Origin of the sequence: Campylobacter sp., from assembly GCF_052170435.1 — a bacterium.
Classification (GTDB): domain Bacteria; phylum Campylobacterota; class Campylobacteria; order Campylobacterales; family Campylobacteraceae; genus Campylobacter_A.
Genome location: NZ_JBQNAN010000005.1, coordinates 57,464 through 102,010 on the forward strand (window position 1 = coordinate 57,464; position 44,547 = coordinate 102,010).

43 protein-coding genes and 1 pseudogene are annotated in these 44,547 nt (G+C 43.5%); 13 read left to right on the forward strand and 31 right to left on the reverse strand.

Annotation, left to right across the window (positions count from 1 at the left end):
* Window positions 1–143: 143 nt before the first annotated feature.
* Window positions 144–242 (forward strand): annotated as a pseudogene (locus tag ACTTJF_RS03430) (S16 family serine protease); the annotation flags it as partial.
* A 577-nt stretch (window positions 243–819) separates the two neighbouring features.
* Here ACTTJF_RS03430 and ACTTJF_RS03435 read toward each other — a convergent pair.
* The 4 genes from ACTTJF_RS03435 to ACTTJF_RS03450 form a co-directional block, all read right to left on the reverse strand.
* The gene (locus ACTTJF_RS03435; RefSeq protein ID WP_442550776.1) at window positions 820–1,233 is read right to left on the reverse strand and encodes a porphobilinogen deaminase; all 414 of its coding nucleotides are present in this window, start codon (window positions 1,231–1,233) and stop codon (window positions 820–822) included.
* 10 nt (window positions 1,234–1,243) lie between these two features.
* Window positions 1,244–1,477 carry a hypothetical protein gene (locus ACTTJF_RS03440; protein ID WP_442550777.1) on the reverse strand — a complete coding sequence of 78 codons (234 nt, stop codon included), beginning with the start codon at window positions 1,475–1,477 and terminating at the stop codon, window positions 1,244–1,246.
* Between the two features lie 127 nt (window positions 1,478–1,604).
* On the reverse strand, window positions 1,605–4,028 hold the full coding sequence (gene lon, locus ACTTJF_RS03445) for an endopeptidase La (protein WP_442550778.1): 2,424 nt from the start codon (window positions 4,026–4,028) through the stop codon (window positions 1,605–1,607).
* Window positions 4,029–4,037: 9 nt separating this feature from the next.
* Window positions 4,038–4,685 (reverse strand): outer membrane protein assembly factor BamD, encoded by a 648-nt coding sequence (locus ACTTJF_RS03450; RefSeq protein ID WP_314070573.1) that lies wholly within the window; start codon window positions 4,683–4,685, stop codon window positions 4,038–4,040.
* A 150-nt stretch (window positions 4,686–4,835) separates the two neighbouring features.
* Between ACTTJF_RS03450 and fliW the strand changes: the two genes are divergently transcribed.
* Genes fliW through hpf form a run of 6 tightly spaced genes read left to right on the forward strand, consistent with a single transcriptional unit; the run spans window position 4,836 to window position 11,787 of the window.
* Complete coding sequence (gene fliW, locus ACTTJF_RS03455; RefSeq protein WP_442550809.1) at window positions 4,836–5,219, forward strand: flagellar assembly protein FliW; 384 nt, start codon at window positions 4,836–4,838, stop codon at window positions 5,217–5,219.
* A gap of 33 nt (window positions 5,220–5,252) precedes the next feature.
* Window positions 5,253–9,212: a hypothetical protein gene (locus ACTTJF_RS03460; protein WP_442550779.1), complete on the forward strand. Its 3,960-nt coding sequence runs from the start codon at window positions 5,253–5,255 to the stop codon at window positions 9,210–9,212.
* Window positions 9,209–9,841 carry a type IV pilus modification PilV family protein gene (locus ACTTJF_RS03465; RefSeq protein ID WP_442550780.1) on the forward strand — a complete coding sequence of 211 codons (633 nt, stop codon included), beginning with the start codon at window positions 9,209–9,211 and terminating at the stop codon, window positions 9,839–9,841. Before ACTTJF_RS03460 ends, ACTTJF_RS03465 begins: the two co-directional genes overlap by 4 nt.
* Complete coding sequence (locus ACTTJF_RS03470) at window positions 9,841–10,758, forward strand: type II secretion system protein (protein WP_442550781.1); 918 nt, start codon at window positions 9,841–9,843, stop codon at window positions 10,756–10,758. The genes ACTTJF_RS03465 and ACTTJF_RS03470 overlap by 1 nt, the downstream gene beginning before the upstream one ends.
* Window positions 10,734–11,207: a hypothetical protein gene (locus tag ACTTJF_RS03475; protein ID WP_298085307.1), complete on the forward strand. Its 474-nt coding sequence runs from the start codon at window positions 10,734–10,736 to the stop codon at window positions 11,205–11,207. Before ACTTJF_RS03470 ends, ACTTJF_RS03475 begins: the two co-directional genes overlap by 25 nt.
* 43 nt (window positions 11,208–11,250) lie before the next feature.
* Window positions 11,251–11,787, forward strand: coding sequence for a ribosome hibernation-promoting factor, HPF/YfiA family (gene hpf / locus ACTTJF_RS03480; protein WP_298085306.1), 537 nt, complete (start codon window positions 11,251–11,253; stop codon window positions 11,785–11,787).
* 438 nt (window positions 11,788–12,225) lie between these two features.
* On the opposite strand, the gene ACTTJF_RS03485 is transcribed toward hpf, so the two are convergent.
* From ACTTJF_RS03485 to ACTTJF_RS03495, 3 genes are read right to left on the reverse strand one after another with little or no spacing between them, the layout of a single operon-like run.
* Window positions 12,226–12,681 carry a response regulator gene (locus tag ACTTJF_RS03485; protein ID WP_442550782.1) on the reverse strand — a complete coding sequence of 152 codons (456 nt, stop codon included), beginning with the start codon at window positions 12,679–12,681 and terminating at the stop codon, window positions 12,226–12,228.
* A gap of 40 nt (window positions 12,682–12,721) precedes the next feature.
* Window positions 12,722–13,654, reverse strand: a complete 933-nt coding sequence (gene hemH, locus ACTTJF_RS03490; protein WP_442550783.1) for a ferrochelatase — start codon at window positions 13,652–13,654, stop codon at window positions 12,722–12,724.
* Entirely contained in the window at window positions 13,651–14,511 is an 861-nt protein-coding gene (locus tag ACTTJF_RS03495) for a hypothetical protein (RefSeq protein WP_442550784.1), read from the reverse strand. The genes hemH and ACTTJF_RS03495 overlap by 4 nt, the downstream gene beginning before the upstream one ends.
* Before the next feature lie 179 nt (window positions 14,512–14,690).
* Between ACTTJF_RS03495 and alaS the strand changes: the two genes are divergently transcribed.
* From alaS to ACTTJF_RS03515, 4 genes are all read left to right on the forward strand, one after another.
* Complete coding sequence (gene alaS, locus ACTTJF_RS03500) at window positions 14,691–17,240, forward strand: alanine--tRNA ligase (RefSeq protein ID WP_442550785.1); 2,550 nt, start codon at window positions 14,691–14,693, stop codon at window positions 17,238–17,240.
* Window positions 17,241–17,504: 264 nt separating this feature from the next.
* Entirely contained in the window at window positions 17,505–17,999 is a 495-nt protein-coding gene (locus tag ACTTJF_RS03505; protein WP_314181116.1) for a 3-isopropylmalate dehydratase, read from the forward strand.
* Window positions 17,999–18,544, forward strand: a complete 546-nt coding sequence (maf, locus tag ACTTJF_RS03510; RefSeq protein WP_442550786.1) for a septum formation inhibitor Maf — start codon at window positions 17,999–18,001, stop codon at window positions 18,542–18,544. The genes ACTTJF_RS03505 and maf overlap by 1 nt, the downstream gene beginning before the upstream one ends.
* Complete coding sequence (locus ACTTJF_RS03515) at window positions 18,541–20,466, forward strand: transglycosylase domain-containing protein (protein ID WP_442550787.1); 1,926 nt, start codon at window positions 18,541–18,543, stop codon at window positions 20,464–20,466. Before maf ends, ACTTJF_RS03515 begins: the two co-directional genes overlap by 4 nt.
* 334 nt (window positions 20,467–20,800) lie before the next feature.
* Here ACTTJF_RS03515 and ACTTJF_RS03520 read toward each other — a convergent pair whose 3' ends face one another.
* The 24 genes from ACTTJF_RS03520 to ACTTJF_RS03635 form a co-directional block, all read right to left on the reverse strand.
* On the reverse strand, window positions 20,801–21,178 hold the full coding sequence (locus ACTTJF_RS03520) for a hypothetical protein (RefSeq protein ID WP_442550788.1): 378 nt from the start codon (window positions 21,176–21,178) through the stop codon (window positions 20,801–20,803).
* 125 nt (window positions 21,179–21,303) lie between these two features.
* Window positions 21,304–21,882: a hypothetical protein gene (locus ACTTJF_RS03525; protein ID WP_442550789.1), complete on the reverse strand. Its 579-nt coding sequence runs from the start codon at window positions 21,880–21,882 to the stop codon at window positions 21,304–21,306.
* Window positions 21,883–22,218: 336 nt separating this feature from the next.
* Window positions 22,219–24,591, reverse strand: coding sequence for a DUF7494 domain-containing protein (locus ACTTJF_RS03530; protein ID WP_442550790.1), 2,373 nt, complete (start codon window positions 24,589–24,591; stop codon window positions 22,219–22,221).
* A 308-nt stretch (window positions 24,592–24,899) separates the two neighbouring features.
* Window positions 24,900–25,655, reverse strand: coding sequence for a hypothetical protein (locus ACTTJF_RS03535; RefSeq protein WP_442550791.1), 756 nt, complete (start codon window positions 25,653–25,655; stop codon window positions 24,900–24,902).
* Window positions 25,656–25,739: 84 nt separating this feature from the next.
* Entirely contained in the window at window positions 25,740–26,423 is a 684-nt protein-coding gene (locus tag ACTTJF_RS03540) for an aspartate/glutamate racemase family protein (protein ID WP_122866880.1), read from the reverse strand.
* A 63-nt stretch (window positions 26,424–26,486) separates the two neighbouring features.
* Window positions 26,487–27,830, reverse strand: coding sequence for an anaerobic C4-dicarboxylate transporter (locus ACTTJF_RS03545; protein WP_442550792.1), 1,344 nt, complete (start codon window positions 27,828–27,830; stop codon window positions 26,487–26,489).
* Window positions 27,831–27,920: 90 nt separating this feature from the next.
* Window positions 27,921–29,321, reverse strand: coding sequence for an aspartate ammonia-lyase (locus ACTTJF_RS03550; protein ID WP_314070537.1), 1,401 nt, complete (start codon window positions 29,319–29,321; stop codon window positions 27,921–27,923).
* A gap of 900 nt (window positions 29,322–30,221) precedes the next feature.
* Window positions 30,222–30,554 (reverse strand): cupin domain-containing protein, encoded by a 333-nt coding sequence (locus ACTTJF_RS03555; protein WP_442550793.1) that lies wholly within the window; start codon window positions 30,552–30,554, stop codon window positions 30,222–30,224.
* A 141-nt stretch (window positions 30,555–30,695) separates the two neighbouring features.
* Window positions 30,696–31,052 (reverse strand): 50S ribosomal protein L19, encoded by a 357-nt coding sequence (rplS, locus tag ACTTJF_RS03560; RefSeq protein WP_442550794.1) that lies wholly within the window; start codon window positions 31,050–31,052, stop codon window positions 30,696–30,698.
* Window positions 31,049–31,753 carry a tRNA (guanosine(37)-N1)-methyltransferase TrmD gene (gene trmD / locus ACTTJF_RS03565; protein WP_442550795.1) on the reverse strand — a complete coding sequence of 235 codons (705 nt, stop codon included), beginning with the start codon at window positions 31,751–31,753 and terminating at the stop codon, window positions 31,049–31,051. The genes rplS and trmD overlap by 4 nt, the downstream gene beginning before the upstream one ends.
* Window positions 31,753–32,280, reverse strand: a complete 528-nt coding sequence (gene rimM, locus ACTTJF_RS03570; protein WP_442550796.1) for a ribosome maturation factor RimM — start codon at window positions 32,278–32,280, stop codon at window positions 31,753–31,755. The genes trmD and rimM overlap by 1 nt, the downstream gene beginning before the upstream one ends.
* Complete coding sequence (locus tag ACTTJF_RS03575; RefSeq protein WP_002946320.1) at window positions 32,273–32,515, reverse strand: KH domain-containing protein; 243 nt, start codon at window positions 32,513–32,515, stop codon at window positions 32,273–32,275. The genes rimM and ACTTJF_RS03575 overlap by 8 nt, the downstream gene beginning before the upstream one ends.
* 7 nt (window positions 32,516–32,522) lie before the next feature.
* Window positions 32,523–32,753, reverse strand: coding sequence for a 30S ribosomal protein S16 (rpsP, locus tag ACTTJF_RS03580; protein WP_442550797.1), 231 nt, complete (start codon window positions 32,751–32,753; stop codon window positions 32,523–32,525).
* 67 nt (window positions 32,754–32,820) lie between these two features.
* Complete coding sequence (gene ffh, locus ACTTJF_RS03585) at window positions 32,821–34,161, reverse strand: signal recognition particle protein (protein WP_295142990.1); 1,341 nt, start codon at window positions 34,159–34,161, stop codon at window positions 32,821–32,823.
* Window positions 34,162–34,227: 66 nt separating this feature from the next.
* Complete coding sequence (locus ACTTJF_RS03590) at window positions 34,228–34,986, reverse strand: RluA family pseudouridine synthase (RefSeq protein ID WP_442550798.1); 759 nt, start codon at window positions 34,984–34,986, stop codon at window positions 34,228–34,230.
* Window positions 34,983–36,122, reverse strand: a complete 1,140-nt coding sequence (gene waaA / locus ACTTJF_RS03595; RefSeq protein ID WP_442550799.1) for a lipid IV(A) 3-deoxy-D-manno-octulosonic acid transferase — start codon at window positions 36,120–36,122, stop codon at window positions 34,983–34,985. The genes ACTTJF_RS03590 and waaA overlap by 4 nt, the downstream gene beginning before the upstream one ends.
* Before the next feature lie 9 nt (window positions 36,123–36,131).
* Window positions 36,132–36,842: a zinc ribbon domain-containing protein gene (locus ACTTJF_RS03600; RefSeq protein ID WP_442550800.1), complete on the reverse strand. Its 711-nt coding sequence runs from the start codon at window positions 36,840–36,842 to the stop codon at window positions 36,132–36,134.
* A gap of 9 nt (window positions 36,843–36,851) precedes the next feature.
* On the reverse strand, window positions 36,852–37,589 hold the full coding sequence (locus tag ACTTJF_RS03605) for a Nif3-like dinuclear metal center hexameric protein (RefSeq protein ID WP_442550801.1): 738 nt from the start codon (window positions 37,587–37,589) through the stop codon (window positions 36,852–36,854).
* Between the two features lie 6 nt (window positions 37,590–37,595).
* Entirely contained in the window at window positions 37,596–38,480 is an 885-nt protein-coding gene (gene glyQ, locus ACTTJF_RS03610; protein ID WP_442550802.1) for a glycine--tRNA ligase subunit alpha, read from the reverse strand.
* Window positions 38,481–38,489: 9 nt separating this feature from the next.
* Window positions 38,490–38,903, reverse strand: coding sequence for a GyrI-like domain-containing protein (locus ACTTJF_RS03615; RefSeq protein WP_442550803.1), 414 nt, complete (start codon window positions 38,901–38,903; stop codon window positions 38,490–38,492).
* A gap of 2 nt (window positions 38,904–38,905) precedes the next feature.
* Entirely contained in the window at window positions 38,906–39,379 is a 474-nt protein-coding gene (locus tag ACTTJF_RS03620) for a DUF3972 domain-containing protein (protein ID WP_185898590.1), read from the reverse strand.
* A gap of 10 nt (window positions 39,380–39,389) precedes the next feature.
* Window positions 39,390–39,887 carry a 5-(carboxyamino)imidazole ribonucleotide mutase gene (gene purE, locus ACTTJF_RS03625; protein ID WP_442550804.1) on the reverse strand — a complete coding sequence of 166 codons (498 nt, stop codon included), beginning with the start codon at window positions 39,885–39,887 and terminating at the stop codon, window positions 39,390–39,392.
* On the reverse strand, window positions 39,884–41,146 hold the full coding sequence (locus ACTTJF_RS03630) for a peptidase U32 family protein (RefSeq protein WP_442550805.1): 1,263 nt from the start codon (window positions 41,144–41,146) through the stop codon (window positions 39,884–39,886). Before ACTTJF_RS03630 ends, purE begins: the two co-directional genes overlap by 4 nt.
* Entirely contained in the window at window positions 41,146–41,868 is a 723-nt protein-coding gene (locus ACTTJF_RS03635) for a chemotaxis protein (protein ID WP_442550806.1), read from the reverse strand. Before ACTTJF_RS03635 ends, ACTTJF_RS03630 begins: the two co-directional genes overlap by 1 nt.
* A gap of 126 nt (window positions 41,869–41,994) precedes the next feature.
* Between ACTTJF_RS03635 and ACTTJF_RS03640 the strand changes: the two genes are divergently transcribed.
* Together ACTTJF_RS03640 and glnA are read left to right on the forward strand one after the other, a co-directional pair.
* Window positions 41,995–42,774: a histidinol-phosphatase gene (locus ACTTJF_RS03640; RefSeq protein WP_442550807.1), complete on the forward strand. Its 780-nt coding sequence runs from the start codon at window positions 41,995–41,997 to the stop codon at window positions 42,772–42,774.
* 85 nt (window positions 42,775–42,859) lie between these two features.
* Complete coding sequence (gene glnA / locus ACTTJF_RS03645; RefSeq protein WP_122874147.1) at window positions 42,860–44,290, forward strand: type I glutamate--ammonia ligase; 1,431 nt, start codon at window positions 42,860–42,862, stop codon at window positions 44,288–44,290.
* Window positions 44,291–44,547 lie beyond the last annotated feature (257 nt).

Sequence of the window (44,547 nt, forward strand, 5' to 3'; positions counted from 1 at the left end):
ACGCCTAGACCTAGCGATAAAAGGCGCAAAGACAACTATCTCATCTGCAAATAAAGCTCCATAAAGCAGTATAAGCGTCGGCGGCAATATCAAATTTTCCTAAGTTGCATCGGCCGAGCCATAAATTTACGCGACTTTAGGGCGGGTCGAGCGCGGGCATCACGATGGTAACGGCGATCGCCTCGATACCAACGGACACCAAGATTCGAAGCAACGTGGCGATGACGGGCGAGATCACTCTCGGCACCTATTTATAAAACAAAAAAATACCAGCTTTTCGCAAAAAATTGACGGCAGCACCCGCGTAAATTCACGCGGTTTTGCGAGCAGCCCGTAAATTTTGGCCGACTATTAAGTGCATTCGCCTGAATTTACAAGACCGCCGGAGCAAAATTAGTAGTCGAATTTGCACATCAAAACCGCGCGCTAAAATTTGCCTTTGTATTATAAATTTGCCCTGTTCTGTTATAAATTTTATTTCAGAGTTAAAAATTTAAGTTGATTTTGCGATGCAATTTTTCGATAAATTTGACCAAGTTTATACCCGTGATTTTTAAAAATACTTTAAACTTCACCGATGCCAAACCTCGTAAATTTTAATACGAAAATCGGTTAATTTTAAAAAATCGTAAATTCATAAATTTGGCCGAATTTGCTCCAATCCTTGTATTCAATTTTTAAAAAGAAATTTTATGCGAGTCAAATTAAGCGTATTTGAGTAGAAAATTTAGCCTCGCAAGCAAGGCCAAATTTAGTCGATCGTGACGACGTAGTAACTAATCCTTTCGAGGGCATGTAATTTATTTTGATCCGGCTATTTTAGCTAGACCTTTGCTTTTTACATCTATAAAGCCCGGCTTGTGCGACTAATACAAAATGGCTTAAATCCGATACTTCTAAAAGCTTTTCATAAATTTCGCTCGCCTTTTTAAATTTGCCATCTTTTTCTAGCCTTTGCGCTGTTTGTGAAATTTCGCTTAGTTCTTCGTATTTTTGCGGGTTCTTATCAAATTCTTTTTTAAAATTTTGCTTTAAATCGGGTTTTCTCTCGTATAAAATTTCTCTAGCTCTCCATAGCTCTACTATACTGTTTGTAACTGCGTTTAAAAGCTCTTTGACCTCAACTTTTTCATCTTTTTGAATTTCATTTTTATATTTGACAAGCTCACCGCCCGCTTCATCAAGCCGTTCTAGCGCCTCACCGAGACAAATATCTATATACTCCAATGCCATATTTACTCCTTTAGCACCCATTTAAACATCTACTCATGCATACATTAAAGGGTATGCCTTGAGAAAATTTATCTTTGCCTAACAAGTGGGCACACATACCAAAGCAAAGCTCATATTCACCTTCTTCGCTACGCGCATTTATGCACGCCGGTCTCATTTCTTTGCTATTTGCTTTTTTTGTGCTAGCGTAACCAATAGAAACTAGCGCAAAAACTGCAAGCAGTACCAAAATAATATTTTTCAAGTTCTCCTCCTAATATAGATAATTGATATCATAATATTATATTTTAACAGCTTTGAAAACAATAAAATTACTTTGATAAAAATTTAAGTAGCATTAAAGCCGGCGCTAACCGACTTTAATATCGACCTTACAAGATAAGCGCGTTTTTTAGCACATCTTCGATGACGTCCACAGGGATGATTTGCATATCGTTTTTGACGTCTTGCGGGATATCACCCAGGTCTCGTTCATAGTTTTTGCGCGGTATCAGAGCGGTTTTGATGCCGGCCTTGTGCGCGGCTATGAGCTTTTCTTTTAGTCCGCCGATAGGCAGCACGCGGCCGCTGAGCGTGATCTCGCCGGTCATCGCCACGTCGCTTCGCACTTTGGTATCCGTTAGGATCGAGGCGATCGCCGTTACCATCGTGATACCGGCACTCGGACCGTCTTTTGGCGTGGCACCCTCCGGCACGTGGATATGCAGATCATATCGACGATATACTTCGCTAGGGCTCGGCTCTTTTTTCACGCCGTCTTTGACGTCGTCAGGCAGGCTCGGGATGATTTTAGTAGGCACTTTTATCTTTCTAGCGTCGATCAGCACCTTAACGAGGCTAAACGCGATATACGCACTCTCTTTCATCACGTCGCCCAAAGAGCCTGTGATCTGCAGGCCGCCCTTTCCTTGTATGCGTATAGCTTCGATCTTTAGCACGTCGCCGCCCACGCTCGTCCATGCTAGCCCATTTACTTGACCGATCTGTGGCTTTTTATCAGCATGCTCGATCTCAAAGACCTTCTTTTCTAAAAACTCGTTCAAATTTTTAATCGTCACGGTTATCTTTTGCGCTTCGCCCTCGAGTAGTCTTTTTGCCGCTTTTCTAAAGATATCTGCTAGGCGGCGGCGTAGATTTCGCACCCCGCTTTCTCGCGTGTAGTCCGAGATGATGAGGCTTAGCACGTCTTTACCCAGAGTCACTTCGTTCGGCTTTAGTCCGTGCTTTTTGAGCTCTTGGGGGATTAGATATTTTTTCGCTATCTCAAATTTTTCCTGCGGGGTGTAGGAGCTAAGCTCGATAAACTCCATCCTATCGCGCAGTGCGGGCGGTATGGCGCTCACGTCGTTTGCCGTCGCAACGAAAACGACCTTGCTCAGGTCGATATTAAAATTTAAATAATAATCCCTAAATTTGTTATTTTGCTCAGGGTCTAGGATCTCTAGTAGCACCGCCGTCGGGTCGCCGCGAAAGCTCCTGCCGACTTTGTCGATCTCGTCTAGCACGATGACGGGATTCATCTGTTTTGCTTCGATGAGCCCCTGCACGATACGCCCCGGCATCGCACCGATATATGTACGGCGGTGTCCACGCAGCTCGTTTACATCCTCAAGACCGCCCAGCGCCACGCGCACTAGCTCGCGTTTTAGCGCCTTTGCGATAGAGTTTGCTAGGCTTGTTTTACCAACTCCTGGAGGCCCCGCAAAGCACAATATCGCGCCGTTGTTTACCTTGCCTGCGACACCTCGCAGCTGTAAAAGCTCACGCAGAGCAAAATACTCCTCTATCCTATCTTTTGGTCTTTCAAGCCCGTAGTGATCGGCGTTTAGCTGCTTTGCAACCTCTTGCACGCTTAGCTTTTTGTTTGCCAGGTTTTCAAACGGCACTTCCACGACCCAGTCGAGGTAGCTTTGCGTCGTGTTGGCGTCAGCGGAGTCGGGATGCATGCGCGATAGTTTGTCGATTTGCTTTTTTATCTCCTTATACGCGTCCTCGCCCATAAATTTTTTCTTAGCTTCCAGCTTCTTGCGGTACTCCTCGATCTCCTCTTCGCGGCTCGTATCAGAGCCTAGCTCTTGCTGGATCTGCTTTAGCTGCTCTTTTAGAAAATACTCCTTATTTACCTTGTCGATCCTTGAGTGGACTTTGTTTTTTATCTCGCGCTGGAGCTTGTTTGCCTCGATCTCTTCGATAACGTAGTCTATGAGCTTGAGTAGCTTTTGCTCCAAATTTTCCTCGATAAAAAACTCGTACGCCGTTTTTTTCTTTAGCCTTAGCGAGCTTAAGATGAGATCACAAACTCGGCTAGGCTCGGCGCTCTCTTCTATCGTTTTTAAAAGATCAGGCGGGAAAAAGTGGCTAAGCGCGGCTAGATCGCGCACCTTTTCGCGAAGCACGGTTAGTAGCGCGTCGCTTTTGGTGTTTTCGGGTCTTTTTTCGTGCAGTACGTCTACGACGGCTTGCAATGGCTTTGAGGATACTTTTGAGACTATACGGCCTTTGCTCGTGCCTTGAAATAAAATTTTTACTCTGCCGTCCGGTAGCGGCACTCGCCTCATCACGGTGCCAATGACGCCGGCGTCATAGATGGAGTCAAATTCTCGCGCGCCTTCGTTTTGCGCTTTCGTCGGTACGACCAGGATTGGGCTTTGCGACTCGAGGGCCAAATTTAGCGCTTCGATATTTTCCTCGTCGCTCAAAAAAAGCGGCGTGATCATAAAAGGATATAAAAATAACTCGTCCTCCACGATGACAGGTAGCTGCGTTGGGAACATTTTTGATTCGTAAATTTGCAAATTTAGCTCCTATTCAAACATTTTTCTATACCAAGGAAGCTGCGGAAGCACGATATTTGCGTCGTTTAGCGGCGAAGCTTGCACCTTTTCTTTATAAATTTGCGCCGACTCGTCCCTGCCGGTACGCTCATAAAGATCTGCTATCTGCATGTCTAGGTTGTAGATCGCGAGCTTAAATTTAACCAGCATAGTTTCGATCAGCGGGCGATACTGCGTGTTTGGGTAGATGTAGAGAAATTTTTCTATCTCGGCGATGCTGTCTTGCATTAGCTTTTGGTTGCGATTGGGTTGCGAGAATGAGTCAAAATTCGCCTTTATCTTTAGATACTGCGCAAATTCGCTCCTAGGACCGCTATCGCCGTATCTTTTAAGGTATTCGTCTAGGTAAAAATTCGCCATCAAATACTCTTCGTCGTTAGCGTGAGCTTGGGCTAGGATTAGTAGCATTTGCTCCAAAAGCGGGCTAGCTACGTGCTCGCTAGACATCGCCGTATAGTGTTTGTCGGCGCTTTCTAGGTCGCGATTTTTGATATCGCCGATGATCTCGGAGTACCACTGATCCGGCGTTAAATTATAAAGCTCCGTGTATTTGTCGGCACAACCTCCGATTAAACAAACAAAAAATACCGCAGATAAAAATTTGATCAAATTTTTCATACGTTCCCTTAAATTTAAATTTTTTAAATGGGCTATTTTACCATTGTTTTTGTTGCTTTTTGGTAAATTTTTGTTTTATTTATGCTTAAAAATAGAAAAATTTAGGTACAATTCGCGTAATAAGGTAAATGTATAATTAAGGAGATGTATATGGTTTTTCAAGTCAAAAGTCCGATTTTAGGCTTTGAGCATATCAAAAGTTACGAACTAAAAGAGCTAGATCAATTTTTCGTAAAGCTTCAAAGCAAGGACGACGAGACGTCTTTTACCGCGATAAACCCGTACGCCTTGAGAAATTACGAATTTGATATACCGACGTACTATCAGGAGCTAATGGATATAAACGATCAAAGCGAACTAAGAATTTACAATATCATGGTCGTTAGTACCCCGATCGAGACGTCAACGGTAAATTTCATCGCTCCTATCGTTTGCAATATGACAAATATGACATTATCTCAGGTGGTTTTAGATGTGCATAACTATCCAAACTATAAACAAGCCGAGAAAATTTCAGATTTTATACAACAATAAAATTCTGCCTTTCTCCAAACAAAAGGATATAAAATGAAAAAGTTAGAAATTGTTCTAATTGCTTTGTTTGCATTAAGCAGCTCTCTATTTGCTGGAACACACAAAGACCAAGATGGATTTAGTCACGATATTACAACTATTACAAATACCGGTATTGGTCGACATGGCTATATAGACAATAACGAAGAAAAAACATTAACAAAAAGAACGATAGATGAGATAATTGGAGGAAAAAGATCTGAAAAAAAAGTAATCTATGGAGATATAGAGACTATCGGAGCTTCAATAGTTAAAACCAAAGGCAATAGCGCACAAGGAACTTACTATAACTATCAACCACGAGATCCGAGATATAATCCAACAGAAAACACATCAATAACAACAGTAGAGTTTGAAAAAGAAGATGGGTCATATGGAACAAATTCCTCAAAAGCTACTTTTAACTTCTCTGATAGAAAAGATCAAGCAGGGGCTAGTATAGATAAAAAAATAACCGGAGAAAAAATAATATTTGCCAGACTATACTGGGGAGCAAGTATAGTACAAAGGTGGTCGAAAGAGCAAAATAGCTACGAAAACACCATAAAAGAATACTTTAAAAATATCAAAGGATTTAATCAGATAAAATTTGGGTATCCTAATAGTACCGGAGGTATGAGTTATAAAACCCTACAAGCCTTAGAAAAAGATACGAAATGGTTTGGCTCGCTTACCAATTTAGGCTTTAGATTTCAATATCAAGCAAGCTATGATGTAACAGATATAGTTAAAAAAGCATTAGGCACAACATCGTCAGGAAGAACCTTTAGCGCAGGAGATATAAAAGTTTTTGATGGGACTCCGCCGCGTGTTCCAGGCTTTGTGTCGCTATATAATCCAAGTGATCCTTTAGACGGAGTATGGTATAGAAATGTGGCCTCCCCTACCTATGGAGGATGGGCTTTGGTTATAGTTTATGATTTTGGAACCACAGAAAATCATAATATGAAACCAAAAGGTATCAATATATATGACGGTATAAAACCCTTAACCCCTCTATATGGCGATGCTAGTACAGAAATGGAATTTAAAGATTTTTATACTCCAATAAGCGGCAAATTTGATGCATCTTTAACAATTTTATCGTTTGGTGCAGCAAAAGAGGTATTAGCTGAAGATATCCAGCTGAAAAAAAACAAAACCGACCAATACTCTGATAATAATTCAGTATTTGTTTCCGGCACAGATTCAATAAACCCAAAAGGCTCTCAGTTTAATAGTACTATTGCTAGATTTAACAAACATATGAATCCAAACAAGATATACAACGCAAGTATGGATTTGGATATATATGATATTTCTGAGTTAATGAGCCATGGCCAAACAAATGCCTACGCTAAATTGAGTGCAAAAGTTGTTACAAACGGCGGCTCTTCAATGGGAGATGAAGCTACAGTTGGGCTAGTGGCATTTTCTACAGACTTATATGTACCAAATGTTTGCTATGAAGAAAAGCTACTTTATAAAAGAAAAAACGATAACAATGCGACCTTTAAAGAAGTCAGCACAATCAATGGAACAAAAACTGTTTTAAAAAAGGATGATATTTTAAGAGTTCAGCTTAGCATAAAAAACAAAACAAATGAAAGAGTAGAAAAGCTATCAATAATTGCAAATATAGATCCAACAAGCGGAACATATAAAGACAATAGCACATATATTCATAAGTATAATGCAGGAAACTCCAATTTCATACTCGGCTCTCATAACAAAGACAATAAAGATCTTCAAAAAAAGATTACAAATGGTATTAAAGTTAATGTAGGACAAGGCGCCGACAGTGGAAACGGTGGTAGACTTAATCCTACAGACAGTGCTTTTATTCAATATGATATATCATTAAATGAAAATTTTAAAGAGAGTACTTATAAAGCCACATTCTCCAACGAAGCATTAAATCTAAAATATAATGATGGAATAATTATAAAAAAATGCGAAAAGAAAGATTATTTCTTGTCTATTTTTAATATAGCCGGATTTAAGGCGGTCAATCATAATTTCGCCAAAAAAGGTGATTCAGAAAACCTTTATACTCAGCTTGCAGGAAAAGGATTTAGTACAAAGATCGTCTATATGGACGAAAACTTAAAAAACAACGAAACCCCTAAAGGCCCATCCGAGAATTTGGATGTAAGCGTTGAGGTAGTTGAGAATTGTAGTGGAGGATCCATAATACCTAAAATAGAAGGTCTGAGATTTGACAAGAGTACAGGGATTATAGAGATACCAAAAGATAAGCTATTGATAAATAATGCTTATCCATCATTGACATTTAGATTATCCTATATAGATCCGGCTCAAGATCCCGTTATAGATCCTCAAAACCCTACTGCACCGCCTAAAAAGAAACCTATAGTAAACTGTATTTCAGACAGATTCTCTATAAGGCCCGAGAAATTTATGATGTACAACACTTCGTCTGGCAGCTTTTTAAGTGATTCTGATTTACAAAATTTAATAGGAGGAAGAAACTATGCCGAAAAAGGAGCTGTAGCAGTATTTAATAACAATAGTATAGCCACTGGATATACTAGAATTTTAGAAACCAAATCTACTGAAATAGCACCAGGAAAGGATCCTGCGTTAGATATAGTTCAATTTGAATCAACTCCAAGTGAAATATGCAAAGATAACATAAGCTCGAGTGTATTATCAGAAATAGCAGGTCACAAAATAAGCGCTGATTTTAATATGGGAAAAGCAAATTTTTATAAATCCGGTGCAATCAATTTCTCTTACCCAGATATAGGCCCTGCAAAACTTACACTACAAGACTCATCTTTTACGCTTGTAGACCGAGCCTCCGGTGATTGTATAGCTGGCAGCGATTCCACCACACCGAACACGGAAGGAAAAATAGGTTGTGATATTAAATCGACTTTTGACTTTACTTTCTTGCCTAATGATATATTAATAGACAATGTAACCGTTTCAAATTTTGCAAACAATATGACGTATACTTCAAGCGATCCAGGAATGTATGCTGAAGTATTGTTTAATGCTCAAGCAAGAATTGACGATGCAGCAAGAAGCACAGCTAGACTATATACAAAAAATTGTTATGCTAAAAATGTAAATTTTACACTAGATATAGACCAGTTAATACCTGAATACACAATAGATAATAATGGAAATAATATAACAGATATAGCCCAATTAAGAAACGATCTTTTGTTTTTTGACGATACAACTAATTTAGACATTAAAAAAACAACAACAGGCACTGATGGTGCTGGTCAATATCAAATATTAAATACAGCCTTTAGTGATGCCACAGCAATTGCAAGCGGAGAAGTGAGGTTTAATTTTGATAAAAATATTACTGCACCCAGAAACCCTTTTGCCGTAAATAGTAAATTTTTTGAATTTAAAAATATAAGTGATGCGGACTCGGTAGCGGGAGCAACCTACAAAAAACCAGATGCCGCAAATGAAACAGAAGCTCTGTTTTACTATGGAAGAACTTATGCGCCTCACTATACAGGTCGCATGTCCGGATTTAACGGCGATGTGTTTTATGGAGTGTATTGCAACGATTGCAATACCACCAACTATACAGCCATTGGTTCTACACAGCCACTTCCTAATAATGATAAGTGGTTTGTAAATATAGTACATACTGCCAATATGGGACAAGTTACACTATATGCTCCAAACTCGGCAACCACAACAGTAAGCGTAAATACCCCTGTAGCAAACGGTATAGAAAACATAAGAATGCAAAGCACTGTTCCAGGCACTGATCTCATAAAGATGCATGTACCATCATGGCTGCTATTTAATGCAGCGGATCCAAGCGCTACTACAAATGACTTTTTGGTAACCTTTACAAGTAATATAAGTTGGGGCGGAAAAGCACCAAATAAACAAGGGAAAGATGACGGAGTCGGTTCTGTCATAGGCGGGGAAACCCTTGGAACATCAAATAAAACAAACAAAAGGTTGGAGTGGTGATAACAAGACGTGGCTTTTCTATAATCGAGCTAATATTATCTATAGTAGTAATGGGTGTAGTATTTTTATCTATCCCCACAATCGTTATGCAAAATTCACGTAATAATACATCGGCAATTATTCAGCAAAGCGTAATGGATACAAAAACTAGATTAGCTCTTGTATTAAAAGCTCCCTGGAATTGTAGAGGCAACCCTGTTTCAAATATTCGTACGCCTATTTTTGGATTTACAGGTGCTCAAACTTTTTATGAAAGGAATGGAATTCCTCCAGCATATAGAAGAGTATACCCTAACCCTAGTATAGCAAGAGATACGCCTTGTGACCCCAATGAAGCAGTAGACATAAGACACTTTGACGGAGAAGAACTAAGCTTAAAAATAAACACTGCAGGTATTGTAGAAGGAGGAGGGGCTGGCGCTGCACCACAATACACCAGAGATATGATAATAAGCGCTACAATGCAAACAAGTGTTAATGATCGCGACATGACAGGAGCAGCCGATGTAGATATAAAAAATATCACCATAACTACGCGAGCTCAAACAAATCCTGCAACTACTATAACCCTCAGAGCCTATTCGGCAAATATTGGCGATAGTCCGCTCATACAAACGAGAACATGGTAATGAAAAAGGCCTTTACGCTTCTTGAGCTTATAGTGGTCATTGCTATAACTGGAATTTTATCATTAATTGGAACCGATATAATTCTAAATATATATAGAAGTTATTTGCAAAGCAGAGCCATAAATACTCTTGAGACCCAAACGGAGATAGTTTTAGAGCAAATTTCTAAAAGACTAATGTTTCGTATAAAAGAATCAACAATAGGCAGAAGAACTGCCACCGCCCCTTTATTTGTTTCAACGCAAGATTCTGGGCTAAATAATACATATACAATACTAGAATGGGTAAGCTATAGTTATGAAAGTTTTCAGAATGGAGGATGGAGCGGTTTTATAGACCTAAATCATCCCAATACAACTAGAACAGGAGCTGACACAGGAACACTAGAAACCCCGGGAAGCAATCTTGCATCTGCCAATCAAACAATATCCGATCTTACTAGGATTGATGCCGCCATAAGCAGAGCAAATTTAAGCAATAATACAGTCGGAATTTTCTTCAGAGGTCTTGGTGCAAACGTAAATACGTCATTTGGATATGACAACACTATTCCTCGATCCATAGGAATAGCCACGAGCACCGATAGTAATACCAATTTAGCTATATCTAATTACAATGGAGCGGATATATCAGAATTTTACTATCTTCTCCATACCGCATACGCAGTAGTTCCTTCCGCAAATTCTGCAAATGGTGATTTTGATCTATTTTTGCACTACGATTATCGTCCTTGGATAGGAGAACGATACAATGATGCCAATACCAGAATAGCTATTCTTGCTACAAATGTTACCAGATTTAACTTTACAGAAGTAGATGGTATGATAGTGCTAAAATTATGTATGAGAGATGCCGGCAGATCGCTTGGTAATGGCGAAGAGGAAACTACCGTATGCAAAACAAAGGCTATATACTAATGAGACGCGGATTTGTAATGGTTATGGCAATATTTTTTATGGTTTTAGTAGCCACCCTTGGTGCATTTGCGCTTAGCCTATCTTCCGCTACCGCAAAACACACTACAGACATATTTTTAAGAGAGCAGGCAGAACTTTTGGCGCAAGGCGCGACAGAGATAGCGGTACAAAATTTACTAGGCATGACTTTTAGTGCGGCAAACTGCCCTGATTCTAACGGCAATAGAAGAATTGTGGGTACAAATTTTACACCAGATGGAGGCGGCGCATCTTTATTTGCGGTTACCGTCGATGTAGTCCAAATTTTTGGCAACATTAATGGTTGCGGTACTGCCATATCCACAGGTGCATCAATGGGTACGGTAATACTTGATGTTACGGTAGTAGCAAATCAAAATATCACAAACACTCCTGTTAGATTTCATAGGCGCACTATCCAAAAGCTCTAATATGTGCTATAATATGGCACATTTCTAATAAAGGAGCCATATAATGAACACAAGCATTGTAGGTAAACAATTTGAACTAACAGACTCTATAAAAGGTTATGTAGAGAATGCATTTGATGCTCTTGGAAAATATAATCTAGACATCATTTCAGGACGTTGCGTCATCTCGGCAGATGAAAAAAACGGTAAAAAGGGCTTTACAGTCGAATTTGCAATAAATTTAGCAAGAAAAGACACAATAGTAATCTGTCACAAAGACAAAGATCTCTACGCTGCGGTCGATCTTGCGCTTGAGCGCGCATCAAAGGTGCTTCGCCGCGAGCACGACAAAAACACAACCGTCAAAAATAAAGACGACGGCAAAGCTGTTAGAGCTGCGATCGCCGACGAACACCATATAAACGAGGGCGAAGTAGATGAGATAATCCCTATGGAGCTTGAGTTATACAAGCCGCTAGAAATCGAAGAAGCTATGCAAAAGCTAAAAGATAGCGATGCGCAGTTTTACGTATTTAACGATATGGATGCCAAAATGCGCGTGATCTACAAACGCTCTGACGGTAAATTCGGACTTTATTAACCAAAAATTTAGGCGAGACAACCTCTCGCCTCCTCACTTTTTAAATCCACAAAGATACCAATCAAAATTCAATCATTCTTGTTGCCGAAATGAAATAAATATAAAATTGCCAATCTCAAATTTCAAAAACTACCAACGATAAAGAAATTTACATAACACAGGAAAACCGCTTTTAGCGGAAGATTTTTAAGCACGATCAAAATTTGAAAGATATTTTTAAATTTAATAATTCGCAATAAAATAAATTTTGGATACTTTGTTTTTAAAGGCTAGTTTGTAAAATTATCTAAAATTTTACTTTTTATCATGGATGAATACGCTTAAATAACGCAAATTTTAATATATTGCCGATTTAATCTCGGCGAGTTTTTAAGGCTTTGATTCTTAATTAAATTCAAATTTTACGCCGACTCGCCGCGACTTGAAACTACGCCAAATTTACACGATACCTAAAACCGTACTTAACATCGACGGATTTTTATTTTGCAAGGCTTGCTGTTTTTCTAGCAAGGAGTTGCTTTGCAAACTAGCTCGCAGCTCTTTTTCATATTTGATCAAAAGATCGTCCAGTACGGCTTCAAGCTCATCTCTTAGGCTTTTTTTCATATCAGTATTTAGTCCTAGAGCCTCCATCAGCTCCTCTTTTTTGACCCTTAGTTTTTCCTGTATTTTTTGTTCGTTCATCTGCGATAAAAACCCAGCCGCACCAAGCTCGGTAAGAGTCCTTTTAAATCCCTCCACGTCAGGCTCTTTAGAGGTTTTTACCTGCACGGTAGCTTTTTTGAGCTCCTGTTCAAAGTCGCCCTCTTTTGCCGCTTTTGCGCTCTTTTCTACAGCTTTTTGCGCAAGCTCGGCCAAAATCTTTTGGATAAATTTTTGCTCTTCGATCGTCATTTCGCATCCTTTATAAAAGATACATTATCGCAAGCAAATTTTATTCCTTAGCTCTATCTGCGATAAATTTAGCAAATTTATCATCGTCGTTTGGGCAGGCTACGACGTCGTAAAAATCAAATTTTAGCTCGTCCGCGATATGGCGAAATTCATTTGACAGCTCAAAAACGGTTTCGGAGTTGTCGATACAAAAGGAGATCGGATAAACGAGCGCTTTTTTGTCTTTTATCTCGGCTAATGCCTGATTTAGCGATGGTTCGAGCCATTTTACAGGGCCTAACTTCGACTGGTATGCGAGCAAAATTTGCTTAAATTTAACTCCTCGCTTCTCCAAAATTTCGGTTAAAATTTGAACGTGACGCTTGACGTGCTCCTCATAGATATCGCCCGCATCGATCATCTTTTGCGGCAAAGAGTGCGCTGAAAACACCAGCGTTATTTCATCTGCATTTAGATCGCGCGCGCTTTTTTCGATGCCGTCTACTATAATCTCGTTATATCTCTCATCCTCGAAAAACGGCTCGACGATTTTTACTTTCGCCTTTAAATTTAGCTCGGCACGTGCCTTTTCAAAGTCGCTTATACTAGACGATACGGTCGTAAACGAGTGATGCGGGTATAGCGGGAAAACGACGATCTCAGAGGCCTCCGTAAACTCGGCCAAAACGTCTTTCGCAAAAGGCGGCGTGTAGTTCATCGCAAAGGCTACCGCCGTATCATCGTCTAAAAAATGCGAAATTTTTCCGCAAAGTCTTGCCGTAAGCTCGCATATAGGCGACTTGCCGCCGATTTGGCGGTAGTTATTTTGCGCGGCTTTTAGGCGCGAGCTAGTTATCATAAACGCCACGAATTTACGCAAAATCGGGCTTTTTATCCCCAAGATATACGGGTCGTTAAACATATTTTTTAAAAAAACCCCAACCTCGCTAAGGTCGTTCGGTCCGCCCATATTTAGTAGCAAAATAAGTCTCATTCGCAAATCTCCTGAGCCTTTAGGGCGTCTTCGAGCGTGCTTAGATCGCTTTTTGCGCCGTAGCAGGCCTGATAAAACTCGTCAAGCATCGCTTTAACCGGTGAAATGTCGCTGTAAACTTTCAAATTTTGCTGTCCGTCGGCCGTATATTTGTTTAGCTTAAGACCCAGCATATCGCCGAAATAAACTCCACCGCTCGCGGCAAATTCGATCGTAAACCGCTCCGCTTTAAAACGCTTTGAGTTATGGATACTAGCTAGAGTCTGGTTTTTAAATTTAAGCTGAAAAAGAGAGTCGGTTTCACTTCTTTTATCGTCGTTTTGGATTGAAACTTTATTGCTAAATATTATCTCGCTACCCGTTATAAACCTTGCAACGTCGATGTTTTGTAAAATTTCAAGCTGCAAATTTACGCCTTTATTAAAGCCGCGAGCGATATTTATCGAAAAAATTTCTTTTTCTTTGGCAAGCTCTTTTTTTACCGAGGCGATTACGGGATTAAACCTATCGATAAAAGCCATATAAGCGCTGATATTTTGGGATTTGAAACAGTATTTTAGCTCCCTTATCTCGCCTGATTTGCAAAGCCAAGGATCAAGCATGATAAATTTTATAAAATTTAAGCATTTAGGTATCAAATTTAGATATTTGTGCGTGTCGGTAACGATGAGGGCGTCGATACGCACCGACTCCAAAAGGTCGTTTATATTATCGTAAACAGGAATCCGTCCGCAAATTTCGCTATTTTGCACGCCGTCAAAAACCGCCGCCAGCTCGAAGTGTTCGGAGCGACGAAGCTCGTTATAGTAGTGCTTCGCGTCGTTTCCAAATCCTATTATCGCAACTCGTTTTTTCATAATCTTTTTTCCAAAATTTAATGTTTTTTAGGCGATTATAGTCAAAAATAGTAATTAAACGGATAATGCGAGCGATTTTTAAAGTTTACCGACGCCTTTTTATAGCGGGCCTCAAACAAGTTTTATTAAATTTATGCTAAAATCAGCCCTATTTTAAAACTTTAATCAGGAATAAAACGATGGATATTAGAGAGGCTTATTTAAATTTTTTCGCAAGCAAAGGTCATGAGATCATCCCGTCAGCGCCGCTAGTGCCAAACGACGCTACGCTACTTTTTACAAACGCGGGTATGGTGCCGTTTAAGAGCATTTTCACCGGCGAAGTGCCGCGCCCTACCCCGCCGATCCGCACGAGCTGTCAGACCTGCATCCGCGCAGGCGGCAAGCATAACGACCTAGACAACGTCGGCTACACCGCGCGCCACCACACGTTTTTTGAGATGCTGGGCAACTTTAGCTTCGGCGAATACTTTAAACGTGACGCGATCGCGTATGCGTGGGAGTTCGTCACGCAGGTGCTAAAACTACCAAAAGACCGCCTCTACGTCACCGTTCACGAGAGCGACGACGAGGCGTTTGCGCTATGGGAGCAGCACATCACAAAGGAGCGCATTTATAGATTCGGCGATCACGATAACTTCTGGCAGATGGGCGATACGGGGCCGTGCGGACCGTGCAGTGAGATTTTCTACGACCAAGGCGGCGAGCACTTTAATACGCCTGAGGACTACATGGGCGGCGATGGCGATAGATTCCTTGAAATTTGGAACCTGGTTTTCATGCAGTACGAGCGCAGCAGCGACGGCAAACTAACTCCGCTACCAAAACCGAGCATCGACACGGGCATGGGCCTTGAGCGCGTCACGGCTATAATGGAAGGTAAATTTAGCAACTACGACAGCTCGCTTTTTATGCCTCTTATCGAAGAAGTCGCAAAGCTTTGCGGTAAACCCTACGCTTACGAGAGCGGCGCTAGCTACCGCGTCATCAGCGATCACATCCGATCGGTGACTTTCCTGCTAGCCCAAGGCACTACGTTTGATAAAGAAGGCCGTGGTTACGTGCTTCGCCGTATCCTTCGCCGCGCGATCAGGCACGGATATCTGCTAGGTATAAAAGAGCCGTTTATGTACCGCCTGGTCGATAAAGTCTGCGAGCTAATGGGTGGCCACTACGCCTACCTAAACGAGAAAAAAGCGGCGGTAAAAGAGCAAATAAGGCTCGAAGAAGAGAGATTTTTAGCCACGATAGCAAGCGGACTAGAGCTTTTTGAGAGTGAGCTAGCGCGCACGAAAGATATTTTTAGCGGCGAGGCTGCGTTTAAGCTTTACGATACGTTCGGCTTCCCGCTAGATCTAACGGCCGACATGCTACGCGAAAAAGGACTCAAAGTAGACGAAGCTAAATTTGACGAGCTAATGAGCGAGCAAAAAGCGCGCGCTAAGGCTGCTTGGAAAGGTAGTGGCGACAAGAGCGCGAAGGGCGATTTTAAGGCGCTTTTAGAGAAATTCGGCGAAAATAAATTTAGCGGCTACGAGGAGCTTGAGCGCACTAGCAAGGTTTTAGCGCTGCTTGACGAGGACTTTAAAGAAACGCAAATTTTAAAAGCGGGCGAGCAAGGCTGGGCGATGTTTGACGTGACGCCTTTTTACGCGCAAAGCGGCGGACAAGCGGGCGATAGCGGCGAGATCGCTGGTGCTGCCGACGTGCTAGATACGCAGAAGTTTTTCGGACTAAATTTATCAAACGTCGCGGTTAAAAAAGAGCTTAAAATCGGCGATACCGTGAAGCTAAAAGTAAGCGAGCAAAGAGCCGAGATCGCGCGCCATCACAGCGCCACGCACCTGCTCCACTCTGCGCTTAGAAGCGTGCTAGGAACGCATATCGCGCAGGCCGGATCTAGCGTCGAGGCAAACAGACTCAGGTTTGACTTCTCGCATCCAAAGGCAGTGACGGCAGAGGAGCTAACAAAGATTGAAAATTTCGTCAATGCCGCGATTAGCGAAAATATAGAAGCAAAAACGGAGATAATGGATATCGAGGACGCTAAAAACAGCGGCGCGATCGCTCTTTTTGGCGAAAAATACGCCGATAAAGTACGCGTGCTAAGCTTCGGCGAGGTTAGCAAGGAGCTTTGCGGCGGTACGCACGTGGCAAATTTAAGCCAAATCGGTGCGTTTTTCATCACCAAAGAAGGCGGCGTGAGCGCGGGCGTGCGCAGGATCGAGGCCGTGTGCTCTAAAGCCGCGCTAAATCTAGCAAAAGCCTGGCGCGGCGAGATCGAGGAGCTAAAAACCGAGCTAAAAAGCGCCGAGCCGATGAATGCGGTAAAAAAACTAAAAGCCGAGATAAAAAGCCTAAAAGAAAAAACCAAGCAAGCCAAAGACGCGCACGCGCTGGCGGTAGTGAACGTAAACGAGACAAAGCTTTGCGTTGCGGTGCTTGACGGCGGCGACATAAAAGCCACTATAGACGAGTTTAAAAATGAAAACGAAAAGGCGGCAATCCTGCTCGTGCAAGTAAACGAAGATGGCAAAATCGCTCTGGCTGCCGGCGTGAAAAATGCGGCTTTGAAAGCGGGCGAATGGGTCAAATTTACGGCGCAAATTTTAGGCGGAAACGGCGGCGGCAAGGATGATTTCGCAACCGCGGGCGGTAAAAACGTACTAGCGATCGAGGATGCGGTTAGGCAGGCGTTAGAGTTTGCTAAAATCAAGTTAGAAAAATAAGCTTGCGTCGGTCAAATTTAAAAAAATCGCTTAAATTTGACCACGGTTTTGCGGCGTGAAATTTTAAAGCGAATTTGAGCCGGTTGCGGCAAGATCAAATTTGACGCCGCAAGGCAAATTTAGAAATTTTCGTTTTGCGAGCCGAGATAAAATTTAAAGGAAAATATAAGTTTATGAGTTTATTTTATTCGCGCGTTTTGGCGTCAAATTTTACCGCCGTCCAAGTAACTTTAGCGCGAGAAAATTTAAGATCAAAGGGAACAAATGCCCGAATTTAACATAGCTTTTGCAAAGATTAGCAACGCCCTGCCCTTTATCCACATCCTCTCCGTAGTCGTTTTTATCGGATTTCAAGCAAATTTTTTACTCATCGCTAAATTTTTTATGAAAAATATCGAAGGCGACACGCAAAAATACCAAACGATAATCTCCATGCTAAAGCGCCTGGGCTACGCGATCTACGGCTCGATCGCAGTAATGGGCGTAACCGGCGCGATACTAGCCAAGCAAAACGCGATCAAAAACGCCGATCCGATGCTAAATACGATTTTAACGACGAAATGGGCGATCTGGGGGTTTTTGTTCCTAAACGTCATTTACGTCACCTACCGCCTAAACAAAGCCGCAAAATCCCTGCAAAATAGCGAATACGTCGAGCTTCACGAAAACCTTATAGTTACGATTTATTATTTCATCCCGCTAAACGTCGCGTTTGCGCTGCTGGCTGCGTATTTGGGCGTATCTTACAGGGAGTTTTGATGATTATTTTGGCTTCGAGCTCGGTTACTAGAGCTAAGGTTTTGCAAGATCACGGCGTTAAATTTGAGCAGGTTTTCTTCGACTACGACGAGAGCGGCGTAGATAAAAATTTACCGCCGCACGTCTACGTTCAAAAGATCGTAGCGGCAAAAAAAGAGCAGTTTTTAAAAGCAAACGACGGCGCAAAAAACGTCGTTTTCGCCGATAGCGTCGTCGTATGCGACGGTAAAATTTTAGGTAAAGCAAAAGACGGAAAAGAAGCTCTTAAAATGCTAAAAATGCAAAGCGGTAGCACCGCTAGGATCGTAACCGCGATGATATTTTTAGGCGAGAAATTCGAGCTTTTTAACGTCAGCTTTGCGGAGTATAAATTTGCTAAATTTGACGAAGCCGACCTACAAAACTACCTATCTGGCGATCTATGGCAGGGCAAGGCCGGAGCCATGACGATAGAAAATTTCAACAAAAAATACATCCTAAGCCAAAACGGCGAAACTAGCACCACAATGGGGCTAAACGTGAAAATTTTAAAGGCCTTTTTATGAGAATTTTAGCTTCGATTTTGTTTTTTATCTTTGTTTCGCTGAGCGCGGCATTTGTTTATCTTTACTCGCAAGTCACTTTTGACGCGTCAAATATCATCGATTTTAAGCCAAAGCTCACGACTCAAATTTACGATAGAAACGGCGAGCTCATCGCAAATATCTTTGACGAAAACAGGATCTACGTAAAGTACGAGGACATCCCGCCGCGCGTCATCGAGGCGCTGGTAGCGATCGAGGATACGAGCTTTTTCGAGCACGGCGGCGTAAATCCAGAGGCCATCACGCGAGCTATCGTCAAGGACATAAAAGCAGGCAAACTAGTAGAGGGCGCGAGTACGCTCACGCAACAGCTCGTTAAAAACATGGTGCTAACTAGAGAGAAAAAGCTAACTCGTAAGGTCAAAGAGATGATCATCTCGATGAAAATAGAAAACGAGCTAAGCAAAGAACAAATCCTAGAGCGCTACCTAAACCACGTCTATCTCGGACACGGCTACCACGGCATCAAGACCGCGGCCAAGGGGTACTTTAGAAAGGAGCTCAACGAGCTCACGCTAAAAGAGATCGCGATCCTGGTAGGACTGCCAAAAGCCCCTAGCACATACGACCCGACTCGCCACCTAGACCTCTCGCTAAGCCGCGCAAACAACGTAATCTCAAGGATGAACGCGCTAGGCTGGATCAGCGACGCCGAGTACAAAGCCGCGCTAGTCGAGCAGCCCGTAGTCTTTGACGATACTCTCACGCAAAACAAAGCCCCGTATATCGTGGACGAGGCGCTAAAAGAGGCCTCAAAGCGCTTTGAGGATATCAAAACTGGCGGCTACGTCATCGAAACCAACGTCGATCTAAAAGTGCAACAAATGGCCTCCGAGGCGCTCAAATACGGCCATAACGAGATCCTAAAACGAAACAAAGACGCAAACGCCAGCATCCTAAACGGTGCTATCGTCGTCACCCTTCCAAAGACGGGCGAGGTGCTCGCGCTAGTCGGCGGCGTGGACTACGCCAAAAGTAGCTACAACCGCGCCACGCAGAGCACCCGCCAGCCGGGCTCTAGCTTTAAGCCCTTTATCTACCAGATCGCCCTAGACATGGGCTACTCGCCGATGAGTAAGGCTGCCGACATTTCAAGAGTCTTTAACGAAGGCAGCCAGTACGAGTGGCGTCCGAAAAACTATAGCGGCGGCTTCCAGGGCTATATCACTCTACGAGAGGCCTTGCGTCAGTCGCGCAACCTCGCCACGATAAACTTACTCGACGAGATCGGGCTTGATACGGCGTATAAAAAACTAACCGAAATGGGCTTTAAAAATATACCTAAAAACCTATCCATCGCGCTTGGTAGCTTTGGCATCTCGCCATTGGAGTTTGCTAAATTTTACTCGATGTTTCCAAACGGCGGCGAGATAGTGGAGCCAAGCCTGATAAAACGCATCATAAACTATCAAAATTTAGAAGCGGTCTTTGAGCCTGAGCGGACGTTCGTCACCGAGCCCGAGCAGGCATACCTGATGACCGATATGATGAAAACGGTCGTGGAGCGCGGCACGGGACAAAGCGCCAGGCTAAACGGCGTGCAGGTCGCAGGTAAGACCGGCACGACAAACAATAACATCGACGCGTGGTTTTGCGGATTTACGCCCGAAGTCGAGGTAGTCGTGTGGTACGGCAACGACGATAATACGCCGATGAGAAAGGTCGAGGGCGGCGGACGCACGGCGGCTCCTGTGTTTAAGAAATTTATGGAAAGCTATATGAAGGAGTACCCGCTAAAACAAAAAACCTTTATCGAGCCGGAGGGCGTCTTTCACACTGCGTACGAGGGCTTGATCGAGGTCTATACGAAGATCTCGCCGGTACCGAAACAAGACGCGCAAGATACGCTGATAAAACAAGACGACGAGGGACTGATTTTTTAAATTTACCCAAAAGGCCGGCCAAATTTGAGCGATTTACTGCTTAAATTTAGCCGCCGCTTCGTCAAATTTGAACCCATTTGCAAAATCGCTTTTACTTTTACTTCAAATTTACGATCAAATTTGATCTCGGACGGTTAAAATCCAATTTTAAAAGCGCTTTTAAATTTGCTTGCTCATTTTACTCTCGTAAAATTTAAACTTGCCCGCAAATCCAAAATCAAAGACGCAATAAAATTTGAAGTCAAATTTAAACGAGCTAAATTTACAAAACCGTCCAAATTTGCCGCCGTGCCGAGCACAAAACCCACATCAAACGCCACTCAAATTTAAAAAATTACGCTTCGTCTTTCGGGATATACGTACTTCGGTTAAACAGATAGCATGCCAGACAAGCCGACAATACGTTTGAGCCGCTCAAAAGCAAGCTCATCGTCTTTTCGTCATTTCTAGCGATCAGAGCTGCTATTATGAGCACAAGCGGATACAAGATCAAAGCAATGCTAGCTAAATTTTCAACCGTAAAAATCATCAAGCAAAGTCGCTGATTTTTTATGAAAAATTTGCTGTACTTTTTCGCAGGGTGGCTTTTTAGGTAAATTTTCGTGAAAATATACGGCAAAATCAGTACCACGGCAAGGTATGCAACTCCTAATATGTTTCCTATAAAGCTCGCAAACCACGAAACCATGAGCGTAAATCCGATAAACGCCATACTAGCGCGCCTGATAAGCCTATGCACGTCGTAACGGTTTTTTAGATGCCAAGGTATTTGATCAAATTCTGCGTCCAGGTCGTTCAGCTCGCCGAGTCTTTCCTCTACTGATTTCGCGCTTTGAGCTAGACCGGACCCCCTGCGAGATCTGCATCTTCGGGTGCCGGTTCGTATGAGCTTTTGTTGCGAGAGTAGCATACGGCAAAAACAAGCAAGCAAATCGGAGCTACGACAAGGCCGTATAAAAACGCATAAACGCCGTATTCGCCGCCGCTATCCTTCACGAAAAACGACCCGATAATAAGTAAAATCGGGTACAAAATCAAAACTATGCTGGCAAAATTTTCTATCCTAAAGGCTAGAAAACTATCCCACTGATCCCTAACGAAAAGATAGCTGTATCGCTTGGTTTGATCTCGCCTTAAAACATAAAACGTCCAGAAAATAGGCGCAACTATCATCACAGCGCCCCGAATATAGCTAAAAACTTCAGGCGGCAATTCTATGTCGTTACTTATGAAAAACGACTCCAAACAAGACGCCAATATCGTAAAAAGATAAAAAACGACAAACGTCGACGACCAGTACGTCATAGTCGCTCGTCTGATAAACCTATGCCTATCATACCGCCTTTTTTCATCCTTAGGGATAGCGGCAAATTTCTCGTCCAGCTCTTTCATCTCGGCTTGAAATTTTACGTTCACGGCCAGCTCCTTTTAAAAGCGCTAATTTTAGAAATTATATCGAATTTAGCGCAGCAAAGCTCCTAAATTTCAGGCTTAAATTTGGTTGCAAAGGCGTAGCCGCATTTTTTTAGGACTGCCGCTGCTTGGCAAATTTAGGCAAGGAGAGTAAAATTTAACATCAAACAGCTTTAAATTTAACCCGTTTGCCGTAAAATATCTGCGGATAAAAAGATAGCGCCGCACCGCGCACGAGCCTAGGCCCGGCACAAAGCCAAAAGTACGGCGATCAAACCAAAATTTAACCCGAGCTTCCCGGCTAAATTTGAGCTGGTTTCAAAAGCTAAAGAGGATAAATTACTCCACGAGCTTCATCTGCTCGGCGCAGATAGCCTTCCACGAGCTTTGCAGATTTGAGCCGACGCACTCCTGCAGGTACGGCTTTGCTTCGCTTTCGCGTTTTAGCTTGATGTAGACTTCCGAGATCTGAGCTAGCGCACGTAGCCTGTTTTCGGGATCTAGACGCGTATCTACGAGTTCTTGCGCGGCATCTAGAGCCTCGCCTAGTTTATCCAGCTTGCTTAGCGAGCCGATGTACTCAAAGTCGATTTTCGGGCTAAATGTGGCGATATGCAGGCGTTTTTGCAGGTCGATCGCCTTTTTGGCGTAAACCGACGCGTTTAAAAAGTCGTTCGCGCCGTACGTCGCCTCAGCCATGCGGTCGTAGAGTTCGATGACCTTAAAGTCGTTTTTGCGTAGCGTCTCGACGGCCGTTATCGTCGCGGCGGCGTCGGTGAGCCTGCCTAGCCCCATCAGCGCCTCAAATCTATAAAAAAGCACGGGCGAGACGTCGGCATACTCCTGCCTAGACGCGATAGCCAGAGCCTCGTCAGCCACGCGCAAGGCGTCGTTATACTTCTCCGTCTTTATCAACACGGAGGCTAGTTTGATGAGCCACTCCACGCGGTCGAGCATATCGGGCGTCGAGATATTTTGCGAGGCGAGCTCGTGCGCGGCGGCGAAGCGCGATAGGCGCATATAGCAGTCAAAGAGCTTAAATTTAGCCCCGATTTTATCGCCTACGCCGTAGTTTTCGGTCAAATTTACCGCCGCGGCGCAGTCGTTTTGACGGATGGCTTCACTCGCTAAATTTAGCGCCGCCTGATCCAAGACGGCGCTAGCGTCCGTATCGTTTAGATCGCGCACGGCCTGGGTATAGCGCAGGACGGAGTCAAATTTACGCTCTTTTAGATAGAGCGCGACTTGCTCTTTTAGAGCCTTGGCGCCGACGTCGGTTTTTCCGTATTTACCCATAAGCGCGTCGTAGTGCTCGTGTAGTTTAGTTGCGTTGCTCTCGTCGTTTCTGGCGAAAAATAGCTTATCGAGCGCATTTTGCACGATGGCGGCATACTGCCCGTCCGCAAACTCGTTTTGGTATCTTTTTAGGTAGTCATAGGCTTTTTGCGTGTCGGGCGTGCCTGTTAGTGCGATGCCTAGATTTTTTAGCACGGTTTCGTAATCATTGTCGTTTTTATTTAAGCGGGCGAGTAAAATTTCATAAATTCTCGCGGCGATATCGTCCATCTTTTTCTCGTGGAATACCCCCGCCAGCGTCATTAGCTTGGACGCATCGTTTAGCAGGTATTCTTGGTTTTTGTTTAAAATTTTGAGCATAAAATCCTTAGCGCGGTCGAATTTCGCCTTGTCGATACTACCCTGCACGAGGCTCAGAGCCGCGCGGCTAGCGACGTCTAGCGTCTGCGCCGAGTACAGCACGTCCTCGTACATCCTCACGGCCTCGTCCTGTCTGCCCGTGACGTAGAGCCTATCGGCAAACTCAAGTACAGCTAGCTTGGTAAAATTTGAGTTTGGATGCTCGTTCATGAGGATGTCTAGCGTGTAGTTCGCGTCGCTAACGAGCTCCTGCCTGAGGTAGGCTTTGGTCACGAGATAGAGCACCTCGGGGTAGTTTTCGTCCGACACGAACCGCCTCATCCACGCGCGCCCCTCGCTTGCGACATCCGCTGCGCCAAGACCTTCGAAGCTATTTTGCGAGTCTAAAATTTTATCCAAAGCGCGCAGTCTATAGAGCAAAAACTCGCTAGCAAAGATGCTGTTTGGATATCGGCGCAGCGCCGTCTGAATCGTAGCTATCGTATCGTCGTAACGCTTGGCGTCGTAGCTTTTTTTGACGTCTAGGTACATGTTTATGTCGTTGCTATCGCCGCTTTCTATCGGGGCCTTGTTTAGATCGAGCGGCCCGACGCTAGGCGCGGTCATCTGCTCAAATATCGGGGCGAAATTTATCCCCGAGTTTGCTTGTTTTTTAAATTCGCTTAAATTTTGATCTATCACGATAGCGTGGCGTTTGGCTGCGCCGCCGTTTTTACTAAACGGCACGGCGGACGCGCCGTAAAGAGGCTCGCTAGATGAGATCAAACGCGAGCTCGCGCGCGGCACGACATAGACGCGCATGCCGCCCTTTTCCTCGCGAAATCTCACTTCAGCCAGGGCTAAAATTTTATCCTCAACCTTCGGCAACGCGCCGCCAGGAAGATCGCAAAAATAAAGCTTGCGGTCGTAGGCGAGGATCTCCTCTTTACAAACGAGCCCCTTCTCGTCGCTGATGTTTATCACGGTGTAGGGCCTGCCGTCCTCTGCGCCCGAATTTACGCTCAGGCTAAAAGAAAACGCCAAAATCGGTAAAAAAAGTAAAAAATATTTTCTCATGCGACCATTATACCCTTTTTCGTTTAAAAAGCGCTATAAAAGCGAATATAACGCGCTTTTGAGGCGATTTTTTTTACTAAATTTCGCGCATTTGGATAAAATTTTATTTAGCCTAAATTTAACTTTGGCATAGAGGGAAAATTTGGATTTTGAAGTAGCGCGGTTGCGGGTAAATTTGTCCGTCTAACGTCAAAAAGCTCCGCCTGCTATGTCAAATTTGACGTAGCAAGCCCGGCTTTTGGGATTAAATTTATAAAATTTGCCCGCCTCGGCGGATAAATCCGCCTTCCGAATTTGACCGTTTGCCGCTACGCCTCTTTTGAGATCTTAACGAGCTTAAACGCGTATCCGCTAAATTTCGCCCTGCAAAGCGCGACCGTGCCCTTCATCTGCGGCTCTAACCTAAATTTAGCCCTTATTTCTACGCCCTTGGCCTGCACGCTTGCTATATCGCCGTCTTTTACCTTTGCGGCCGCGGCAAACGACGCCGAGCCGATTAGCTCCTTTACCTCGCCGCTCAAATTTGACCCGTCCGCCTCATCCATAAAAAACACGACGCTACCGTCAAAGCTCTCGGGCTCTTTTAGCGGCGTTAGCTTGCCGTCCGTTTTAAACTCGCCCTGCTTGCCGTCAGCCAAAACGACGTTTTTGCCGAGCATTTGCAAAAACTCGAATATATTTTTCGCATCCGTGTGCGCCAAAAAGGAGCTATCGATCACGATATTTTCGCACTCCTCTAAAAACTCCGCGATCTGCTCAAACTCCTCCTCGCCGACGTTGCACTCGCCGCTTAGGTATCCTTCGTCAAGACCCTCAAAATATTCGTGCGTTTGCTCGTCAAATTTAGCCGCGTCAAGCGAGTATTTGCAAAGCAAAGCCAGCACGTAGCTAGCCGATCCGATCTCGCAGCGAACGAGATTTTCTGTACCTAAAATTTTATCCTCAAAGCAAGAAATATATAAAAATTCATTTTGCTTTATCTGCTCCGCTAGCTGCGGATTTTGCTCGCAGAGCAAGCTTGCGAGGCTCAAAGTTTTTGCATTTTTAAATTCGCCGAATTTCATCGTTTATCCTTTAAATTTAGCTTGGATTTTATAAAAATTTGTTTTAAGAGGGGGTAAATTTGCGCCGATTAGACGCAAATTTGATTATTTTTCTAGGCCGAATTTGACGGCTGCTTTAGCAAGCTCGAGAGTAGCGTCTACGAATTTATCTTTTTTCGTCGCGTACGGCAAAAATAGCGGTATCTCCGTGCAAGCCGCGATATATGCGTCAGCCTCGATAGCCGCGATCGTATCGTTAAAGAGACCCACGTACTCCTTTAGCTTATTTGCTTTTGCGCCCTTGTAGATGCAGTCCATGATGTTTGTCATCAAATTTTCGGGGATTTTTACGCACTCTAGACCTGCGGCGATCAGCTCGTTTTCGTAAATTTTAGCCGCGGTCGTGCCGGTAGTGGCGATGACGGCGATCTTTTTAGCGTGCGGGAAATTCGACTTTATCGACGCGGTCGCGATTTTAGCGATGTGCAGGATATTTACGCCGCACTCTTCCGTTAGTCGCTTGGCAAAATAGTGAGCCGTGTTGCAAGCTATGCAGATAGCCTCGCAGCCGGCGTTTTTTAGCCTAGTTGCAGACTCTTTCATAAAAGGAAACGGATCCTCGCCTCCGTGCAGGATATACGCCGTGCGGTCCGGGATCTGCGGGTGGTTATCGATGACGATAGGGATGTTGTCTTGATCTTTTGCGGCATTTGTGAGTTCTACGATCTTAGCGTATAGATCTATCGTAGCTAGCGGTCCCATACCGCCTAAAATTCCGATTCGTTTCATGAAAAAGTCCTTAAATTTAAAAAAGCCGAGAGCAAAGTCTCGGCTAAATTTGGCTCAAAATTCTTAGAGAAGAACAGGAGCGATGAGGAATGCTAGCGCAACCGAAAGAGCGACCATGATGGTGCCAGGCACGAAGAATGAGTGGTTAAATACGAATTTACCGACTCTAGTCGTTCCCGTATCGTCCATAGCGATAGCGCCCAAAGTCGTAGGATACGTAGGAAGTACGAATAGTCCTGAAACAGCGGCAAATGAAGCAACTAGGATCCAAATTTGACCTGAGTTTTCAGGGCTAGTCATACCAAGCGCAGCAGCGACTGCAGGCATCATAACGCGAGTGGTTGCGGCTTGAGAGTATAGCAAGCAGCTTAGGAAATATAGCGCAATGGCTAATATAAACGGATACTGCGTAACGATGTTTTTAGCTACCTCTTTGATGCTATCGATGTGACCGTTAACAAATGTAGTACCTAGCCATGCGATACCGATGACGCATATGCACGCATTCATACCGCTTTGGAAAGTGCTGGTTGAAAGCAATTTGCTAGTGTCGACCTTACAAAGCGTAGCGATAAGGAAGCCGATAGTAAGCATAAAGCTGATGATCGCAGCGTCTCTAGATAGGATAGGTTTTGCCACGATACCAAGGCTCTTTGAAATAACGAGCGCATAGCAAACGACGACTAAAACGCCGACGGCAAATATCGCAACCGATCTTTTCGCATAAGGTTTTAGCGCTTGATACTCTACCTCTTTTATCTCCGCAACCGCGCCTCTAGCAAGTCTGTCTTGATAGATAGGGTCTTTTGAGAGGTCAAGATCGTAAAATTTATTTACGATGAAGGCCGTAATAATCATAGCTACGAAAGTAGTAGATATGCATATGAAAAGTAGCATCGGATAGCTAACGCCAAGAGGCTCGCAAACGCCTGTCATAGCAACGAAAGCCGCAGATATAGGGCTAGCGGTGATCGCTACTTGAGATGAAACGACCGAAAGCGCAAGAGGCGCGCTAGGTTTGATGTTTTGCGTTTTAGCAACCTCTACGATAACAGGGATCATAGAAAACGCGGTGTGACCCGTACCCGCTAGGATCGTAAGAAGATAGGTAACGATAGGTGCTAGGTAGTTGATTTGTTTTGGGTTTTTGCGCAAAATTTTAGATGCGACCTGAACTAAATAATCAAGTCCGCCCGCGACTTGCATCGCAGTGATGGCCGAAATAACGGACGCGATGATTAAAATAACGTCCATCGGGATATCTTTCATATCCACTTTCATACCAAGCATCGCCAAAATAACGACGCCAAGACCACCGGCGTAACCCACGCCCATACCGCCTAGCCTAACGCCTAGGTAGATACCTCCGAGTAGGACTATAATCTGTAAAATCAGCATTATATCCATAGGAAAACTCCTTGTATTAGATTTTGTTTTTCACTTACTAAATTTAAAAGGCGCCGAATTTTACCTCGGCGCTTTAAGACTTTTGCTCAGTTATTTGCCCATGTGAGGGTTTAGCATATTTTTAGGCTCTAGGATCTTGTCTATCTCCTCTTTTTTCAAATATCCTCTCTCCAAGCAGATATCGCCTACGGCTTTGCCTGTTTGCAATGCTTCTTTAGCGATGCTTGCAGATTTTTCGTAGCCGATGTACGGGTTAAACGCAGTTACGATACCGACTGAGCCGAGCACTGATTTTAAGCATGCTTCAGGGTTTGCAGTTAGTTTTCTGATAGCTTTTTCAGCTAGAGTTTTCATCGCGTTTTCAAGGATGAAGATCGAGTTAAATAGCGCGTAAGCGATGCCAGGCTCAAATGCGTTTAGCTCAAATTCGCCTCTCTCGCTGCAAAGCATGATGGTTACGTCGTTGCCGATTACCTCGTAGCATGCCTCGCCTACAACTTCTGCGATGACCGGGTTTACTTTACCAGGCATGATAGAGCTACCAGGCTGCATCTGAGGTAAATTTATCTCGCCAAGACCGCATCTTGGGCCTGAGTTCATTAGTCTTAAATCGTTTGCGATCTTGCTTAATCTAACGGCAGCGGTTTTTAGCGCGCCGCTAACGTGAACGAAATCCGCAGTGTCTTGAGTAGCTGCTATGAAATCATCGGCAGGTTTGAAATTTACGCCCGTGATTTGGCTTAAAATTTTATGAACGGCCGCTTTATAATCAGGATGGCAGTTGATGCCCGTTCCGATCGCGGTTGCGCCCATGTTTAGCACGGCCATAGACTCTCTTGCGGCGGTGATTTTTTCGATATCGCTTTTGATGTAGCTTGCAAATGCGTTAAACGTGTTGCCAAGCGTCGTAGGAACGGCGTCTTCCAGCTCGGTTCTACCCATTTTGATGATATCTTTAAAGTCTTTTGCCTTGGCTTCTAGCTCGTTTTTAAGTAGCTCCATAGCCTTTAGAAGGTCGGTTAATTTCGCGTAAGCGGCAACTTTAATCGAACTTGGATAAGTGTCGTTGGTGCTTTGGCCTAAATTCGTATGGTCGTTTGGATGCAGATACTGATACTCGCCTTTTTTGTGTCCTAGGCTTTCAAGCGCGACGTTTGTTATAACTTCGTTTGCGTTCATATTGGTGCTAGTGCCCGCACCGCCTTGAATCATATCTACTACGAATTGATCTAAATATTTACCCGCGATCAGCTCGTCGCACGCTTTTGCGATGGCGTCGGCTTTTTGCGCGTCTAGAACTCCGACTTCTTTGTTGGCTAAGGCCGCAGCCTTTTTGATTTGAGCAAATGCCTTAACGAAATACGGATAATCTTTAAGCGGTCGTCCGCTCATGTGGAAATTCTCAAGCGCCCTAAATGTTTGCACGCCGTAATATACATCATCAGCTATCTCTAGCTCACCTATGAAGTCGTGTTCTCTTCTGGTTCCCATATCGGTTCTCCTTGTGATGAAATTGAATAATGAAACTATAGCGCAATTAAACTGATATTTAAATTAAAAGTTTAATTTTCTATTTATTTTTTTATTACTATTTTGTTATTTTTATATATCCATACAGACTTAATTTATCTTTAAAATAGCCTAAATAACGTAATACCTATTGCTTTTAAATATTATATATTTTTTAAATACGAGTAATAAATGTATGAGATAGTGTCTCTAAAATTTAAATTATTAACTTTTTGTTTTACTATTTTATACTTATAATAAAGCTTAACTTAAAATGTTATATTAATTTTTCTTGAAAGAGTTTGATGGTTTAAATTTTGATTTTTTGAGTGATTTGTCGGCTATAAATTTTATATGGTTTTAAATTTGTATTTTTATTGAGGCCTGGTTAAAAATTTAATTTTTCAAAATCCAAGATATTTTTGGCATCAAATTTAAATCTGCTTATTTTTATATGCATAGTTTTTGCCTTGAGTGTGTTTTGATCTTTTGGGCCTATGTTTGGCAAATTTGATGAAAATGCGTCTAGTTGCAGGCCATCGTCTAAAATTTATAAAACCAAGTATAAACTTTGTAAAAATAAAGCCTTATTGGGATTTGGCGGCTTCATCGCTTGCCTTCTGGGGCCAAACCATGCAAAATCGTATATCAAAAAGTAGTTTAAAATACCTTTTGCAACGATGCCAGCACAGTAAAAACTTTAATCATAAAAATAGGTGACCGGGCAAGCCCACAGGATGTCACCCATTAAGCTCTTTTTATTGTCGTATTCTTCGTGCCAAAAAATTAAGCGTAGATCCTTATGTGGCATTACGCCACTTTAAATTTGTAGATAAATTCTTATTAGATTGTTGCTTTATAGTAAAAGCAAAAAAGTAAAGGCTAAGATTTTAAGACTCCAAAAACCCTACTTACGTCATCATTTTTACTTAAGCTAAGCCTTACTATGCTATTTTCCAAAGCAGTCAAAGCATGCAAGACATTTGGCTCGAGCGTAATCATATCTAGCGTATCCAAGATAACACTATTTTCTCCAACGCTGAAATCTATCTTGCCGCTTAAAACCTGCACCATGATAGCGCCAGGAGCCTTATGTTCCTTCATTTGAGCGCCTTTTTCTAAATTTATGCGTATTTCCTTGCTGTGCGGCCCATCAAAAAGCTTAGCTATAGTAACGCCGTTAAATACTTCATTTTGCCATACAATCTTTTCCATTTACAACCTTTATTATAAAATAATAACAGTATTGTAACTCTAATTTTAGATAAAATGATTGATTTTAATTAAGCGTTTTTAAAATTTAAGAATACAGAAAGAAAGCAAAAGCCTAAAACTAGACTTTTGCAAGGAGTAAAACTATTTTTTAAGCTCTTTAATACGAGCGGCTTTACCGCGTCTATCACGTAGATAAAATAGCTTAGCGCGGCGAACGCGACCTTGTCTTAGAACGGTTATGCTCTCTAGACTTTCGCTATAGATAGGGAAAATTCTCTCTACGCCTACGCTATTTGCACCTATTTTTCTGATGATAAATGTTTCGCCAGTTCCACTTCCGCGTCTTGCTATGCAGATACCTTCAAAATTTTGAATTCTCGTTTTATCGCCCTCTTTGATGCGGATAGCTATACGCAAAGTATCTCCAGCGCGAAAATCAGGCACAGACTTTTGGGCTATTTGAGTTCGTTCAAACGCCTCTATATACTTGTTTCTCATATTTTTTCCTTAGTCGGCGGCTCAAATTTTCGGTATAAATCCGGACGAAAAAACCTAGTTTTTAAGAACGCCATATTATTTTTCAAAGCTCTGATTTTAGCATGGTCTCCCTTTAAAAACGCTGAAACCACACCAGAACCTTTGTAATTACTGGGTTTTGTAAAAGACGGAGTCTCAAGTAAATCACCTTCAAAACTCTCAATTTCAAGACTTTCATTGTTTCCTAAAACGCCGTCAATATTGCGAGAAATCGCATCAGAAATACAAAGCGCCCCCAGCTCCCCTCCGGTCATCACAAAGTCGCCGATACAAAAAATCTCATCTGCGTATTTTTCTACTATTCGCTCGTCTATACCTTCATATCTACCGCAAACCAGACAAATATGTTCTTTTTTTGCCAGACGCCTAACATCGTTTTGGGTAAATTTTTTCCCGGCGGGCGCAAGAAAAATAGTATGGGGTTTTGGCTTATTTTTTAGTAAAAATTTTAAAGTATCATCAAGAGGCTGGCACGTCATGAGCAATCCTGCGCCGCCTCCAACCATATAGTCATCTACCTTTTTATGCTTATCTGTGCTAAAATCCCGAGGATTTAAAAAATCAATTGAGACGAGCTTTTCTTTTACAGCACGACCCAAAATACTATCTTCAAAATAGGGTTGTACAAGGCTTTCAAAAAGAGTAACAAAGGTAAATTTCATCAGGAATTTTCTAGAATTAAGATAGCATTTTTGGTGTAAATTTTTTTATTTTCCACATCGACTTTTTCTACATAAACGTCGATATACGGAATGTAAAAACTTTTTTCCAACCCTTTGGAAATCAAATTTTCATCGGTTTTTACCAAAAATAAATGGTTTGCGCCGACCTCATCTATATCCTCTACTTCGCCGAGCCTTTGGTTATTTTCGTAAATTTCGCAACCGATGACATCAAAATAGAAAAATTCGCCCTTTTTTAGTTTGCAGTTTTTTCTAGTTTCTTCTTTTGTGGTGTAGATTGTTTTATTTGTAAGAGTTTTTGCACTATCTATATCCTCAAAGCCGCAAAAAGAGATAGTATCGTTTGTGTGATTGTAGCTTTTTACGACAAGTTCTTTACCGTCTTTATCGCAAAATATAGCATTTTTTTTAAACTGGCTAGGAAAGTCGCCTTTATTATAAAGCTTGACAAATCCCTTTAATCCTACTGTTTTGCCAAGCAATGCGACTTCTACAAGCTCACTCAAGAGGCTTTACCGTAACGCGGTATGATGTCGCATCTTTGGCTTTATAGCCCACGATTACGGTTTTTATCGCGTTTATCATCCTGCCGTCTTTGCCGATAAGCTTGCCTGTATCGACTTTATCGGCGTAGATTATCAGCTCGGCAAAATTTTCGCCAAGCTCGACTCGCTCGAGTTTCACTTTATCTGGAAAATCGGCGATGAGCTTAGCGTATTCAAGTAAAAAATTTTCTACCATTTTTTAATTATTTGCTAGTTATTTTTGCAACCCTGTCACTAAGTTTCGCACCGACGCCTTTCCAATAAGCCAAACGCTCAGCGTCAAATTTTACTACCTCAGGTTTAACCATCGGGTTGTAGTAACCGATCGACTCTATCCAGCCGCCGTCTCTTCTTTTTCTGCTATCCGTTACGACTATACGATAAAAAGGTTTTTTCTTGCGTCCCATTCTCGTTAGTCTTACTACTGTTGCCATTATATTTCTCCTTCTGTTTTTTAAATAGGCTTAAATTTAGCCACGCTCGTAGCCAAATTTAAGCCCTTTAATTAGGGCGAGAGTTTTTAGCTTGGTTTAGTAAATTTCCAAGCCCTTTTAGACCTTCTTTACCAGAAAACCTCTTTGCTATTTTTGATGCGTTTTCAAACTGCTTCAAAAAGCGATTTACCTCTACTTGAGATAGTCCAGATCCAGCAGCCAAACGTCTTTTTCGGCTATTGTTTAGTAAATCCGGATTCTCGCGTTCTTTTTGCGTCATCGAATTTATCATAGCTTTGATATGTAAAATTTCCTTCGAGTTATCAAGGTCGATATCTTTTATCTGATTTGCCACGCTTGATAGCCCTGGTATCATACCGATTAAACTTTTCATATTTCCGAGCTTTTTGACGCTTTCCATTTGCGATAAAAAGTCGTTAAAGTTAAACTGCCCTTTTTTGATCTTTTTATTTATTCTTTTTGCTTCTTGCTCATCTATCACGGCGCTAGTTTTCTCAACCAACGTCGCCAAGTCGCCCTCGCCCATTATGCGGCTCACGATACGCTCAGGGATAAAGCTCTCCATATCGCCGACTTTTTCGCCGATACCTACGAATCTAAGCGGTATATTTAGCTGTTTTGCTATACCTATAGCTACGCCGCCTTTGCTGTCCGAGTCAAATTTACTTAGCACCACGCCGCTTATTTTTAGCGCATCATTAAATGTGCTAGCTGTTTTTACGCCGTCTTGTCCGCTCATAGCATCGGCTACGTAAAAAATTTCATGCGGCTCGAGCGCTGATTTGATATCTTTTATCTGCTTCATCAAAGCTTCATCTATCGCTAGACGTCCTGCAGTATCGACCAAAAGTACATCATAAAGCCCGCTTTTTGCTTTAGCTAGCGCTTGCTTGGCTACATTTAGCGGATCGGTTTCGTTGTCTATACTGAAAAGCTCTATCTCGTTTGCTTCGCAAAGCTGGCGAAGCTGCTCTACTGCCGCCAAGCGCTGCAAATCGCACGCCGCGACTAAAACTTTTTTCTTTCTAAGTTTTAGATAATTTGCTAGCTTTATCGTCGTAGTGGTTTTTCCGCTACCTTGCAATCCAGCCATTAGCACGATCGTAGGGGCCACGGGCGCAAAGACAAAGCCCTGGTTGCCTGGCGCGGTTAAAACTTTCGTTAAATTTGACTTTATAGCGTCTAAAAATTGCTTTTGGCCTATCCCGCTTTGCTTTAGATCAGCCTCTATGAGAGCTAGCAATTCTTTGGTAACTTTGTGATGAACGTCGGCTTTTAGTAGTGCTTTTTTAAGCACGTCAAGCGCGTTATTTAGCGCTTTTTCATCGTCTACGAAACGAATTTTACTAACGGCTAAACGAAACGACTCGCTGATTTGTTCAAACACATTCTACCTTTTATTTACATTTATAGCTAAAGCGCGTATTTTATTAAATTTAAGCTTTATCGCTCTTTAAATCTCAAAATTTCTTGAAATTTCAAAACCGAGCCTGCTAAAATCACTGCTCAAATTTGACCTAAATTTATATCCCAGAAGTTCGATTTTGTAAGCATGCAGATACATTCTCGCGGATTTATTTTTAGCGTATTTTTCATCGCCGACGATCCCGTATCCCGCGTGATTTAGATGCACTCTGATTTGGTGCGTTCTGCCGGTTTTTATCTCGACTTTTACGAGACTTTTTTTGCCTGCGACCATCACCGGCGTCACGTGCGAAAACGCCTCTTTGCCGTTTGGCGAGATCTTAGAAAACGCTCCGCCTTTGTTTTTTAGCGTGATTATTGGTTCGTTTACGCTAAATTCCTCGCTCACGATACCTTTTACCGCCGCTACGTACTCTTTTTTTACGCGGCAGTTTTTAAACTCCTCGATCGCTTTTTTTTGAAATTCCTCGTTTTTTACAAGCAAAAGCACGCCGCTAGTTTCCTTATCGAGCCTGTGAAGCAGAGGAAATTTATAAGTTTCGCTCACTTTTTCCGACGTTAAAAATGCCGGCTTATCAACCGCGATCAGGTTTTCATCCTCAAAAATCACGCTTGGGCGCGGCAGCTTTTGCACGTTAAATTTAGTCGCCACGCTCATCATCGCGCGCGCCACGGCGATCCTCTGTCCTTTGGCGCTAACTAGCCCCGCGTCGATTAGTTCCTTTGCCTCGTTGTTTGAGATACCCTCCTGGATCGCCAGCAGTTTATAGGCTTTTTCTTCTTTCATAAATTTTCCTCAATATCTTTTAAAATCTCGCTTGCATCGCCTTTGGCGACTATTTTTGCTTTGGGTAAATCTTGCTTTAAAAGCGAACTTATCTCGTCCGCTTTTGCAAATTTTATGCCGTCAACCGCGCTATACAGGGCTTTTTGGTTAAATATAAACTCCCCGCTTATCATTACGTTTTCAAACTGTGTAGCCTCGATCGGATTGTGTCCGCCGACGTTTGGCACGAAGCTACCGCCGAGCACGACGACGTCGCTAAATTTATAAATATTTACCAGCTCACCCATCGCATCGACCAGCACGCACTGTGCGTCAAAGTTTTTAGTTTCGCTAAATTTAGAAAAACTAAGTCCGTTTTTTGCGGCAAATTTAGCCAAAATCTCGCCTGCTTCGCCAAATCTCTCCGGATGGCGCGGCACGAGTATCAGCTTATCGTTTGCGCTCAAATTTAACTCGCGCAAAATCAGCTCCTCTTCACCTGCATGAGTGCTAGCTAGCACGATCACGCGCTCTTTTGGTTTGGCGTAAATTTTACTCGGACTTGGTAAAAAGGCTGATTTTATATTGCCGCTAACGACGATATTTTTAGCGCCGAGCCGCTCTAGGCGCTGTTTATCCAGATCGCTTTGGGCGTAAATTTTATCTATAAATTTAAACAAATACCTGTAAAAAAAGCCAAATTTTAGATAGCTTTTGTAGCTCCTATCAGAAATCCTAGCGTTTATCAAAATGACGCGCGAGCCCTTAAATTTAGCCCAAAAAACAAGCCCCAGCCAAAGCTCGGCCTCAAAAATAACCGTTATTTTAGCAGGCTTTAGCCAAAACGGTAAAAATATCTCAAACGGCAAAAAGCGCGTATTTTGCGTGATTTTTTTCGCCTCGTCAAAACCGGTTTTGGTTACGACCGAGACTGCGGCCGTGTCTTTAAATCTACTAACTAGCGGCGCGATAGAGCGCACCTCGCCGAAACTACACGCGTGAAAATGCACGCGAGAGGCGTCAAATTTGGGATTTTTAAACAAAAAAAATCTAGCGGGGATCGAGGCTCTGTACTTTTTCTTAAAAGCTAAAATCGCAAGCGGTAAAGCCCCCAAGGCAAACGCCGCGAGGACTAAAACGTAATAAATTATTATCAAATTTAAAGGCTAGTTCGCCGCTTCTTTGTATAAAATTCGGCCGCAGTGAGGGCAGGTCACGATATCTTCGCCCTTGATGACGGCAGAATAAGTCTTGTCGTTTATCTGCATAAAGCAGCCGTAGCAGGCCTGCTTTTTGACCGGCACGACGGCGGTATTGTGCGCCCATTTGCGGATCTTCTCGTAAAAGGTCAAGATTTTTTGATTCATCTCGCCGACTAGCTTATTTTTCTTAGCGTATATTTCGTCTCTTTGTTGCTCGATAGCGCTGACCTCGGCCGAGATTTCACTCTCGATTTTGGTCAAATTTTCGCCTAGTTCCGCAGCCTTTGCCTCAAGCTCGCTTTTTAGCGCATTTTTGCTATCTATGATTTTTTCTAGTCTTTCAACCTCTTCGTTCGCGGCCTCTAGCTGTTCTTTTGCTAGCTCGTCTTCTAGTTGAAGCGCTTTTATCTCTTTTTCGGTTTTTGCCGCACCGCTCTTTTTAGCGACGTCTTTTATCTTCGCGCTAAATTCGGCTATGTGCGCGTTGGTTTGAGATTTTTGATTTTTTAGCTCGGTCACGCTCGTAGCCGCTTCCTCGATCTGTGCCAAAATCGCCGCCCGCTCGTCCTTGGTCGCTTTTAAAACGCTTTGAACCTTCTCAAGGCGCGGAGTAAAATCGTCGATATCTTTATCGATGTTTGAGAGCTCGACTAGCTGTTCTAGATATTTATTCATCTTTTTCCTTTAACTGTATGAAAACGGGTTTTTTGAGTTGGATATTATAGTAGGAATCGGCAAAATTTGCAAATATTTTGCAAGCGACTCCCCAAAATACTGCTCGCTCTCGAAGTGTCCGATGTCTATCATAGTAAGATTATTTTGCACGGCGCTCATGGCTTGATGGTACTTCAGATCCCCGGTTAAAAACACATCCGCTTTGACGCCATCTATCAAATCTCCACCGCTTCCCGTGCAAAACGCAAGGCGTTTTATGGGGGCAGTACGGTCAAATTTTCGCCCCTTACAAACCCTTAGATAGCTTAAATTTAGCTTTGTTTTTACTCTCTCGCAAAGCTCGTCAAAGCTCAAATTTACATCCGCATAAAGCACAAATCCATCGCACTCTTTTGGCGCAAAGCCCAAAATTTCGCTTAACACATATTCGTTTAGGTGGCTTAGATCATAATTCGTATGCATAGCGATTAGGCTTAAATTTTTAGCCATCATCTTTGCGATTAGGCCGCTTGGATATTTGTCCAAATTTAGCGATTTTAGCCCCTTAAAAATGAGCGGATGATGCGTAATGATGAGCGAGTTTGGCTGTGCCTCATCCAAAAGATCGTCATCGATGTCGAGGCTAAGATAAACGCGCTCCACGCCCGCTTCAAACGAGCCCACGAGCAGTCCGCTGTTATCCCACTCCTCTTGACTTGCAAACGGGCTAATCTCGTCTAAAATTTTATAAATTTCGCCGATTTTCATCAAATTTCATTCGTCCTTCGCGCCGTTTTGGGCTGCGGCGTCGATGCTAGCCTTGTACGTTAGCGCGCACTCTTTGGCTAGCTCGCGGATTTTTAGGATATAGTCTTGCCTTTGCGTTACGCTGATCGCTCCGCGCGCGTCAAGGACGTTAAACGTATGCGCCGCTAGCATGCAGTAGTCATACGCAGGCAGCGAAATTTTAGCCTCCAAGCAGCGTTTGCACTCGCCAAATGCATTTTCAAACTGGCGAAACAGCATATCAACGTCGGCGATTTCAAAGTTATATTTGCTCCACTCAAATTCGCCCTGCTTATGCACGTCGGCATAGGTCACGATATTGCCGCCCCTATCATCCCAAACGATGTCATAGACGCTATTTACGTCCTGCAGATACATCGCAAGGCGCTCAAGGCCGTAGGTGATCTCAGCAGAAACCAGCTCGCATGCGATGCCGCCAACTTGTTGAAAATACGTAAACTGCGTCACCTCCATGCCGTCTAGCCAGACCTCCCAGCCTAGCCCCCAAGCGCCCAGCGTCGGGCTCTCCCAGTTATCCTCGACGAAGCGGATGTCGTGATTTTTTAAATTTAACCCGAGCTTTTCGAGGCTTTTTAGATAAAGCTCCTGTATGTTTTCAGGACTAGGTTTAATGAGCACCTGAAACTGATAATATGCTCCAAGGCGGTTTGGGTTCTCCCCATACCTGCCGTCGGTCGGACGGCGAGACGGGGCTACGTACGCAGTCGCCCACGGCTTTGGCCCGAGGCTCCTTAAAAAAGTCGCCTGATGATAGGTGCCAGCACCTGCAGGCATATCGTATGGCTGCAGTATCACGCAACCCTGCTCGCGCCAGTAGTTTTGCAACGTCAAAATAATCTCTGAAAACGTCATTTTTTACCTTTATTTTATTGATATGTAAATTTCTATTTTTTCGTTTAAATATTTCTCAAAGTCCGTTTCGTAGGCTCTTTTTAGTTTCGAGTTTTCAAAATATTTCCAAATTTCTCCCCAAAATTTCGCTACATTTTGCGGCTCGTTTGGAAAGCTAAAAACGGCGTATTTGCCGCTTTTTATCTCTAAAATTTCGCCGCCAGGGCAAAGCGACTTCGTACCGATAAATAAATCATAAAGCCCGTTTACGCCGTTTTCGTAGCTACAATAAACGCCGTAAATTTCGCTTTTACCGTCATAAAATTCTTTTGTAAATTTAGCCCACAAGGCTGGGATTTTACCGTCGCCGTTTATCTCGTCGGCATTTTTGGTGCGAGTTTTTAATCCGCAAATTTTAAAACCCTCTACCGCTAAAATTTCCACGACTACTCCTTGTCGCCTTTAAAATTTTCAACCGCTTTGTTCCACATGAGCTTGTATTTTCGTTTTAAAAACTCGACTTCGTCTTGCGAATTTTTTAGCTGCTTCGTGAGCGTCTCGACCGTTTTTCTATCCTCGTCGTAGAGCTCTTGCATCGAGATTAGCGCCTCTTTTAAAAATTTATTTTCGTTGCGCAGGGTCTCTAGCGTCTCGTCTTTGGCATCAAGCACCTTTTCGTGTAAATTTAATATCGTGCCGATCGTCTTTTCTACGAAGCTAAAGCCGTCGGCGCCGATCTGTGGCGCAGGTACGGCCACGACGCTAGGCACCACGCTCATTGTGCCTTGGCTAGCTTCTATGAGGATCTCGCCGCCCTCTTCTTTCGTATTTAGCACGCCTCGGTTTATCATCCCCTCGATGACTTCGCGCTCTAGGTGCACGAGCTTGCAAAATTCGTCTATATTTAAGTATGTCTGCATCTTTGCTCCTTTAGGCGAGTAAAACTTCCACCTTCGCCGAATCATCCTCAACCTGCTTGGCTTTAGCTGCTCGGTCGGCTTTTAGCATTTCGTCTAGATTTTGGTCGTTTAGAGCCAAAATTTGTAGCGCCAGATAGGCTGCGTTTACTGCGCCGGCTTTGCCGATAGCGACTGTACCCACTGGCATGCCGCCGGGCATCTGCACGGTCGAATAAAGCGCGTCCACGCCGCTAAGCGCGGAGCCTGCCATCGGTATGCCGATCACGGGGCGAGTGGTGTTTGCCGCGATAGCGCCCGCTAGATGCGCCGCCATGCCGGCTGCCGCGATAAATACCTGCGCGCCCTTTTCTTCGGCTGCGGCGACGTATTCGCTCGTTCGCTTCGGGCTCCTGTGCGCCGAGCTAATGATTAGCTCGTAAGGAACGTTAAATTTTTCAAGCACCTTTGCCGCCTCGCTAACTACGTCGTAGTCGCTCTTGCTTCCCATTATTATAGATACGAATTTCATTTTATTTCCTCTCTTAAAAAGCTAAATTTAGGTAGCCTCGCGCCCAAATTTACTTCGTTTTCGTTGCCGCTGTGAATCTCGGCGAGCTCTTTGCCTTTTTTGGTTACTAGTTTTTTAAATTTGATAAATTTCTTACCGTCGCGGCCGAAAATTTGCGAGGTTTCGCTCTCGCTCTCATCTATCTGCGAGCCCAGCGGCGCCACGATCTCGTACTCGTTACCAGGGAAAATTTTATATTTGCATTTAAAAAACTCGCCGTCTTCGCTCATGGCATTTACCTGATGAGTGCCTTCTTCTAGGCTGCTGGCGTGATTTTGCGTATCCGTTTTTTCAAACGGGCGATTTACCAAGTAGCCGTCGGTAAAGCCGCGATTTTTTAGCGTATTTAGCTCGCCTGCGTAAATTTGCGCGTCGAATTTTCCCGCCACGGCGTCGTCAATAGCCATGCGATAAGCTCTAGTCGCGCAGGCGGCGTAGTATTCGCTTTTCGTGCGGCCTTCGATTTTTAGGCTACCCACTGCGCCGCTTTCGATGATGTCTTTGATGTGCGCGGATAAATTTAAATCCTTCGAGTTCATCACGTGCGTGCCGCCTTCTTCGTCCTCTTCTAGGCGAAACAGCGTCCCGCTCTCAGGGTTTTTGGCGTAGAGCTCGTATTTAAACCTGCAGTCGTTGGCGCAGCTGCCGCGGTTTGACTGGCGGCCGCTTTGCACCGCGCTCACCAAACAGCGCCCCGAGTAAGCAAAGCACATCGAGCCGTGCACGAAAATTTCGATATCGAGCGTCGGGATTTGCTCTTTTATCTTCACGACGTCTTTTAGGCTCATTTCGCGCGCTACAACGATACGTTTTGCGCCCATTTCGTGGTAGATTTTTGCATCAAGCGCATTCATGACGTTTGCCTGCGTCGAGAGGTGTATCTCAATCTCGGGCGCGATCTCTTTTGCCAGGCTCATGACGCCGGGAGTTGCGATGATAAAGGCATCTGGCTTCATCGCAGAAATCGTTTGTAAGTGGCGTTTTAGCGGCTCGATTTGCGAATTAAAAGGAAACGCGTTTACCGTCGCGTAAAATTTCTTGCCCTTTGCGTGCGTGTATTCGATAGCTTCTTTAAAGGTTTCAAGGTTAAATTCGCGCGCCGAACGGGTGCGAAGCGAAAAGCTCGCCACCGACGCGTAAACCGCGTCCGCACCGTACTCTAGAGCTATTTTTAGCTTGGTTAAATTCCCCGCGGGAGATAAAAGCTCGGGCTTTAGCACTATTTTTTGCCCAAACTTTCTATCAGAGCTTCGATATCGTCGTTGCTGACGAGGTTTTCGGTGTGCGTATCGCCAGCGATATGCACGGCCGAGGCCACGCGCTTATCGTCGTCGATCTTGCCCTCAAATAGGCTGCTCATATACTTGCTAAGCGCGCGCATAACGTTGATGACGCGCTCGATCTTTTGTCGGTGGATGTCTTGATACTGCATCATATCCATCGCCATCATTATCTCGTCTTCGGCCATTCTGACGTTATCTAGCGTCATTTCGGCGGAGCTTTTTAGTGCGTTATTTTTCTCTAGCGCCTCGGAAAAAGTCGAGATATTTGGGAATTTTTCGTGCAGTTTGGTAAAAATTTCGATATTAGCCTCGATACCGCTAATAATCTCGCTAAGTCCGCTCTCCGCGTCCATAGAAAAGTTATTGATCGCGTCAAGCTTGTCAAACATCTGCGTAGCTTTTTCCTCGCTATCCTTTGTGACGTCGTCTAGCTGATGAACCATCTTGTGATCGTCCGTCGGTGGAGGCGGAGGCCACGGCATGTTCGAGGATATACGCATCTCGGTGCCCTCGTAGTTTATTATCTGTTCACTCGGCGCCGGATCGGTTTTTTTCGCGTTCTCTTCCGCAGGCGGCGTAGTTTCTTCCGCTATTTCCTCGCCGATCTCTTCATCTTCAAAATCGCCCGCCATCAAGGCGTCAAGTTCTTCTTGCGTCATAAAATCTCCTATTTAAATTTGGGCTGATTATATAGAAAATTAACGAAATATAAGTTTAAAAACCCGAATTTTATCCTTAAATTTATTAAATTTTAGGTAGCATTTGCAAAATATTTAAGGATAAAAATGAGAGTCGATCTGCACAACCACACGCCGCTTTGCAAACACGCCGTAGATGAGCCTAGAGAGTATGTTTTAAGCGCGATAAATTCAAACTGCGAGTATTTTGGCTTTAGCGATCACGCGCCGATGAAATTTGACGAAGCGTACCGTATGGATTTTTCGCAAATGGACGTTTACGAGAGCGAAATTTTGCGCCTCAGAGACGAATTTGACGGGCGGATAAAAATAATGCTGGGCTACGAGATCGATTTTTTAGAGGGCTTTATGGATGAGCGGGTTTTATCGCGCGACGTAGACCATCTCATCGGTTCGGTGCATTTTTTGGGCGGCTGGGGCTTTGACAATCCCGAATTTATCGGCGAATACAAAAAACGCGACATAGATCAAATTTGGCGGGATTATTTTTACTGCGTCGAAAAGATGGCGAAGTCCGGTAAATTTGACATAGTCGGGCATTTGGATTTGCTAAAGGTATTTAAATTTATGCCAAAAACCGACGTTAGGCTCCTTGCTAAAGACGCGATTGAGGCTATAAAAAAGGCAAATTTGACGGTCGAGATAAATGCGGCCGGCTTTAGAAAACCGATCGGCGAGCAGTATCCGAGCGTAAATTTACTAGAAATGATCGCCGAAAAAGACATACCTATCACGTTTGGCTCGGACGCGCACGCAAAGGATCAAGTCGGTCTAAACGGCGAAAAATGCGAGCAAATCGCTAGAAATTTAGGCTTTAACAAGTGTGCGGTATTTAAAAACCGCGATAGAGAATTTGTAAAATTTTAGATCGGGTAGAAAAAATTATTTAAATTAATCTTAAAAGTAAAATTTTATGATACAATTACGAAATCAATAAACACAGGAGCGAAAAATGGGAAAATTTGTAAAAAGCGTCGATCATTTTTTTGATTTTTGCAAAGAACACGAGGTCAAATTCGTGGATTTTAGATTTACCGATATGAACGGCGCTTGGCACAGCATATCTTATAACATAAAATTCGTAGAAAAAGATCACTTCGTAAACGGCATACCGATGGACGCGAGCTCGCTAGGAGGATGGCAACCGATCGAAAGAAGCGATATGCTGATGTGCCCCGAGGCGACCAGCGCCTTTTTAGATCCATTTACCGCCGACGTTACGGTCGTGGTTTTTGCCGATATTTACGACATTTACAAGGGTCAAATTTACGAAAAATGCCCGCGCTCGATAGCCAAAAAAGCTATGGCCTACGTCAAAGAAAGCGGCATGGGCGACGTGGCGTATTTTGGGCCGGAGAATGAGTTTTTTATATTTGATAACGTAAAAATAGTAGACAGCCCAAACTGCGCGATGTTTGAAGTAGACAGCGAAGAAGGCGAGTGGAACGACGCTAGAGACTTTAAAGATAGCTACAACACCGGCCACCGCCCAAGAAGAAAAGGCGGCTATCTGATGACGCAACCGACCGACAGCATGGTAGATCTGCGCGCCGAGATGATGCAGGTTTTAGAGCAAGTAGGCCTCGAAGTCATGCTAGGACACCACGAGGTCGCGCAAGGACAAGGCGAGCTTGGCGTTAAATTCGGAACACTTCTTGAGGCTGCCGACAACGTGCAAATTTACAAATACGTCGTCAAAATGGTCGCCCACCTAAACGGCAAAACCGCGACCTTTATGCCAAAACCGCTCTACGGCGATAACGGCAGCGGCATGCACGTGCATCAGTCGGTGTGGAAAGACGGCAAAAACTTGTTCTACGGCGAAGGAAAATACGCAAATTTAAGCGATTTTGCGCGCTGGTACATCGGCGGAATCCTAAAACACGCAAGGAGCGTCGCAGCCTTTACAAACCCTAGCACAAATAGCTACAAACGCCTGATCCCAGGCTTTGAGGCGCCGTCTATCCTAACGTATTCTAGCCAAAACCGCTCCGCCTCGATCCGCATCCCATACGGCTCCGGAGAAAAATCGGTCCGCGCCGAGATGCGCTTCCCCGACGGTACGGCAAACCCATATTTGGCATTTTCAGCGATGCTGATGGCGGGGCTTGACGGCGTAAAACACAAGATGGAACCGGTCGGTCCGATGGATGAAAATTTATTTAAACTACACCTAGATGAGATCCGCGAACGCGGCATCGAGCAGCTCCCTCATACGTTAAGAGGCAGCCTAGAGGCGCTAATTCGCGACAATGAATACCTTCATCCGATCATGACTCCGACGTTTATAAACGCATATCAGCATTATAAATTCGAGAGTCAAGTGTGGCCGTACGAAGCGCGACCTACTCCATACGAGTTTAAAACCTGCTTTTCTTGCTAAATTTAAGGGATTGCAAAATCCCTTTTTAGTTTTTCAGTCAAATTTTGCCTTTTTAAATTTGGGTCAAATTTGACTTTTTCCGTGATTTTAACGAACGCAAAATTTGTTAAATTAAATCAAATTTGCGGCTAAATTTAAAAAACAGCGGCTTTTTGTCTTGACAAATCAGCCTTTTTTATATATAATCACGTTTCGTTTTTTGAAAAATGTCTTGTTAGCTCAGTCGGTAGAGCATTTCACTTTTAATGAAGGGGTCG

Bases quoted from the DNA above. Each gene is read 5' to 3' on its own strand.
- ACTTJF_RS03470 (WP_442550781.1), top strand. From the start codon at position 9,841: ATGAAAAAGGCCTTTACGCTTCTTGAGCTTATAGTGGTCATTGCTATA.
- ACTTJF_RS03505 (WP_314181116.1), top strand. From the start codon at position 17,505: ATGCCCGAATTTAACATAGCTTTTGCAAAGATTAGCAACGCCCTGCCC.
- ACTTJF_RS03575 (WP_002946320.1), bottom strand. From the start codon at position 32,515: ATGGTAGAAAATTTTTTACTTGAATACGCTAAGCTCATCGCCGATTTT.
- trmD (WP_442550795.1), bottom strand. From the start codon at position 31,753: ATGAAATTTACCTTTGTTACTCTTTTTGAAAGCCTTGTACAACCCTAT.
- ACTTJF_RS03460 (WP_442550779.1), top strand. From the start codon at position 5,253: ATGAAAAAGTTAGAAATTGTTCTAATTGCTTTGTTTGCATTAAGCAGC.
- ACTTJF_RS03600 (WP_442550800.1), bottom strand. From the start codon at position 36,842: ATGAATAAATATCTAGAACAGCTAGTCGAGCTCTCAAACATCGATAAA.
- glyQ (WP_442550802.1), bottom strand. From the start codon at position 38,480: ATGACGTTTTCAGAGATTATTTTGACGTTGCAAAACTACTGGCGCGAG.
- ACTTJF_RS03535 (WP_442550791.1), bottom strand. From the start codon at position 25,655: ATGAAATTCGGCGAATTTAAAAATGCAAAAACTTTGAGCCTCGCAAGC.
- ACTTJF_RS03555 (WP_442550793.1), bottom strand. From the start codon at position 30,554: ATGGAAAAGATTGTATGGCAAAATGAAGTATTTAACGGCGTTACTATA.
- hemH (WP_442550783.1), bottom strand. From the start codon at position 13,654: ATGAGACTTATTTTGCTACTAAATATGGGCGGACCGAACGACCTTAGC.
- glnA (WP_122874147.1), top strand. From the start codon at position 42,860: ATGGGAAAATTTGTAAAAAGCGTCGATCATTTTTTTGATTTTTGCAAA.
- rpsP (WP_442550797.1), bottom strand. From the start codon at position 32,753: ATGGCAACAGTAGTAAGACTAACGAGAATGGGACGCAAGAAAAAACCT.
- ACTTJF_RS03620 (WP_185898590.1), bottom strand. From the start codon at position 39,379: ATGCAGACATACTTAAATATAGACGAATTTTGCAAGCTCGTGCACCTA.
- purE (WP_442550804.1), bottom strand. From the start codon at position 39,887: ATGAAATTCGTATCTATAATAATGGGAAGCAAGAGCGACTACGACGTA.
- rplS (WP_442550794.1), bottom strand. From the start codon at position 31,052: ATGAGAAACAAGTATATAGAGGCGTTTGAACGAACTCAAATAGCCCAA.
- ACTTJF_RS03635 (WP_442550806.1), bottom strand. From the start codon at position 41,868: ATGACGCAAGAAGAACTTGACGCCTTGATGGCGGGCGATTTTGAAGAT.
- ACTTJF_RS03545 (WP_442550792.1), bottom strand. From the start codon at position 27,830: ATGGATATAATGCTGATTTTACAGATTATAGTCCTACTCGGAGGTATC.
- hpf (WP_298085306.1), top strand. From the start codon at position 11,251: ATGAACACAAGCATTGTAGGTAAACAATTTGAACTAACAGACTCTATA.
- ACTTJF_RS03495 (WP_442550784.1), bottom strand. From the start codon at position 14,511: ATGAAAAAACGAGTTGCGATAATAGGATTTGGAAACGACGCGAAGCAC.
- ACTTJF_RS03605 (WP_442550801.1), bottom strand. From the start codon at position 37,589: ATGAAAATCGGCGAAATTTATAAAATTTTAGACGAGATTAGCCCGTTT.
- ACTTJF_RS03540 (WP_122866880.1), bottom strand. From the start codon at position 26,423: ATGAAACGAATCGGAATTTTAGGCGGTATGGGACCGCTAGCTACGATA.
- ACTTJF_RS03475 (WP_298085307.1), top strand. From the start codon at position 10,734: ATGCAAAACAAAGGCTATATACTAATGAGACGCGGATTTGTAATGGTT.
- alaS (WP_442550785.1), top strand. From the start codon at position 14,691: ATGGATATTAGAGAGGCTTATTTAAATTTTTTCGCAAGCAAAGGTCAT.
- ACTTJF_RS03550 (WP_314070537.1), bottom strand. From the start codon at position 29,321: ATGGGAACCAGAAGAGAACACGACTTCATAGGTGAGCTAGAGATAGCT.
- ACTTJF_RS03530 (WP_442550790.1), bottom strand. From the start codon at position 24,591: ATGAGAAAATATTTTTTACTTTTTTTACCGATTTTGGCGTTTTCTTTT.
- ACTTJF_RS03435 (WP_442550776.1), bottom strand. From the start codon at position 1,233: ATGGCATTGGAGTATATAGATATTTGTCTCGGTGAGGCGCTAGAACGG.
- maf (WP_442550786.1), top strand. From the start codon at position 17,999: ATGATTATTTTGGCTTCGAGCTCGGTTACTAGAGCTAAGGTTTTGCAA.
- ACTTJF_RS03485 (WP_442550782.1), bottom strand. From the start codon at position 12,681: ATGACGATCGAAGAGCAAAAATTTATCCAAAAGATTTTGGCCGAGCTT.
- ACTTJF_RS03450 (WP_314070573.1), bottom strand. From the start codon at position 4,685: ATGAAAAATTTGATCAAATTTTTATCTGCGGTATTTTTTGTTTGTTTA.
- fliW (WP_442550809.1), top strand. From the start codon at position 4,836: ATGGTTTTTCAAGTCAAAAGTCCGATTTTAGGCTTTGAGCATATCAAA.
- ACTTJF_RS03590 (WP_442550798.1), bottom strand. From the start codon at position 34,986: ATGAAAGAAGAAAAAGCCTATAAACTGCTGGCGATCCAGGAGGGTATC.
- ACTTJF_RS03520 (WP_442550788.1), bottom strand. From the start codon at position 21,178: ATGGCGTTTATCGGATTTACGCTCATGGTTTCGTGGTTTGCGAGCTTT.
- ACTTJF_RS03640 (WP_442550807.1), top strand. From the start codon at position 41,995: ATGAGAGTCGATCTGCACAACCACACGCCGCTTTGCAAACACGCCGTA.
- ACTTJF_RS03515 (WP_442550787.1), top strand. From the start codon at position 18,541: ATGAGAATTTTAGCTTCGATTTTGTTTTTTATCTTTGTTTCGCTGAGC.